Here is a 56125-nt window from a genome sequence, read left to right on the forward strand (position 1 = left end):
CAGGACCGTCGGCACCCTCTGGGATACCATCGGCAGTCTCCTCGACCGCTTCAGTCCGAGCGAGTGCGCCGCCTACTTCCAACACTGCGGCTATGCACAGTCAGGGCAATAAAGGTCTAGAGCAGATCGCGGAGGGGCGTGAACGCCCCGCAGCGTGAATCTGCTCTACGGGCAATGGCCTGCAGCGGATTGGCGTTCAGTTTTGAACGCAATCCGCTGTAGCCCCAGATCCTCCGGAGCAGTTCCCCGCATGGCATCACCCCACCCCAGCCGGGATCGTCGGCGTAACTTCCATCGACAATCGCCTGATCGGCGGCTCGGCATCCGTCTGGCCCGGCACGGACGGCATCCTGCGCACGACCCTCGGTCGTCGATCTCGTGCAGCCGGTCTCGTCCTCCGGCATCGGGTCAGGGAAACGGTCAGCCTCTCCGGATGGATGTTGGCGGAGTTGTCCCAGGACGGCCGCCGGCGGGTCGACCGGGCCCCGACAGCCTGGGTGTTATGGGCGGAGCCGTGGATTGCCGAAGCGGCGGCGGAAAAGGAATCGAGGAGCGGCGCGCGCTGCCGGCAAATGAGTTGAATCACCGCGTGAAGAACACACTCGTGGTGGTGCAGTCTCTCACGCGCCGATGACACGCCTGATGCCCTCATGAAGGTTCGTTGATCATGGTCGGATGGCTGACGGCGAGGGTTGGCCCACACCGGTCGGGCGTGCCGGGACGGATGCTCGGGGCCATGATGGGGCGATGTGCCCCGCCGGGCTCGGCTCACCGGTTCATACCAACCCGCATAAAGGCTGACGCCTTTATGCGGCCTCGGTCGCCGGTGCCGCTCTGCGGCTTGGCTGCGCGCCACCTGGCGCGGCACTCCCGGTGCCCATGGAAGACGCCTCCGGCGTCCTCCACGGGGGCCCGGCCGTTCGGGCGCCCAGCCGCCTGCGGCGGCTGCAGGTCAGGATCTATGCGGGCGAGTATCAGTCCATGTTTCTGATCGTCTCGCCGCCCTTCACCTCATGGCGGCGCCCGAACTGGGTCCGGAGGAGCCGAGCGAGCTTGCCAGCCGCGCCGCGCACCGCGTCCTCGACGGTCGCGGCAGAGTGGTCGGCGCTCACGGGCTTCGCGTCACTCGGCCGGGCTTCCAGGGCGCAGCGAAGGTCGGACGAGCCCTCTCCACCCCGGTTCGCATCCGTGAGATAGGCTTCCACACGGGTGAGGTGCGGCGCGAGGTGCCGCAGGCGCGCACGGACGATCTGCTCGACGCGCGCGCCGAGCCGCTCGGTGCCCTGGACGGAGGAGTCGGTATTGAGGAGGACCGGGAGGCTCACCCCCTCGGCCGAGTCGTCTCCGGATTCCGCGGCCTCGTTGTCCTGTTCGCCATCGTCGTTCTCGCTCCCGTCATCATCGTCCGCGCGGGCGTCGGCGGCCCGATCACGGCGGGAGCGGTTCTCACGGAAGGCACGATCGGTTTCGGTGGGGCTTGCACCGTCCGTGGCGTGCGACTTCGACGAGCGCATGGGGTCCACATGGCTGTGCTTCTCGTCACGCTCTCCGCCACCACCCGACCTCATGCTCACGCGCGGGTTGGTGCTCACTGCATCCTCGGGGTGAGCCGGGTCCGGTTCGGGAACGGGCTTGGTCGCGTCCTCGTGGCTCGCGCCCGGGCCGCCCCAACGGACCGTGTTCGGATGCTTCTTCGGCATGCGTCGCTCCTTCCAGTGCAAAGAGCCAACGAGCGCATGCATGCAGGGTTGCGGAGTGTACGACGACGGCAGGAAGGTTCCTTCGCCGGACGAAGACGACGATGCTGATAGGCATTGCCCGGCCAGTCATGCTGACGTCGCCCGCTGCTGCCTGACCGGATCGGCCACCGTGGTCGTGGGGCGTGGAGCTCCCTTATTCAGTCCGCTGAACTGCGGTATGGAGCGAGCAATGGAGGCACACATCCAGGCACAAAGTCGGCGGAATCCAGCCTGTCCCCCTCCGACGACACCAGTGAGCCCCTGAACGACGGAGAGAATCGGACGACACGTTCTGTTCGCCAATCCTTCGGCCAAGCTTTGCGTTGCCAATCGTCCTGACAGCCGTGCCCTGGCGGAGGCGGATGGGAATCGAACCCACCACCCGGGGTGAGCGGGTCGCCGGTTTTGAAGACCGCGGGGGCCACCAGGCCGCCTGTCGCCTCCGCCCGCATCAACCCCGCAACGGTACCGCGGTTCCCGGGGGCTGCGGCGCACGCCCGCCGCGGACGGGACCGCCCACCTTCGGCTGATCCGCCGGGGCGGGTGAGGGCGGTCCGGCCTGGGGCTCCGCCCCCGATCCGCCGCCGGCGATGCGGCGGCGGTCGCCGTCTCGCCGGGTGAAGCCTTCGGCATCCAGCCGCTCCAGCAGCGGCACGCCGTGCCGGCGGGTGATGCCCAGCAGCCGGGCGCACTCGCCCACCAGGAAGCCTTCCCGGCAGCCGCCCCAGCGGGCGCCGAGCGCGGCGCGGGCGGCGGCCAGCGCCTCCCGGTGGAAGAGGTATTCCCGCTTCTGCACCGCATCCGGCGCCCGCACCAGCGTGCCGCGTCGCAGCAGCAGGGCCAGCGCCTGCGCCCGCCGCCGGTCGCCGCCGGCCACCGCGGCCGTCTCGGGCGGGGCCAGGCCGCCGCGGCGGAATTCCGCCTCCACCGCGGCGAGCACCGCTCGCGCCTCGGGCGGCAGCAGAGCCAAGGGGTCGAGCCCGCGCCGCGTGAGCCGCCCGCCCGCCAGTTCCAGCGCGCCCGCCGCCACCAGCCGCGCCGCGATGCCCGGCAGCGGCGCCCCCTCCGGCAAGCCTGGGCGCAACTCGGCCAGGGTCGCGCCGGGCGCCGCGGGATCGCGCCGCTGCGCCGCCTCCACCGCGGCGAGCAGCGCCGCCTCCAGTGCCGTACCGGCCGCCTCGTCCAGCAGGCGGCCGTCGCCGAGCCGCACCGCGCCGGGCAGGCGCGCGGCGATGGTGCCGGGCAGCAGGCCCGCGATACGCGCCAGATCCGCGGCCGCGACGCCGCGCGGCCCCGCCTCGCGCAGGCGGAGCGCGGCCGCCTCCAGCGGCGGCACCTGCGCCATCGCCGCCAGCAGCGGGGCGTCGCGCGGCGGCCGGCGCGGCGGCGCCGGGTCCAGCACCACCCCGCCGCCCAGGGTGAGGCAGGGGGAAGCGAGGCGCAGCACGACGGGCTCCCGCGCCGGCAACGCCATTGGCGCATCGAGGCGAAGCTGCGCCACCGCACCCTCTCCGGGCGCGATCGCCTCGCGGTCCAGCAGGTGCAGCCGGGCACCCGCCTCCGCCGTGCCGCAGAGCAGCCGCAGCGCCTCCCCGCGCGCGAGCGGGCGCGGCGCCGAGGCGAGCAGCACCACCCGCGCATCCAGCCGAAGGGAGGGCGCGAGCAGCCCGGGCGTCGCCAGGACGCTGCCCGGCGGCACCTCGGCCGGTGTCACGCCGCGCAGCGCGACGGCGGTGCGGCGGCCGGGCGGGGCACGGTCCAGTGCAACGCCATGCCGCTGCAGCCCGCGCACCCGGGCGCGCAGCCCGGTGGGCAGAATCTCCACCTCCTCCCCCACCGCCAGCGGCGCGCGCCGCAGCGCACCGGTCACCACCGTGCCGGCACCGGCGACGGAAAAGGCCCGGTCCACCGGCAACCAGGCGCCCTCGGATCCGGCCTCCTCCGCCCGCGCCAGCGCATCGAGGTGCACGGCCAGCGCCGCCATCCCTTCGCCCGTCACGGCCGAGGTGGCGACCACCGGCCAGTCGCCGAGGCCGAGCCGCGCCAGCAGCGCCCGCGCTGCCGCCGCGGCGCGCGCCGCCTCGCCCGGCCCCGCGCGATCGCAGCGCGTCACCGCCACGACGCCGCGGCGGATGCCGAGCAGCGCGGCGATTGCGGCATGCTCCGTGGTCTGCGGCCGCACGCCCTCCTGCGCATCGACGCAGAGCAGTGCCGCCTGCATCGCCGTCGCGCCGGCGACCATGGTGCGGATGAAGCGCTCATGGCCAGGCACGTCCACCAGGTCGATCTCGGCATCCCCGTGCCGCAGCCGGGCGAAGCCGAGGGCGATGGAGATGCCGCGCGCCTTCTCCTCCGGCAGACGGTCCGTCTCGGTGCCCGTTAGGGCGCGGACCAGCGCCGTCTTGCCGTGGTCCACATGGCCGAGCACGCCGATGAGCGCCGTCCTCATTGTGGATACTCCGCCCGCCGCGCGGCCGCGTCGCCGTCCCGGAACGCAGTGGCGCCGATCCCTGCGCCCCGGCCAGCCGGCGGAGGCGATGCGACCGCACGGCGCCCCGGCAGGGCGCTGCCGCCGCGTGGGCCGTGCCGGGACGCGCTGGGGATGCACCGGTCTGGCGCGCGGCCGGTCATGCTTCCGTCAGCGCCGCGCGCAGCGCCGCCGCCAGATCCTCGATCTCCGCCTCTGCCACGGTGTGGAGGTCGAGCAGCACCCGCCCGCCGCCGATCCGCGCCACCACCGCCGGCCGGCCGGCGCGCAGCCGCCGCGCCAGCGCCTCGGCCGGGCCATGCAGCGCCAGCAGGCAGGTCGGCAGCGCCACGCCTGGCAGCGAGCCGCCGCCGACCAGGGACTCGCCCTCCAGGCTGTCCGCCGCGCCGGCCGGCAGCAGCGCGGCGAGCCGCGCCGCCCGCGCCGCCACCGCCTCGCGCGGCGCGGCCAGCATGGCCAGCACCGGCACCGTCTCCACCACCCGCTCCGGGTCGCGGTAGAGGCGCAGCACCGCCTCCAGCGCCGCCAGCGTCAGCTTGTCCGGCCGGAGCGCCCGCATCAGCGGGTGCCGCGCCAGCCGCTCCACCACCGCCTGGCGTCCTGCCACCAGCCCCGCCTGCGGCCCGCCCAGCAGCTTGTCGCCGCTGGCCACCACCAGGTCGAAGCCGGCGGCGATCCCTTCCGCAAGGGTCGGCTCATGCGGCAGGCCGAGGCGGGCGAGATCCACCAGCGCGCCGCTGCCGAGATCCTCGATGGCCAGCAGCCCGCGCGCCTGCGCCAGCGCCGCCAGCGCCGAGGGCTCCGGCGCGGCGGTGAAGCCGGTGATGCGGTAATTGCTCTGGTGCACGCGCAGCAGCAGCCGCGTCTCCGGCCCGATCGCCGCCTCGTAGTCGGCAAGCCGCGTGCGGTTGGTGGTGCCGACCTCGACCAGCCGCGCGCCGCCCTGCCGGATGACGTCAGGGATGCGGAAGCCGCCGCCGATCTCGACCAGCTCCCCGCGCGAGACCACCGCCTCGCCGCCCGCGGCCAGGGCCGACAGCGCGAGCAGCATGGCGGCCGCGCCGTTGTTGACGACCAGCGCCGCCTCCGCCCCGGTCAGTTCCGCGAGCAGGGCCGAGCAGGCGGCGTGGCGGTCGCCGCGCGCCCCCTCCGCCAGGTCCAACTCCAGGTTGCAATAGCCGCCGGCCTCCTCCGCGATGGCGTCGAGAGCCGCCGCGGGCAGGGGCGCGCGGCCGAGATTGGTGTGCAGCACCACGCCGGTCGCGTTGATGACGCGGCGCAGCCCCGGGCGCGCCGCCGCCTCGAGCGTCGCCCCGACGGCCATGAAGAAGGGCATGGCGGCGAAAGGTCGGCCGGTCCGGCGCAGCGCATCGAGTTCCGCCCGCAGCGCCGCGGCCAGGGCCGGCCGCGGATGGCGCGCGGCCAGCAGCATCGCCTCCGGCGCCGCGAGCAGCCGGTGCATGGCGGGCAGGGCGCGGGGGTTGGCGGCATCCATGCAGGGCTAGACGGGCCGGTGCCGGTTCGGTTCCCGCAACCGGCACGACCGCGCGGTGTTCCCGGAACGGACAACTGCCGGAGGCCGCCTATGCCCCTGCGACCCGTGCCGTCGAGGCGGTTCCCTGCATGACCCGGGAGGCCGGTCCGGGGCATGCCCTGGAAGCGGCGGCGGCCTGGATCGCCGCCGGGCTGGAAGCGGCGGGCATCGCCGTGGTGCTGATCGGCGCCCTCATCACCAGCCTCACCTTCCTGCGCCGCGGGTTCGGCGGCGGGGAATGGCGGGGAGCCTATGGCCATTACCGCTCCGATCTTGGGCGGGCGATCCTGCTCGGCCTCGAATTGCTGGTGGCGGCGGATATCGTCGCCACCGTCACCGCGCCGCTCACCCTGGAGAGCCTGGCGGCGCTCGGCCTAGTGGTGCTGATCCGCACCTTCCTCAGCCTCTCGCTGGAGGTCGAGATCCATGGCCGCTGGCCCTGGCAGCGGGCGCGGCGACGCGACCAGGGCCCGGCATGACCCGCCGTTCCCGATTCCAGCCCAGGTTGCGAAACCGTCCCGGTCGGCCCGCGTCTTGCCCCGACCACTCACGGGAGAGGCAAGGCATGGCCATCGGACGGCGCGAGGAAGCGCGATTGCTGTCGCAGGCGGAGCGGGAGGCGGTGGAGCCCACCCATTACCCCGCGATCAGCGACCTGCCGGAGGAGGCGCTGCGCGACGCGATCCGACGTTTGCGGGAACTGCGGAACCGCGCCGGCGACATCGCCCGGCAGCAGCGCCGCGAGATGCGCCGCAAGGCGGAGCCGCGCGGCGCCGCGCCGGCCTCCGATAATGCCGGCACGCAGCGCAAGCAGCAGGTGCTGGCGGCGGCGCTGAAGCGGGTGAACCGGGAGATCGCCCGGCGGGAGGATCTGACACAGGGCGACAGCGCCCTGGTCGAGAGCGCGCGCCGGGCGCTGGCGATGAAGCGCGCGGCGCGGCACCGCCATCATCCCGGCCCTGGCCGGACCGCGGGCGAGGGCATGCGCGCCACTCCGAGCGGGCGGCCGAGCGTCTCGCCCGATCCGCGGGAGATCGGCCGCGTCTCGCAATTCGTGCGCAACGCGCAGGTGCGGCGGGACTTCGCCTGAGGCCCTCGGCCCGGCTGCGGGGCCGCATCCGGGCAGGGGCACCACGCCGGCGGCGGGCCGTGGCAGCGGGGCCAGCGGGCCGTGCGGGTGCCGGCCGATCCGATCGGCCAGCACCCGGATGGGCAGGGCGGCCTCGCCGCAGCGGGACGACAGGACGGCTCAGGCCGCCGCCGGCCGCCTTCTGTGTTCGGCATCCCACCAGACCACCCAGGCGAAGCCGAGGCCGCCCGCCACCAGCAGGTCCAGCCAGGGCGGCGGCGCGGCCGAGGGTGCGTCCGGCCGCACCACCCACCAGAGATGCGCGACATGCTGCGCGAGCAGCAGCAGGCAGACCGCCGACATGCGCCAGCGCCCATGGTCCGGCGGCGCCGCCAGGGCGATGGCCAGCAGCAGCGCCGGCAGCGCCACGCCCAGCTGCACCCAGCCCCAGTCGCCGAGACGGCGGAGATACCAGTCGGCCTCCTCCGGCCGGTCGGCCATCCAGACCACGATGAACTGGGTGAACCACAGCCAGAGCACGGTGAGGGCGAGGGTCAGCAGCGCCCGTTCCAGCCCCGGCAGGCCCTCCGCCCGTGGCGGCGCCTGCTGCGCCGCGAGGATGGCCAGCGCCAGCGCGCCGGCCAGCCCCTCAACCCAGATGGCGAAGCCCTGCAGGCTGGCGAACCAGGCAGGGTCGCGCGACAGCACCCAGTCATGCGCCGCGAGCACCGCGCTCGGGATCAGCAGCGTCAGGGTCAGGGCCGAGAGGCGCTGGTGCCGCCCCGGCCGCGCCAGCGCCCGGCCCAGCACCGCCCAGAGCAGCAGATAGCCGATGGCCCGCAGGCGGAAGGCGAGGGGTTCCAGCAGCAGGGTGCGCGGGCCCTGCTGCGGCCCGGCCTCCGGCGCCGCCCAGGGGTAGAGGGTCTCGACGGCCAGCAGCACGGGGATTGCCATCAGCGCCAGGACGGGCAGGCTGTGCGCGGCGGCCTCCAGCGGGGGACGGATCGGCGCCAGCCAGTCCTCCCGCAGCAGGTGGCCGATGGCGAGCACGCCGAGCGAGCCGACCGCGAGCTGCGTCCAGAGCAGGAAAGCCGGCAGCCAGGCCTCCAGCAGCGTCGGGCCGCCGAAGACGGTGGTCAGGCCGGCGGCGAGGGCGAGGGCAAGGCCGGCGATCGCCTTCATCGCGGCAGCCGCTCAACGAAGCGGGCGATCGCCCAGCGATCCACCGGCGGCAGGCGATCGTCGAAGGGATGCGCGCCGCCCTGGTTGGCCGCGATCGCCGCGATGCTGCGCTCGGCCGGGGCGGGCAGGGGTGGCGGGCGGGGGAAGCCGCGGGCCACTGCCGGGCCGTCGCCGGCGCCGCGCGGACCGTGGCAGGGGGTGCAGTAGATGCCATAGCGCTCCGCCCCGCGGGCGAGCAGCGCTTCCGTCACCGGCGGGCCGGGTGGCGCGAAGGCGGCGCGGCGCGCGCCCTCGCCCTGCGCCACCGCGCCCGGCGGCGGCGGGGCAGGCGGGGCGGGTGGCGTGCTCTCCGGCCAGCCATCGCAGGCCGCGAGAGAGAGCAGCAGCGGGAGGAGACGCCTCACCCCGGCACCTCCGTGACATGCCGCGGCTTCAGGCCCTGCAGGAAGCGGGTGGCTTCCGCGGCCTCGAAGCGCGGGTCGGCGGCGAAGAGGCAGAGGAAGAAGCGGTCCTCGCTCGCCCGGCCGAAACCCGGGACGGCGAAGACCGGATGGTTGAGCCGCGGCAGGCGGTTCATGACCAGCAGCGCGAGCAGCGTGCCCGCCGAGGCCCAGAGGATTGCGACGATGGTGGTGGCCGGCAGGAAGGCCGGCAGCGCATGCAGCGGCCGGCCGCCGACATTGATCGGGTAGTCGTGCACGCTGAGCCACCACTGCGTGGCATAGGCAAGGACGGCGCCGACCAGCCCCATGCCGATGGCGATCCACCCCACCGGAGCGCCATGCGCACCGAGCAATTCGGCCGCCTCCGGCACCGGGTAGGGGGCATAGGCGTCCATTTCCCGCCAGCCGGCCGCCTTCGCCGCGCGCAGCGCCGCCACCATCGCCTCCGCGCTTTCGAATTCGGCGATCACGCCGGCGGGGGGCAGGTCGCTCATGGCACCTCCGCCTCGCTCTCCTCGTGCCGCGTCTCGAACATGGAGACGACGGGGATGAGGCGGGCGAAGAGCAGCATCAGCAGGGCGAAGAGCCCGACCGTGCCGAGCAGCAGGGTCCATTCCGGAATGCTGGGCGCGTAGAGCGGGCCGATGCGCGGCAGGTGGTCGCGCAGCAGCCCACCGGCGACAAGGGCGAAACGGTCCAGCCAGACGCCGGCCGCGGCGCCGAGGCCGATCGCGACGGCGGCCGGGGCGCTGTGCCGCAGCACCGGCAGCCAGAGGAGCTGCGGCAGCAGCACGATCAGCGCCGCCCCGCCCCAGTGCAGCAGGCCATAGGGACCGAAGAGCCGGGCGAGGGTCGCATCGCGCGTCGCCGGATCCTCCAGCGTCGCGGTCAGCAACTCCTCCGCATAGAGATAGCCGCAGCCGAGCGAGGCGGCGGCCATCAGCTTGGCCAGCAGGTCCATATCGGCCTCGTCGATCCAGCGCGAGAGGCCGAGCCCGCTGCGCAGCAGCGCCGCAAGGGCGAGGACGACGCCGAGGCCGGAGGGGATGCCGGTGATGACGACATGCAGCGGCAGCCGCGCCTGGTGCCAGTCCGGCACCAGGGTGGTGGCGAATTCCAGCGCCACGATGGTCTGGGCCGAGACCAGCATGGGCAGCACCAGCGCCGCGACCAGCCGGTAGGCCGCCTGGTGCCGCGCCCAGTGCTGCACCGAGCCGCGCCAGCCGAGCGCGAAGACGCCGTAGAACCGCGCCACCAGGCCCTTCCCGCGTGCCGCCGCGCGGTCGCGCATGGTGGCGAGGTCGGGGATCAGCCCGGTGTACCAGAACAGGCTGGTGACGACGACATGGGACATGATGCCCCAGAAGTCCCAGACCAGCGTGCTGCGGAATTGCGGCCAGACCTGGTAGGTCGCGGGATAGGGCAGCACCCAGTAGAACAGCCAGGGCCGCCCGAGATGCAGGATGGGATAGAGCGCCGCGGCGGCGACGGCGGCCAGCGCCGCGGCCTCGGCGAAGCGGTTCACCGCCGTGCGCAGCCCGTGCCGGCGCAGCACCAGGATGACGGCGAAGAGGCTTGCCGCATTGGCGATGCCGATCCACCAGACATAGTTGATGAGGTCGAAGCCCCAGACGAAGGGGATGTTGGTGCCCCACAGATAGGTACCGCGGATCAGCAGCGCCGCGACGGCATAGGCCAGCAGCAGCACGCCCGCCGCAGCTGCGCCGAGCGAGAGGGCGAAGCGCCAGCCGAACTGCCCCTTCAGCGGGACATCGGCGACGGGGCGGGTGTCGGAGACGTCGGCCGCGGCGCTCATGCCGGTTCCTCCGGCGCGCCTGACTCCGCCTGCGTGCTTGCCGGCACGCCATCTGCCCGCGTGCCTGCCGGCATGGCATCTGCCCGCGTGCCTGCCGGCATGGCGTCTGCCCGCGTGCCTGCCGGCACGACGCGCGCGAGATACGTAGTGCGCGGCCGCGTATCGAGATGCCCGAGCAGCGCATAGTGCCGCCCCTCCCGCCGCGCGCGGGAGACGGTGCTCGCCGGGTCGTTCACGTCGCCGAAGCTGATCGCGCGCGTCGGGCAGGCGCGCTGGCAGGCGGTTTCCACCTCGCCCTCCCGGATCGGCCGCCCCTCCAGCCCCGCTGCCGTGCGGGCCGCGACGATGCGGTGCTGGCAATAGGTGCATTTCTCGATCACGCCGCGCGCGCGTAGCGGCACCTCCGGATTGCGGACCGGCACGGCGCCGGTCGCGCGCGCATAATCCGCCCAGTTGAAGCGGCGCACCTTGTAGGGACAGTTGTTGGAACAGGTGCGGGTGCCGATGCAGCGCGGATAGACCATGAGGTTCAGCCCCTCATGGTCATGCACGGTGGCGTTCACCGGGCAGACCACCTCGCAGGGTGCCTTCTCGCAATGCATGCAGGGGACGGGCTGGAAATCGGTCTCCGGCGCCTCGGGCGGGCCGCGGTGGTAGCGGTCCACGCGCAGCCAGTGCATGGCGCGGCCGCGCGCCGTCTCCTCCGGCCCGACCACCGGCGTGTTGTTCTCCGCCTGGCAGGCGAGGGAGCAGGCATTGCAGCCGATGCAGGCGTCGAGGTCGATCGCCATGCCCCAGGCATGGCCGGGATAGGACCAGTCGGGATAGAGCGAGCGCGGCGGCGGCAGGGGCGGGATGACCTCGCCCTGCGCGACGCGCCGGGCAGGCGGCGGGTCGGACTCCACCGGATGATGCCAGGCGGTCGAGACCAGCGGTCGCACCCGGCCCGTCGGGCGGAGCGCGAGGCCCGGCGCGGCCCAGGGGGCCGCGGCCGGGCGCAGGCGATAGGCGTCGAAGCCGAGCCCGGGCTCGACCCCGCCCGCGGCGCGCCGCCCGCCGCCGAGCGGCAGCGCCACCACGCCCGGCGCCTGGCCGGGCGCGATCACCACCGGCACGGTGAGGCTCCGGCCGTGCAGCGTGATCTCGGCCTCCGCCCCGTCACCGACCAGCAGGGCCATGGCGTCCTGCGGCGCGATCAGCGCGGCATTGCCCCAGGCGAGCTTCTCCAGCGGCCGCGGCAGTTCCTGCAGCCAGGCATTCGGCGCGAAGCGCCCGTCCCAGAGATGCGGGTCGGGCAGGAAGAGGGCGGTGAAGCCTGCGGTCTCCGGCGCGGCGGGGCCGGGATCGAAATCCGGACGCAGCCGCAGCTCGCGCGCGGGCGCGGCGCTGTCCGGCACGACGCCCCCCTCCAGTGCCGCCAGCCAGCGTTCCTCGAAGCCCTCCTCGCCCCAGGCTTCGCGCCAGGTCTCGCGCACCAGCGCCTCGGCCGGCGCCGGCCGGCCGGCGAGATGCGCCAGGATCTCCTCGGCCGGGAGCGCCGTCTCCACCAGCGGGACGGTCGCGGGCTGGCGCAGGGCGGCGGTGCCCTCGAAGGCCAGGCTGTCGCCCCAGCACTCCAGCGGATGGCGCAGCGGCAGGTGCCAGGCGCAGGCGAGCGCCGTCTCGTCCGGGTAGAGGCCCGCATGCAGCGTATGCGGCACCCGCGCCAGCAGCGCCGGCATGTCGAGCCCGGCGGGCGCGTCCAGCACCGGGTTGGCGTCCAGCACCAGCAGGTCGGTGACCGCGCCCTGCGCCATCTCGCCGGCCAGCGCGGCGAGATCGCCGGCCTCCGCCGCTCCGGCCGGATCGTCGATCAGGCGGACCGTGGTGCCCATGGCGCCGAGCGTCGCGTTCATCGCCTGCGCCAGCGCATGGACCGAGGCCGGCTGGCCGCGCCCGGCGGCGACCAGCCCGGAGGGGCCGGCGGCGCGGAGCGCGGCGGCGATGCCGGGCGCCTCCGGATGCGGTGCCCCGCCGGCGGCGGCGATGCCGAGTTCCGCCGCGACCGCGCGGGCCAGCGCCTCGATGCCCGCCGGTGGCAGGGCGAGGCGCTGGTCGGCCTTGGCGCCGGTCAGGCTCGGCACGGATTCCGCGACGATCAGCCTGGGCAGCGGCGCCTGCCCCGCCCGCCCCGGCGCGCGGGCCGCGGACCAGTCCCGCGCCTGGCGCAGCTGCGCCGGCCCCGGCCCCAGCAGGTCGGCGCCGAGCGAGAGGGTGCAGGCGGCGCGCGAGAGGTCGTGGACCGGCACCACCGCCTCGCCGAATGCGCGCCGCGCGCCCTCCGCGGCGCCGGCATCGGCCAGCGGCGCATGGACATGCCAGCGCGCCTCGGGGAAGGCCGCCAGCACCGCGCCGATCAGCCGCCGCTGGGTCGGGGAGGAGACGGGGCCGGTCAGCAGCCGCAGCCCCGCCCCGCCCGCCGCCGCCAGCGCGGCGCGGCGCTCCTCGAGGAAGGCCGGCAGGCCGGCCGTCTCGCGCAGCGCCCGCCCGGCGCGGCGGCTGCGGCGGGAACGCGCGGGGTCGTGGAGCGAGAGCACGGCGGCTTCCAGGAACACGTCCGTCGCGCCGAGGCTCGCGGGATGCGCCGGGTTGCCCTCGATCTTGATCGCGTGCCCGGCACGGGTGCGCACCAGCACGCCGCGGCCGAGGCCGTCGAGATCCAGCACCGTCGCGTAGGTCAGCGCCTCCTCCGTCACGCCGCGCGCGCGGGCATGCAGCGGATGGCCGAATTCCGCCGGCCCGACATCGCAGCCGGCCGCGGCGGCAAGGGCGAGGGAGGCGCCGGCGGCGCGCAGCACGGTGCGGCGCTCGGGCAGGGGGGGGCTGTGCTCGTCTGTCATGGAATGCTGCACGCCGCCTCCGCGGGCGCCGGCCGCGCCCCGCTGCCGCTACGCGCCCGGCACCACTCCGGTTCCCGCGGAACGCAACCGGCAGCGGTCGCACCACGTTGCCCCGGAAGCCGTCCCTGGAGGCCGCCATTCGCCCGATCTTGGGCCCAGCCCTGCTCGCGCTCGCCGCGCTGCTCGCCGGCTGCGGCGAGGAGGAGCCGCCGCCGCATCTGCGCATCGCCGATGCCGACCCGGCGCGCGGCCGCGCCGTGATCCTGGAGCGCGGCTGCGGCGCCTGCCACGTGATCCCCGGCATCCGCGGCGCGGTCGCCTGGGTGGGGCCGCCGCTGGTCGAGTGGTCCCGCCGCTCCTATGTCGGCGGCCGCCTGCCGAACGCGCCGGAGAACCTGATTGCCTGGCTGCGCGACCCGCAGGCCATCTCGCCGGGCTCCGCCATGCCCTCGCTCGGCCTGACGGAGCGGGAGGCGCGCGACGCGGCGGCCTATCTCTACACCATCGGCACGGCGCAGCCGGTGCCGGCCGGCATGGTGCTCGGCCCGCGGGAGGGCGGGCCGCGCCCCGAGGCGCGGCTCCGGCCGCGCGGCGATCAGTGACCCGGACCGCATGGCGGCACGAGCAGGGCGGGCGCCGCCTGGAACAGCACGGCGAGGATGGCATAGCCGGTGGTCGCGGCAGCGAACCAGCGGGTGAAGCGTGGCTCCGCCTCGCCGCCCTCGGTCAGGGGATGGCCGAGCCGCGACACCGCCGACCATAACAGCAGGCCGAGCGGCAGCAGCGCGGCGAGGGTGGCAAGGCCTATCAGCGCCGGCGCCCAGGGCAGTCCGAGCAGCCGCGTGCCCGCCAGGCCGCGCTCGCAGGCGAGGCTGTTGATGGCGTAGATCACGCCGAAATGCGCCGCCCAGAGCGCGAGGCCGGCGGCGTTGCGCAGCACCTCGAAGGCCGGGCGGGTCTCGGCGGCGCCGCTCATGCCAGCACCCGCGGGAAGGCGTGCAGCAGGGCGAGGCCGATGGCGCCCTGGCCGGCGGTATAGGTCCAGAACAGCCGGGTGACGTCCATCGCCTGCCGCCGCCCCGCATCCAGCTTCCCGGCGAAGGACCGCGCCAGGGTGTAGCCCGCCATCAGCAGGGCGATCGCCACATGCACGCCCTGCCAGGCGAAAAGCGCCCAGGAGGAAGCGCCGTAGCTGTGCAGGGTGGGGCGCACGCCACCCTGCCACAGCGCCCAGCCATCGGCCGCCGCGCCGGCGAGGAAGAGCAGCGCAGCGAGGGCGAGGGCGATGCGGTGCAGCCAGGGCGAGCGGGCGGAGAGCAGCCAGGCGGCCGCCCAGAGCGAGGCCGCGCCGGCGGCATAGAGGCCGAGGGCGGCAAGGCCGAAGCCGGCAACCGGCAGCCCCTGGCCGGGCGGCGGCCACATGGTATTGCCCCCTTGGGCGTCGCCATTGACCAGCCAGAGGAAGAGATAGCTGCCCAGCAGGCAGGCGAAGGCGGTGCCCTGCACCAGCATCAGGCAGACCATGGCCCAGGCGCCGGTGGAGACCGCGCCTGTCGCATGCGTCGGCACCACGATGCCGTCGCCGATATCCACCTCCCGCGGCGAAAGCGGCCCGGGATCGCTGCCGCCCCAGTGCCAGGCGATGAAGCCGCTGAGCGCGAGGGCGAAGGCGAAGGCCGCCTCGACCAGGAGTTCGCCGGCGAGGCAGAGGAAGAAGGCGGCGGTGCCGGCCGCGGCGACGACATGCCCCCAGCCGGGGCCGGGCAGCACCGCGACATATTGCGGGATGGCCTCGGCCGGGCTGGTGATCAGCGCCTCCCGCCGCCCGGTCGCGGTGAAGGGCAGGTAGTGCCCGCCCGCCTCCACCTCCTTCGCCAGGCCGGGCTCCGTCCAGAGCGGGTAGCGGTCGCGCACGCGCGGGATGCTGCGCGGGCCGTAATTCCCGGTGGCCACCCATTCCAGCGTGCCGGAGTTCCAGGGGCTGGACTGGCCGGGGCCGAGGCGGAAATTCTTCACCACATCCAGCAGCACCACTGCCGCACCGGCCGCCGCAATGGCCGCGCCGGCCGAGGAAAGGGCGTTCCAGATCTCCAGCCCGAAACCCGCGGGATAGGTGTAGATGCGCCGCGGCATGCCGGCGAAGCCGCTCATATGCATCGGGAAGAAGGTGAGGTTCGTCCCGAGGAAGAGCAGCCAGAAGCCCCACTTGCCGAGGCGTTCCGAGAGCGGCCGGCCGATCGAGGGCGCCCAGTAGTAGAGCGCGCCGAGCAGCGGGAAGACCATGCCGCCGATGAGCACGTAATGCAGGTGCGCGACGATGAAGTAGGTGTCGTGCGCCTGCCAGTCGAAGGGGGTGACCGAGACCATGACGCCGGTCAGCCCGCCGAGCACGAAGATGAAGAGGAAGCCGAGGACGAAGAGCGTCGGCGTGTCGAACCGGATGCGCCGGGGCGCCGCGGCGAAGGTGGCGATCCAGGCGAAGACCTGCAGGCCCGATGGGATGGAGACGGCGAAGCCCGCGGCGGCGAAGAAGGCGAGGGAGAGGGCCGGGATCCCCGTGGTGTACATGTGGTGCACCCAGAGCCCGAAGCTGAGGAAGGCGGTGCCGACCAGCGCCATGACCACCAGCGAATGCGCGACCAGCGGCGTGCGCGCCATGGCCGGCACCATCATCGAGACCATGCCGGCGGCCGGCAGGAAGATGACATAGACCTCGGGGTGGCCGAAGAACCAGAAGAGGTGCTGCCAGAGCAGCGGATCGCCGCCCCGCTCGGGCAGGAAGAAGGGCCAGTTGAAGGCGCGCTCGAGCTCGAGCAGCGTGCTCGCCACCACCACCGCCGGGAAGGCGAAGAGCACCATGGCGGCGAAGACCAGCATGCCCCAGGCGAAGATGGGCATCCGCCCCAGCGTCATGCCCGGTGCGCGGCAACGCAGGATGCCGACGGTCAGCTCGATGGCGCCGGCAATCGCCGAGATCTCGATGAAGCCGATGCCGAGCAGGTACATGTCGGTGTTGATGCCCGGCGAATTCTCCTTGCTGGTCAGCGGCGGGTACATGAACCAGCCGCCGTCCGGCGCCGCGCCGAAGAACAGGCTGGAATAGAAGGCGGTGCCGCCGAACAGGTAGATCAGGTAGGCATAGGCGCCGAGCCGCGGGAAGGGCAGTTCCCGCGCCCCCAGCATGGAGGGCAGCAGGGTGATGGCGACCGCCTCCACCGCCGGCACGGCGAAGAGGAACATCATCACCGTGCCATGCATGGTGAAGACCTGGTTGTAGGTCGCGGGGTCCACGAGCTGCAGGCCCGGCCAGGCGAGCTGGGCGCGGATGATCAGCCCGAGCACGCCAGCCGCCAGGAAGAAGAGCAGCGCCGTGCCGACGAAGAGCGGGCCGATCTGGTTGTTGTTGATCTCCGTGATCCAGGCGATGCCGCGCGGCTTGCGCCAGACCGCGGCGAGGCGCGCCTCCTCCCCCTCCGGCCGCGGCAGGGGGCTGGGCAGGTCGGCGGCAACGCGCGGCGGGTGGGTGTCCATCAGCGCAGCGACTCCAGCCAGGCGGCCAGCGCCAGCAGGTCCTCGCCCGCCAGGGCGCGGCCGAAGGCGGGCATGGAATTGCCCGGCTTGAGGTCCTGCGTGCCGGCGATCCAGCCGGCCAGCGTGGCGCGGTGCACCTCATGCAGCCCGGCGCCGAGCGAGAGACGCGAGCCGATGCGGGAGAGGTCGGGGCCGAGCCGCCCCTGCCATTCGGTGCCGCGCACCGCATGGCAGGCGCCGCAGCCAGCCTCCCCGTAGACGCGCATGCCGCGTGCCTGCTCCTCCGTCGCGGGGGCGGGGACCGGCGCCTGCTGGCGGGCGAGCCAGGCCTCGAACTCGGCCGGCTCCTGCACCACCGCCCAGAACGCCATCAGCGCGTGCTGCAGCCCGCAGAATTCCGTGCACTGGCCGCGCATGGTGCCGGTCCGCTCGGCGCGCAGGCGCATCCGGTTCACCCGGCCCGGGATCATGTCCATCTTGCCGTGCAGGTTGGGCAGCCAGAGCGAGTGGATGACATCGCCGGAGGAGAGCAGCAGCTCCACCTCCCGCCCCACCGGCAGGTGGATCTCGTTCGCCGTCACCGCGCCATCCCCGGCATCGGGGTAGCGCACCTCCCACCAGTATTGCCGGCCGATCACCTCGATGCGCAGCGGCGCTTCCTCTTCCGGCAGCACCAGGGCGCGGGAGATGCCCATGCTGTGCGCGAGCAGGGCGGCGAGGGTGACGGCGGGGAAGACGACGCCGCCCAGCAGGACGAAGCGGCGCGAGCCCATGACGCGGCGCAGCCGCGCCGGTGCCAGCAGCGCGAAGGCGAGCAAGCCGAGGACGAGGGCGAAGATCGCTGCCCCACCGCCGAAGAGCAGCCAGGTCAGGCCGGCGATCAGCCCCGCCTGCACGCCCCAGGGCTCGAGCGGGGTCTGCACGCCGCTGCACCCCGCCAGCAGGACGGCCGGCAGCGCCCAGGCCAGCCGGATCACGGGCGGCCGGCCCGCGGGGCGAGGGCCGGCCCGAGCGCCAGCAGGGCGACGGCGGCGAAGGCGATGCCGCCCGGCACCCACATCAGCAGCCCGCCGAGCTGCTGGTCCTCCAGTGGCAGGAAGCCCCAGGCGAGGGTCGTCGCCGCGTGCTCGGCAAAGAGCGGCCGGGGGGCGAAGGTCAGCACGGCGCCGAGCGCGCCGCTCTGCGCCGCGGTCGCCAGCCCGGCGAGCAGCGCCGCCTCCGGCCGCGCGGCGGCGCCGATCAGCAGCCCGTGCCAGAGCCAGGTGGCGCTGCCGAGCAGCGAGAGCTGCATCAACCAGTAGACGGCGTCGGAGCGGAAGGTGGCGCCGTAGGGGCCGGGCAGGTGCCAGGCCCAGAGGGCAAGGGCGAAGCCGCCCGCGGCAAGGGCGAGGCTGCCGGGCGATGCGGCCCGTCGCGGCAGGCGGAGGCCGAGGGCGAGCAGCGGCGCCGCCACCACCAACAGCACCAGGTGCTGCGCCACGCGGGCCGAGAAGAGCGCGACCGAGAGGTTGCAGAGCGGCGAGAGCAGCGCCGCCGCGAGCGCCGCCCAGCCTGCCAGGAGCCAGCGCCGGTCGCCGCCCCGTCCCGCCGGACCCCAGGCGACGAGCAAGGCCACCGCCAGGGCGGCCATCAGCCAGGGATCGAGATTCCAGGCCGCGCCGCCCGGGAGGGGTGGCGCGCCACAATAGGGTGTGTCGGGCACCAACTCCCGCATCCGTTGCTCTCCCGGCCAGGCAGCGGCGCCGGTGCAACGCGAGCGGCACCAAAAGGTGCCCTGGGCCGACAGGATTATCTCAGCGGTGGCAGGTGGAGCAGCGGGTGAGGGGCGACACCTCCACGCCGTAATGCTCATGGCGGGCCGCGGTTGGTGAGGCTGGCAGGGCGATGCCGGCGGCCTCCGGGGCCCGGTGGCAGTCGAGGCACCAGCCCATCGAGAGGGTTTCCGCTTTCACCGTGCGCGGCATGGCCTCAACCGGGCCATGGCAGGTGCTGCATTGCACCCCGGCCGCGACATGTGCGCCGTGGTGGAAGCGCACATGCTCCGGCAGCCGGTGCACGGAGGACCAGGGGACGGCGCTGCCGAGGGCCAGCGCGCTCTCCAGCGGCGCGAATTGGGCCGAGACGCTCCAGACCTGGCGATGGCAGCCGAGGCAGGTCTCGGCGGTCGGCATGCCGGCGGAGGCCGCGCGCTCGACCGTCGCATGGCAGTAGCGGCAATCGAGGCCGAGGCTGCCGGCATGGATCGCGTGGCTGAACGGGATGGGCTGCGGGGCGGCGACCCCGACGCCCCAGGCCCGGTCCGAGCGGGCGAGGGCCCAGGCGGCCAGCGCAAGCACCACCAGCGCGGCGGCGCCAAGGCCCATGGCAAGGCGCAGCCGGCGGTCGGCGCGCGGGGAGAAGAGTTGCGGCATGCCCTCGGTGTCGCCCGTTCCCGCTGCGAACGCGCGCCGGCCTCCGGGGTTGGCGAGCGGCGCGGGGTCGCTGGCCGGCAGATCGCGGGCGCCGGCAATGGTGACGGCGACGTGATCAAGGCGGGCCGGCGCTGCTCCCGGATTCCGCGGTTCACAGGAAGCGGCACTATGGGCCATGGCGCGGGGCGGTGCCTCCGCCATGGTGGTGCCAACTTGCGGCTGCGGGCGCTGGGTGCCGGCGGCGCATCGCACGCGGATCGGGAGGTTCGGGGGGAAGGATGACCGAGTCAGCACAGGGCGGCGCGGCGGGGCCGCGAAAGGACGCGCACTCGCCCCTGGGGCTGCTGCTCGGCCTGGGGCTCTTCGCGGCCATGCTCCTCCTTCCGCCGCCCGAGGGGATGTCGCCGGTCGCCTGGCGCGTCGCCGCCGTGGCGGTCCTGATGGCGAGCTGGTGGGTGACGGAGGCGATCCCGATCCCGGCGACCGGATTGCTGCCCCTCATCCTCTTTCCGCTGCTCGGCATCGCCAATATCGGCCAAGCCTCCGCGCCCTATGCCGATCCGCTGATCTTCCTCTTCCTCGGGGGCTTCCTGGTGGCCCTGGCGCTGGAGCGCTGGAACCTGCACCGGCGCATCGCGCTGCGGACCGTCGCGCTGGTCGGCACCCGCCCGCCCGCGCTGGTCGGCGGCTTCATGCTGGCCACGGCCTTCCTCAGCATGTGGGTCAGCAACACCGCGACGGCGGTGATGATGCTGCCGATCGGCCTCTCCGTCATCGCGCTGCTGGAGGACGGCGCCAGGCAGGATGGCGATGGGCAGGATGGCCAGGCGAAGGCCGGCGGCTTCGCCACCGCCCTGCTGCTCGGCATCGCCTATGCCGCGAGCATCGGCGGGCTCGGCACGCTGATCGGCACGCCGCCGAACGCCCTCCTTGCCGGCTTCATGTCGCGCACCTATGGCGTCGAGATCGGCTTCGCCCAGTGGATGGTCATCGGGGTGCCGCTGGTCGTCCTGCTGCTGTCCTGCACCTGGCTGCTGCTGACGCGCCTGGTCTTCGCCCTGCCGCGCGGGGATCTCGGCGGCGCCTCGGCGCTGCTGCACGCCGAGCTCGGCCGCCTCGGGCCGATGAGCGGCCCCGAGAAGCGGGTGGCGGTGGTCTTCGCGGCCATGGCAGCGCTCTGGGTGGTGCGGCCGCTGCTGGGCGACCTCGTCCCGGGCATCAACGATACGGGCATCGCCATCGCCGCGGCGCTCGCGCTCTTCATCCTGCCGGCCGGCCGCGGCCAGGGCGGGGCGGCGCTGCTCGGCTGGGATGCGGCGCGGCGGCTGCCCTGGGGCGTGCTGCTGCTGTTCGGCGGCGGCCTCTCCCTTGCCGCCGCGATCACGCGCAGCGGGCTGGCGGAGTGGATCGGCGCCGCGCTCGGCGGGTTCGGCGTGCTGCCGGTGCTGATCGTCGTCCTGGTCGTGACGGCCGCGATCGTCTTCCTGACCGAGCTGACGAGCAACACCGCCACCGCGGCGGCCTTCCTGCCCCTCGTCGCCTCCCTCGCGCCGGCGCTCGGCGCCGATCCCTTCCTGCTGACCATCCCGACCGCGCTCGCCGCCTCCTGCGCCTTCATGATGCCGGTGGCGACGCCGCCCAATGCCATCGTCTATGGCAGCGGCCACCTCACCATCGCCCAGATGGCCAGGGCCGGGTTCTGGTTGAACCTGCTCAGCATCGCGGTGATCGTCGGGCTCGCCTGGCTCGCCGTCGGCCGCCTCTTCGCGGTTCCCGGCTGAGGCGCGGGAGATCGGCAGCGATGCGGAGCGCGCCGGTGGCGCGGTGCCTGGACTTCCGGAACTGTCGTCCGGCACCGCGCCCGCGGGCGGGCCGGAAATCCCCGGTCGGCGGCAGCGCCACCAGGGGAAAGCAGGTAGACTGCGGCGAAGCGAGACCGATCCGGTCCGGCCCTTGCGGTGGCAGGGCCGGCATCCCGGCCCACGCATCGCATCATCGCTGATTGGGAGCCCTGCCAGAATGTCCGAGGCGCATCCGCAACCCGCACCGCGCAGCACCGCGCCGCAGCGGATCCTGCTCGCCACCGATCTCAGCTGCCGCTGCGACCGTGCGCAGGACCGCGCGGTGCAGCTTGCGGAGCGCTGGAATGCAAGCCTGCACGTGCTGCATGTGCTCGAAGGGGACGAATCGGCCGATGCCCTGCCGGTGGCGGGCGGGCGCTCCGCGGCCGGGATCGCCAGGGACCGGGTCGAGGCGGACATGCAGGGCCGGTCGGTCCGCTGGGAGCTGCTGCTGGCGCATGGCGATCCGGTCGAGACCATCCTGCGCAAGGCCGGCGAGCTTGGCTGCGACCTGGTGGTGACCGGGATCGCGCGCGAGCCGACGCTGGGCCGGGCGATCCTGGGACGGACGGTGGACTACCTGGTCCGCCGTGCGCCGATGCCGGTTCTGGTCGTGCGCGGCCGGCCGCAGCGGCCCTATGGCGCCATCCTGGTGGCGACGGATTTCTCGGAGCCGTCGCGCCACGCCCTGGAAACCGCCCTGCGGCTCTTCCCGGATGGCCGCATCACCCTGTTCCATGCCTACCGGGTCCCTTTCGAGGGTCTCATTGACCGGGAGGCGAATGAGGCGGAGATCCGGGCGACGGCGGAGGCGGAGCATGCAACCTTCATGGCGAAGGTCGCGGCCTCCCCGGAGGCCCTCGGTCGGATCTCGACCGTGATGGCCTATGGCATGGCGCCGGACATGGTCTGCGCCCATCTGCGGGACCATCCGGTGGACCTCGTCGTGCTCGGCACCCAGGGGCGCACCGGTCTGGCCGGTTTCCTGGTTGGCAGCACGGCCGAGCGGCTGCTCTCGCTCCTGCCATGCGATGTCATGATGGTGCGCGGACCGGCGGCATCGCCTGGGGCATGAGCGTCCTGCGCCGGCGGGGAAAGCGCGCCGGCACGGCGCCTGGCATGTCTTGCGCGGGCGGTCGAATGACCTAGGATCGCCGGCACGAGACCGATGCCGGGGGAGGGGCCCATCTGGCGGCGGGATGGCGCGGCGATCCATGGCTTGGCCGCTCGCCCGGGCTGTCCTGCGCCACCTGGCCCGCCGACCATCCTCTCCCGCGCCCATCCCGGCGCCGCGTGGCGGACCGGCACGAGACAAGGCAGGAGAGGAACGACCATGGCAGCCCCACCCTCGGCCCGGCGCGACCGGCTGAAGCCGCATTTCCCCAAGCTCGTCGAGATGACGAACGACTATGTCTATGCCGATGTCTGGGAGCGGCCGCAGCTCTCGAAGCGCGACCGCAGCCTGGTGACCATCGCGGCGCTCGCCGCGCTCGGCTGGCAGGAGCAGCTGAACACGCATATCGCCCGCGGGCTCGGGAACGGCCTGACGCGGGAGGAGGTGACGGAGGCGATCACCCATCTGGCCATGTATGCCGGCTGGCCGGCGGCGATGACCGCCTCCCACATCGCGATCGACGTCTTCGAAGAGCAGGACAAGGCGAAGGGCTGAGGCCATGAAGATCGGGTTCATCGGCCTCGGCACCATGGGCGCCTTCATGGCGGCCAACCTGCAGAAGTCGCAATACCGGCTGGTCGTCACCGATGTGCGGCGGGAGGCCGCGGCGCGGCACCTCGAGAACGGCGCCGAATGGGCCGCGACGCCGCGCGAGATCGCCGCGCAGTGCGAGGTGGTCTTCACCAGCCTGCCGGGGCCGAAGGAGGTGGAGGCGGTGGTCTTCGGCCCGGATGGGCTGCTGGCGGGCGCGCATCCCGGCATGGCCCTCTTCGACCTCTCGACCAACAGCCAGGCGCTGATGCGCCGCGTGCATGACGCGATGGCGGAGAAGGGCGCGCATGCCTTCGACGCGCCGGTCTCCGGCGGGCCGAAGGGGGCGGAAACCGGCAAGCTCGCGATCTGGGTGGGCGGCGACCGGGCCGTCTATGAGCAGCACAGGAAGGTGCTGGACGCGATCGGCGACCAGGCGGCCTATGTCGGCCCGATCGGCACCGCGACCGTCGCCAAGCTGGTGCACAACATGGCCGGCTACGCCATCCAGACCGCGCTTGCCGAGGTCTTTTCCATGGGCGTGAAGGCGGGACTCGACCCGCTGGAGCTCTGGACGGTGGTGCGGCAGGGCGCGCTCGGCCGGCGGCGGACCTTTGACCGGCTGGCGGACCAGTTCCTGACCGGCCGCTACGACCCGCCGGCCTTCGCGCTGAAGCTGGCGCACAAGGATGTCACCCTGGCCACCAGCCTGGGCCGGGAGCTGGGCGTGCCGATGCGCTTCTGCCAGTTGACGCTGGAGGAGATGAACGAGGCGCTGGCGCGCGGCTGGGGCGCGCTCGATTCCCGCATCCCGATGAAGATGCAGCTGGAGCGGGCCGGCGTCAGCATCGCCTGCGACCCGGCCGCGGTGCAGGCGGTGCTCGATGCGGACAAGGGCTGAGCCGGTGCCCGGCACCTGGGAGGTCTATGCGCTGCGCTACGCCACGCGGGCGGCGCGGCGGGCCGAGCATTTCATCGGCGGCGATCCGCATGACGCGCCGATGCCGATGGATTACTTTGTCTGGGCCGCGGTCCGGGAGGGCCGCGCCTGGATCCTCGATACCGGCTTCACCGCCGAGGTCGCGGCCCGCCGCAAGCGGGAGTATCTCCGCTGCCCGGTCGAGGGCTTGCGCCTGCTGGGCATCGAGCCCGACGCGGTCGAGGATGTGGTGATCAGCCACCTGCACTACGACCATGTCGGCAGCTTCCATAAATTCGCCCGCGCCCGCTTCCACCTGCAGGAGGCGGAGATGCGCTACGCGACGGGGCGCTACATGTGCCACCACCGCCTGCGCCACTCCTTCGAGCTGGAGGATGTCGCCGGCATCGTCCGCATGAACTTTGCCGAGCGGGTGGTGTGGCATGACGGCGATGCCGAGCTGGCGCCGGGCCTCAGGCTCCATGCCTGCGGCGGGCATTCCATGGGGCTGCAATGCATGACGGTGGAGACGGCGCGCGGGAGGCTCGTGCTGGCCTCCGACGTCGCGCATTTCTACGAGAACCTGGAGAGCCGGCGGCCCTTCACCACCGCCTTCCATGTCGGCGACATGCTGGAGGGGTTCGACCGGCTGCGCGCACTGGCGCCCGGCCCGCGGCACATCATCCCGGGCCATGATCCCCTGGTGATGCAGCGCTACCCGGCGGTGCCGGGGCTGGAGGGGATCGCGGTGCGGCTGGACCTGGAGCCGAAGGCATAGCGGGGCGGCCGTACCGGCAGGGCGGGGGAGGGCTCGCGGAAGCGTCACTGGCTGATGCGGGCTGCTGGTCGCGCCGCCCTCGGCCCCCTGGCATGGCCTGGTCGGCTGGCAGCATGCGCCGGCCGGAGCGGGACCCGCACGCCATCCGCGAGCAGGTGTTCCGCGCGGCCGGAGTCACGCGGGGGTGAGGGGAAGCGGAACTCCGATCCCTCAGCCGCCTTGGCTTCGCTACCGCCCTGCCGCTAGAAGGGCGCCCAAACCCCCCGCCCGACAGGTCATTGCCGATGCCCGCCTATCAGTACGTCTATGTCATGAAGGATCTCACCAAGTCCTATCCGGGCGGGCGTGAGGTCTTCAAAGGGATCACCCTCTCCTTCCTGCCCGATGCCAAGATCGGCGTGCTCGGCCCGAACGGCGCCGGCAAGTCGACGCTCATGCGCATCATGGCGGGGCAGGACAAGGAGTTCGGCGGCGAGGCCTGGGCGGCCGAAGGCGCCAAGGTCGGCTATCTCTCGCAGGAGCCGCATCTCGACCCCGACCTGACGGTTGGCGAGAACATCATGCTGGCCTTCAAGGACCTGAAGGCAGACCTCGACCGTTTCAACGAGATCTCCCACAAATTCGCCGAGGAGATGTCGGACGACGAGATGAACGCCCTGCTGGCCGAACAGGGCGAACTGCAGGAGCGGATCGACGCCGCCAACGGGTGGGAGCTGGATCGCACCATCGACATCGCCCTCGACGCGCTGCGCTGCCCGCCGGCGGAACTCCCGGTGACCAACCTCTCGGGCGGCGAGCGGCGCCGCGTCGCGCTCTGCAAGCTGCTGCTCGAGAAGCCCGACCTGCTGCTGCTGGACGAGCCGACCAACCACCTGGATGCCGAGAGCGTCTCCTGGCTGGAGAAGACGCTGCGCGACTACCAGGGCGCGGTGCTGGTCGTAACCCACGACCGCTACTTCCTGGACAACGTGACCAACTGGATCCTCGAGGTCGATCGCGGCCGGGGCATCCCCTACCAGGGCAACTACTCCGCCTATCTCGAGCAGAAGCGCAAGCGCCTGGCGCAGGAGGAGCGCGAGGAGAGCGCGCGCCAGCGGCAGCTGGCCGAGGAGCAGGAGTGGATCGGCCGCAGCCCCTCCGCCCGCCAGGCCAAGAGCAAGGCGCGCATCTCCGCCTATGAGGACCTGCTGGCCAAGAGCCAGGAGAAGGCGCCCGACCCGACCGAGATCCAGATCCCGCCCGCGCCAAGGCTCGGCAACACCGTCATCGTCGCGGACAACATCCGCAAGGGCTACGGCAACCGCCTGCTGATCGAGGATCTCTCCTTCAAGCTGCCCCCGGGCGGCATTGTCGGCGTCATCGGGCCGAACGGCGCCGGCAAGACCACGCTCTTCAAGATGATCACGGGCCGGGAGACGCCGGATTCCGGCACCCTCGTGGTCGGCGACAGCGTCGAGCTCGGCTATGTCGACCAGAGCCGCGACAGCCTGGATGACAAGAAGACCGTCTGGCAGGAAATCTCGGACGGCATGGACATGATCACCATGGGCAAGCGGCAGGTGCCGAGCCGCGCCTATTGCGCCGCCTTCAACTTCAAGGGCGGCGACCAGCAGAAGCCGGTCGGCGTGCTCTCGGGCGGCGAGCGCAACCGGGTGCATCTGGCGAAGATGCTGAAGCGGCCGCACAACGTGCTGCTGCTCGACGAGCCGACCAACGACCTCGATGTGGACACCCTCCGCGCGCTGGAGGAGGCGCTGCAGGACTTCGCGGGCTGCGCGGTGATCATCTCGCACGACCGCTGGTTCCTGGACCGCCTGGCAACCCATATCCTGGCCTTCGAGGGCGACAGCCATGTCGAGTGGTTCGAGGGCAACTTCCAGGCCTATGAGGCCGACAAGCGCCGCCGCCTCGGCGCCGCGGCCGACCAGCCGCATCGCATCAAGTACCGGCCGCTGACCCGCTAGGGCCGCGGCAGATGGACGGCACCGCTCCGGCCATGCGGCTCGCGCCGCCGGTCCCCCTGCCGGGGCGGCTCGTCCGCACGGAGCGCCTGACGCTGGTGCCGCCGGGGAAGGAGAACCTCCCCGATCTGGTCCGGCTGAAGGGCGACCCGCGGGTCTTCGAACTGATGCTGCATGGCGTGCGCTCCCCCGAGCGCACCAAGGAGGAACTCGAGGACGACATCGACTTCTGGGAGGTACGTGGCTACGGCACCTGGTGCGTCTACCTCACCGGGACGGGCGAGTTCCTCGGCATCGCCGGGCTGATGGAGCGGCCGGATGGCCGCGGCGTCGCGCTGCGCTTCGCGCTCTGGCCGGAATGCCGCGGCAAGGGCTTTGCGCGGGAAGCGGCGAAGGCCGGCCTGGAATTCGGCCATCGCGCCGGGCTCCGGCGCATCATCGCCGTCGCCTGGGTGGAGAATCTTGCCTCCCGCTCCGTATTGCAGGACATCGGCCTGACGGAATGCGATTCCTTCCTGCACAAGGGGCGGCGCATGATCGTCTATGAAAGCATCCGCGACCGCTGAGCCGTGCGGTCCATCCTGCGTTTCCCCACCGCATGGCTGGGGGAGATCGGGACATGGCACGGAATGTCGCGGGCTGGCTGCTGGAGGAGGCGGATCGGGCGCGGCTGCTCGCGCTCTTCCCGCCCGCCTATGATCGGGTGATCGCGCATCACGTGACGCTGCGGGCGGGCGTGCCGCCCGATTTCCCGCTGCCGACGGCGGAGGAGGGTGCGGTGGTGGGCCTCGCCGATGACGGCGCCGGCGTGCAGGCGCTGGTGGTGGAGATCGACGGCACCACCCGCCGGCCGGACGGCTCGACCTGGCACATCACCTGGTCGCTCGCCGAAGGGCGGGCGCCGGTCGAGAGCAATGCCGTGCTTCGCGCTCGCGGCTGGACCGCGACGCCACGGCATCCGATCCGGCTGCGGCCGGCCGTCTTCCAATCCTGACCGGAGCGCGGACGGGGCCGGCGCCCCGCCTGCGTCTCGTACGTCAGGCCGGGCTGCCCTTGCCCTTCTCGGCCTTCTCCCGCTCCATCTGCTGGCGCTGCCGGTCGCTGTCCTGGTCGTGGCCGGGCGGCATGCCGCCCGCGCGGCCGCTCTCCTGCCGCCGGTCATCCTGCGACATCTGCCCGCGCTGCTGCTGGCCCTGTTGCTGACCACCCTTCTGCTGGTGGTGTCCGGATCCCTGCTTCTCGTTCATCGGCCTGCCTCCTCACCCGCCGATGGGCTGGCGGGCAGGGAACCAACGCCTGCAAGTGGCGGCGGGTGCCACCGCTCCCGCCTCAGGGCCGGAGCCGTACCCCGGTCCGCTCGGCTACAGCGGATTGCGTTCATATCTGAACGCCTATCCGCTGTAGCTCTTTTTTTTCGAGCAGATTCACGCCCTCCCGCGATCTGCTCTATCCGTTTGCGCCATCTCCACCTCGTGCAGCATCGGCGGTGCGCCACGGTCAGGCCATCCGGCGCCTCGGCGGTGCATGCCGGTGGGAAGAGTTGCCGCTTCCGCAGGCCGGCCGCGCCTGGCTTGCCGTCGGCACCCGGCTCCGCGACTCCGCCAGGAGCGGCGTCCCGGCCGGGCCGACCGGCAGGACGATGCCGCCATGGTTGAAGCCCGGCACGCCTGGGGAGGCCGAGTTCTCACGAAGGAACTGACCTGCCGGGCAGCAGGGCATCGGGCGCGGGCATGCAGGGCACGAAAGTTGTACGCTTTCTCGTGGGCTCCCTGCATGGTCAGGCAACTGCATGCCGGGCTGGTGCTTTGTCTCAGGTTCACCTCAGGGACATGATCATGCGGGTTGTCGTCACTCTCCGGCCGGATTGCGAATTCCTGGCGATGGCGCGGGCGAGGCGGCATGACCTGGCGTTGACCGACCACGGCCTCCTCCCCGCGGAACGGCGTCCCGGTGCGGTCCGTATCCCTGGCCTCCTCCCCCGGCCCAACCGGAACATGGGACGGAGGCGAGGAGGGGGAACCCCGCCGCGCAGCGCGGCCTGCCGGAGGCCGGCGTGAACGCCACCGCGAGGCGGGCGCGCCCTGCCGGCGACCTCGAAGGCGTCCTGATCACGGAAGAACTCGCCCGCCGCCCGGGCAGGCCACCCGACCATGCGGCGCAAAGCCAGGCCCTGGCCGCCCTGGCCCGGGAGATGGCGGACAGTCCGGGCACCGTGCTACAGCGGCTGGCTGATCTCGTCATCGAACTCGGCCTCGCCCAATCGGCCGGAATCAGCATCCTGCGCGGGGACGACCCGGCGCCGGGCCGCCATTGGGACGCGGTCGCGGGGCTCTGGGCCGGGCAGATCGACAGGATCAGGCCATCCGACGCCGGCCCCTGCGGCGCGAAGCTGCCGCGGGATGCCGTGCTGCTCCTCGCCCGCCCGCCCGCAGGCGTCCCGGCGGCGGACATCGTCCCGCGCATCCAGGAGATCCTGCTGCTGCCCTTCCTTGTCCGCGGCGAGCGGGTGGGCACCCTCTGGGTGGTCGCCCACGATCCCGCGCGGGCCTTCGACGCCGAGGATGTCCGGCTGCTCAGCAGCTTCGCCGATTTCGCCGCCGCCGCCTGCCGGGTGCAGGCGGCGCTGGCCGAGACCAAGCACGGCTATGCGGAGCTGGAGCGGCGGGTAGAGGCGCGCACGCGGGATCTCCTCCGGGCGAATGAGCGCCTCGGCGCGAGCGAGGAGCGCTTCCGTCGTGCCATGAGCATCGGGACGGTCGGGGTGCTCTTCTTCCGCCTTGATGGGCGCATCATCGATGCGAACGAGGCCTTCGCGCGCATGAGCGGCTACAGCCGCGATGAACTCGCCGGCTCCGCCCGGTCGGACGCGCTGACCCCGCCGGAGTGTCTGGGCGTGGCGGCACGCGCCAGGGCTGACCTCGCCCTGCGGGGCGAAACCGCGCCCTATGAGAAGGAACTCATCCGCAAGGACGGCTCGCGCTGGTGGGGCCTCTTCGCGCCCATGCGGCTGACCGGCGCCGGGGAGGGGGCGGAATGCGTCGAGGTCATCATCGACATCACCGCCTGGAAGCGCACCGAGGCGGCGCTGCGCGAGAGCGAGGCGCGGTTCCGCCACATGGCCGACAGCGCCCCGGCGCTGATCTGGATGACCGATGCCGAGGGCCAGGTGGTCTTCGCCAACATGCATTACGACCACATGTTCGGCCGCCCGGCAGCTGAGATGCTGGGGGATGGGTGGTCGAGCGTGGTGCTGGCGGAGGATCTCGGCTCCTTCAACGCGGCCTTCCAGGATGCCTTCCGGGCCCGGCGCGCTTTCCGGGCCGAGACGCGGGTGCGCGACCGGGCCGGCCAGCTGCGCTGGCTGCGCTGCGAGGGTGTCCCGCGCCTCGACGATGCGGGGCGGTTCCTCGGCTATACCGGCTGCAATGTGGACATCACCGAGGCCCGGCTGGCGGCGGAGGAGCTGGAGCGCCGCGTCGCCACGCGCACTGCCGAGCTGATGGCCGCCGAGGAGACGCTCCGCCAGGCGCAGAAGATGGAGGCGGTGGGGCAGCTCACCGGCGGAATCGCGCATGACTTCAACAACATGCTGCAGGGCGTCACGGGCGGCCTCGACATGGCGCGGCGGCGCGTCGCCGAGGGGCGCGGCGAGGACGCCCTGCGCTACCTCGAGACCGCGCGGGAGGCCGCGACCCGGGCCGCGGGGCTGACACGGCGACTGCTGGCCTTCGCGCGGCGGCAGCGGCTGGATCCGAAGCCGATCGAGGCCGACGGCCTGGTCACGGGCATGGCCGATCTCATCCGCCGCACCATGGGCCCCGGGATCGTCGTGGAACTGCAGCTGTCCGGTGGGATCGGGCGCGTGCTCTGCGATGCGAACGAGCTGGAGAGCGCGCTGCTGAACCTCTGCATCAATGCGCGCGACGCGATGCCCGAGGGCGGAAGGCTGATGATCGGCACGGCGGATGTGCAGCTCTCCGCGGCGGAGGCCGCGGGGCAGGAGGGCGTCGCCCCCGGTGCCTATGCGATGATCTCGGTCATGGATACCGGCGAGGGCATGCCGCCGGAGGTGCTGGAGCGGGTCTTCGAGCCCTTCTTCACCACCAAGCCGCTGGGGCAGGGCACCGGGCTGGGGCTGAGCCAGGTCTATGGCTTCGTCCGGCAGTCGGGCGGCCTGGTCCGCCTGGAGAGCGCGCCCGGGCGCGGCACGACGGTGCGGATCTTCCTGCCGAAGCGCGACGCGGCGGAGGTGGAGCCGGACCGCATGCCACCCGAGCCGCCGGCGCCGGCCGGTGCCGCCGCAACGGTGCTGCTGGTGGATGACGAGGCGGCGGTGCGCGGGCCGGCCGCCGAGCGGCTGCGGGAACTGGGCTACCGGGTGCTGGAGGCGGCGGACGGGCCGGCGGCCCTGCGTCTTCTCTCCGGCGCCGCGAGGGTCGACCTGCTGATCACCGATGTCGGCCTGACCGGCGGGATGAATGGCCGCCAACTGGCCGAGGCGGCGCGGGAGCGCCTGCCGGGCCTGCCGGTGCTGTTCATCACGGGCTACGCAACCACCCGGTTGCCGGCCGGGATGGAGGTGATCGCCAAGCCATTCGCCCTCGACCTCCTGGCCTGCCGGGTCCAGTCGCTGCTCGCTGCGCGGCAGCCGGGCGCCGGTCCCGGGGCCGGGCCGGGCTGACGGCGCCTTCCTGCGGCCCAGGCCGCAGGAAGGCGGCCTATCTCGCCCCCTGCTCCCGCGCCGCGAGCTGCTGGATCTGCCGGCGCATGGCCGTCAGCAGCGCGCTCACCTGGCCGCCATTCTGCTGGATCACGGCGGAATACTCGCTGCGCTGCGTGAGCCGGAGGGAGGTGCCCTCCGCGATCACATCCACCACCTTGGGCTGGCCGCCGACATCGCCGACCCGCCAGTCGAGCGCGAAGGGCGCGCTGTTCGGCCGCTCGATGATGGTATTCACCAGGACGTCGTCCTCGGTCCGCTGCTGGCTGCGGCCGAGGGAGAACCGCACGCCCTGGTACTCCCCGAACCGCGCGGAGAGATTGCGGATCAGCGTCTCCTCGAACAGCTTCATATATTCCTGCTGTTCCTGCGGGCTCGCCTGGCGCCACCAGCGGCCGAGGATGAAGCGGCCGACACCCTCCACATCCACCGCCCGGCGCAGCACCGCGGCCACGCGCTGGCGGCGCGTCGCGAGATCGGCGCGCGTGTCGTTGATGGCGGCGACCAGTTCCTGGCCGGTGGCCTGGATGAAGCTGGCGGCCCGGTTGATATCCTGCTGTGCCCGTGCCGTGCCGGCGAATGGCAGGGCAAGGCCCGCCCCGAGCAGCAGGCGGCGATGGATCGTGGTCATGCTTCTCTCTCCCGGTCGGATTAGCGCGGCGGCGGCGCATCCATGCCGACGCCCACGCCGAAACCGGTCGGGCCGGCAGCGGGCGGCGCGTCCACGGCGTTGCGGATCTCGGCATTGCGGCGCTGGCGATAGGCGCTGCGCAGGGTTGCGTAGGAATCGAGCGACTCGCGCTCCACGGCATCCAGGGTGTCGATCAGGGATTCGCGGGTGTCCACCACCGTCACGCCGGTGCGGCTGTAGAGGAGGGCGTCCACCGCCGCGCCCTGGCCCACCCAGGTCAGCGGGTCCGCGGCGATGCCGAGGCCGAAGCCCGTCAGGTCCCGCGGATTGCTCGGGCCCAGAACGGGGATGAAGAGATAGGCCCCCTCGCCGACGCCCCAGACCGCGAGGGTCTGGCCGTAATCCTCGGCATGGCCGCGCACGCCGAACTGGTTGCCTGCGACATCGATGAGGCCGCCCAGCCCCAGGGTGGAGTTGATGAGGAAGCGGCCCAGCGTGTCGCCGGCGCGGCGGGGCTCGCCCTGGAGCATGTCGTTCGCCAGGATCACCGGCGTGCGGAGATTGCCCAGGAGGTTGCGGATGCCGGTGCGGACCGGCTGCGGCACGACTTCCCGGTACCCGACCGCGACGGGCCGCAGCACCGCCCGGTCGATTCCCCGGTGCACCGAATACATGGTCCGGTTGAAGGGCTCGATCGGGTCATTGTTGAATTTGAATTCCGCCACCGCATCCGGATCGGCCGGGTCGGGGCGTTCGGCGCAGCCCGCCAGCAGCGGGAGCGCGAGCAGCACGAGGGCCAGGGCGGTCCGGGCCAGGCCGGGCGAGGTCGGAATCGTGATGCGCATCGGCGGCGAGGCCCTCTTGCGTTTGCGTAACGCAACAATAGGTCACAGTGAACCGCACGGAACCCCCAAGGGGTCCCCTGCCATGCCCAGCGAAGGTGGTGGCCATTATGGCCACCGGGGTGGCGCTGCAACGCCACAAACTGTATCCGGTCGCCCGGCTTGCGAAGACTTTGAACCGTGCACAGGTGGATGATGGACCAGACGATGCCCGACGCAGCCCAGCATTCCCTGTCGGGCTCCGCCCCCGGCACCCTGCAGCGCTGGCTGACCGGGCCGCGTTTCGGCGGGCTGCCGCCGCTGGCCGAACTGCCGCCGCCGGCCCTGTCCTTCGAATTCTTCCCCCCCAAGACCGATGCGCTGGAAGCCCAGCTCTGGTCCTGCATCCGGCGGCTGGAGCCGCTGGCGCCCCGCTTCGTCTCGGTCACCTACGGCGCCGGCGGCTCCACCCAGGCGCGCACCCATGCGACCGTCGCCCGTCTGGTGAAGGAGACCTCGCTGACCCCGGCGGCGCATCTGACCTGCGTCGCCGCCTCCCGCCGGGAGGTGGACGACGTCGCCCGGGCCTATTGGGAGGCCGGGGTGCGGCACATCGTCGCCCTGCGCGGCGACCCGCCGGCGGGGGTCGAGCGCTATGAGCCGCATCCGGAAGGCTATGCCTATGCCGCCGACCTGGTGGAGGGGCTCTCGCGCATCGCCCCCTTCGAGATCAGCGTCGCCGCCTATCCCGAGACTCACCCCTCGGCGCTCTCGACCGATCACGATCTGGACAACCTGAAGCGCAAGATCGATGCGGGCGCGACCCGCGCCATCACCCAGTACTTCTTCGACACCGACATCTACCTGCGCTTCCTCGACCGCTGCCTCGCGGCCGGGATCACCGTGCCGATCGTGCCCGGCATCATGCCGGTTTCGAACTTCACGCAGATGAAGAAATTCTCCGCCATGTGCGGCGCCGGCGTGCCGGACTGGATGGGCCGGCTGTTCGAGGGGCTGGAGGATGATGCCGAGACGCGCCGGATGGTGGCGGCGGTGGTCGCGGCCGAGCAGGTGCGGCTGCTGCAGGCCAACGGGGTGGATGAGTTCCACTTCTACACCCTGAACCGCCCGGACCTGGTCTTTGCCATCGCGCATATCCTGGGCGCACGGCCGGCCGGGACCGCCGCGGCCTGAGCGCGGGCCGGCGACGGCGATCCGTGTCCGGGGCTGAAGGCCGGTCCGCTGCCGGGCCTCGGATTGGGGGGCGGAACCGGCCGGTCCGGCTGGTCGAGCCGCGGGTGAGGCGGGCAGTTCCTCGACCGGCCCGCGGAGCCGGTCGTCGGGGCGTCCCTGCGCTGACCGAAGGCGCCGGCGCGGGGCGGGCTACTCGACCCTGATCCCCTCCGCCTGGATGATCGCCCCCAGCCGGGCCCGCTGGTCATGCCAGAAGGCATGGAACTCGGCCGGGGAACTGCCGACCGGAATCATCCCGAGCTCGCCCAGGCGCTTCACCGCGTTGGGGTCCCGCATGCCGGCGTGGGCCGCCTCCGCCAGCCGGGCGATGACCGGCTCCGGCGTGCCGGTGGGGGTGTAGAAGCCCAGCCAGTCCGCGATGTCGAAATCCGGGAAGCCCTGCTCCTGCACCGTCGGGATGTCCGGCAGGTTGGGCAGGCGCTCGGCGATGCTGACCGCGAGGCCGCGCAGCCGCCCCTCCAGCACCAGCGGCGTCGCCGAGGGCAGGGTGGAGAAGACGAATTCCGCATCGCCCGCGAGGATGCCGGCGATGGAGGCGGCGCCGCCGCGATAGGAGACATGGTTGGCCGAGAGACGCGCGCGGCGCAGCAGCAGCGCCGGCGCCAGATGCGTCATGGTGCCGACGCCCGAGGAGGCGAAGGGGATCCGCCCCGGCGCCGCCTGCAGCCGCGCCAGCAGGCCCGCCAGGTCCTTCGCCGGATGGTCGGCGCGCACCACGCAGAGCAGGGGGGAGCGCACCATCTGGCTGACGGGGCTGAGCGCCCTGGCGAAATCATAGGGCAGGCCCGGGATCAGCAGATGGTTGACCGACCCGCCGGCGGTATCCGCCAGCGTGGTGTAGCCGTCCGGCGCCGCCTGGGCGACGACCCCGGCCCCGACCGAGCCGCTGGCGCCCGCCCGGTTCTCCAGGACCAGCGGCTGGCCGAGCACCTGCTGCATGGCCGGCGCGGCGAGCCGCATCGGGATATCGGCGCCACCACCGGGCGGCCAGGAGATGACGACCCGCACGGGTCGGTTGGGCCAGCTTCCCTGGGCATGCGCAACGGCCGGCAGCGCGAGCGCGCCGCCGAGGAGCGGGCGGCGGCCGATCCGCAGGGTCATGAGGGCCTCCCATTGGTCTTGCCGCCATCCTGCCCTGTCGCCTGGCGCGCGGGAAAGCTTTGGCTTCGCCACCTGCGCCGGCCTAGGATGCCGGCAACGTCCAAAGGGAGAACGACCATGCGGCTGTCCGAGGAGCAGATCCGCCACTTCCATGACGAAGGCTGGCTCTTCCTGCCCGAGACCTTCACGCCGGAGGAGGTCGCTGTCCTGCGGGACGAGGCGGAGGCGATCTACCGCGACAACCGCCCCGAGATCTGGCGCGAGAAATCCGGCGCGCCGCGCACCGCCTTCGCCGCGCATACCTACAACGAGGCCTTCCGCCTGCTGGGCGCGCATCCTCGCCTGATCGAGCCGATCGAGCAGATCTTCGGCGAGAAGCTCTACATGCATCAGTTCAAGATCAACGCGAAGGCGGCCTTCACCGGCGATGTCTGGCAATGGCACCAGGATTACGGCACTTGGCTGCGCGATGACGGCATGCCGGAGCCGCGCGCCATGAACATCGCGGTCTTCCTCGACGAGGTGATGCCGATCAACGGCCCGCTCATGCTCATCCCGCGCAGCCAGGCGCATGGCAACCTGGAGGCGGGGCATGATGTCAGCACCACCTCCTACCCGCTTTGGACGCTGGACGAGGCGGTGGTGACGAAGCTGGTGGAGGAGGGCGGGATCGTCGCCCCCACCGGAAAGCCGGGCGGCGTGCTGATGTTCCACGGCAATCTGGTGCATGGCTCGGCGCCGAATATCACGCCCTTTCCTCGCAAGATCGTGTACCTGACGCTCAACGCCGTTTCGAACCACATCCGCAAGCCGACCCGGCCGGAATGGATCGCGCATACCGATTTCACTCCGATCCAGCCGGTGCCGGATGACGCGCTGACGCACTATGCGCGGCGCTACCGGCAGGCGGCGGAGTAGGGCCAAGCCGGCAGGGGCGGCGCGATGGCCGGACCCGATCCGGCCATCCTGCCGCGCATCGCCACCGGCGAGACGCCCCGCCCGGGCCGGGCGTGATGCGGAGCGGCCAAGAGACTCGCCCTTCGTCACCCGCCGGACCACATCGCGGGCAGGAGGATGCGCGCCGTGCGGTCCGGCCTGTCGTCTGGATGATTCCGGGACGGCGCCTGAGTGGGTCCACTCAGCCCCGCTGGTGCTCCTTGGTTTTCGCGCAGCGTCTCGCTCCCGGGCGTTCACGCCCGTCCGCGGTCTGCTCTACCGCCGGCGCTCGACCCCGATGGGCAGGGTGGCGAGCCGTGCCATCTCCCCGCCGCTGAAGAGCGTGGGGTCCGCCAGATAGGCCTCCGCCATCGGCAGCGCATCCACGCCCCAGAACAGCTCCGCCCCGATCCGCAGGGTCGGCACGCCAAAGACACCCGCGGCGACGGCCGCCTCGGTCGCCGCGCGCAGCCCTTCCCGGGCATTGCGCGCGGCGACCACCGCCTCGTAATCCGCCACGCCGAGCCGGCCGCAGAGCGCGGCGAATTCCTGCGGGTCGCTGGCGTCGCGCCCGTCCCGCCAGATGAACTCGAAGGCCGAGCGCACCGTCGCCGGCGTAGCGCCGAGCGCGGTCAGCAGCCGCTGCACCTCCAGCGACCGGAAGGGGTGGCGCGGCGGGAAGCGCATCGGCACCCCGGCGCGCCCGGCCAGGAACTGGCTCAGCCGGTAGGTGTGCAGCCGCTTCGGCGGCAGCTCCGCCGGCCCGACCGTGCCCCAATGTGCCAGCACCGCGCCGAGCACGACGGGGCACAGCGTGACCGGATGCCGCGCCGCCAGCGCCTCCACCGCCGGCAGGGCGATCCAGGAGAAGGGCGACACGGTGTCGAAATACCAGGTGATCGCCGGCCTGTCGCTCATGGCGCCTGTCTCCCCCTCCCGCGGGCCGATCCGGGCCGCCTTGCCCGAGGCGCCTTGGTCATGGCTCGCTCAGCCCCGCCACAGCCTTGCGTAGATCGGCCGCAGCAGGAAGGGCGAGATGAACATCGGCACCTGGCTCAGCGCGAAGAAGAGCAGCACGCCGGGGTCGGTTGCCGCCGGCAGCACCGCCAGGAAGATCGCCTGGTTGCGGGTTCCCGCCAGCATCCCGGCCGCGAGTGCAATGCGCCGCCCAAGTGGCAGCAACGCCAGAGCCGTCATGGCATTGAGGCCGAGATTCCCCGCCAGGGCCAGCCCGATGCCCCCCAGCACCCAGAGCGGATCGGCCAGCAGCCGCGCCTGCACGCCATCCATGACGCCGAAGGCGAAGACCACCAGGACCAGCACCACCAGGCCATCCAGGGCCGTGCCCGCCCGCGTCATCCGCGCCGGGCCCGCCACCTGGCGAATCAGCGCCGCCAGCAGCGCCGGCAGCCCGACGATCAGTAGCAGCCGCAGCATCAGCCCGGGGATGGAGATGGCAAGGTCGAGGCCAAGCAGCCCAAGGGCGAGCGGCGGGGCGGTGAAGGGCAGCAGCGCGGTGGTCGCGACCGAGACCACGAGGCTGATCTCCGCATCGAGCGCGAGCATCCGCGCGAGGGCCGGGGCGGAGACCGCGGCGCAGGCGGAGGCGCCGAGCACCAGCCCGGCGCCGAGCGGCCCGTCCAGCCCCACCGCCTGCATCACCGCGAAGGCCATCAGCGGACAGGCCAGCAGCACCCAGGCCGAAAGGCCGAGCACCAGCAGCGGCCGCCGCAGCCAGGCCACCACCTGCGCGGGCTCGATCCGGAGCAGCACCAGCGTCATCAGCAAGGCGACGGCCGGCGTCACGACCGGCCGCAGGGCCTCGGCCAGCGGCGCGATGGCGATGCCGAGGAATATGCTGGTGGCCAGCAGGACGGTGCCGTGCCGGGCTGACCAGGCGAGGACGCGGGGGATGCGGGACAGGGGGCAGCCGAAGCGGTTGGAGGAGTTCGCTTCCCGTTCTATATCGACTGCCGTGCGCACACCATTCCTCTCCCTCGCCCTGCTCCTCCTCGCCGGCGCCCCCGCCATGGCCAGCCAGTGTTCCCTGCCGCCACGGCCCGGGATCGACTGGCGGCGCTGCCTGCTGGAGTCGCGCGACTTCAGCGGCGCCGACCTGACGGGCGCGGTGCTGCGCGATGCCTCGCTCACCCGCAGCACCCTCTCGGAGGCGCAGTTGCAGGGCGTGGATGGGCGCAGTGCCCGCTTCGTCGCCGCCGACCTGCGCGGCGCGGATCTGTCGAAGGCGGTGCTGCTTTCCGCCGACCTGACCCGCGCCAACCTGGCCGGTGCCAAGCTGGCCGGTGCCGACCTGCGGCGGGCGCGCTTCTTCAGCGCCGATCTGCGCGGCGCCGACCTGACCGAGGCGCAACTGGACGGCGCGGATTTCCTCTACGCCACGCTGGAGGGGGCACGCTGGACCGACGGGACCCGCATCTGCGGGCCGGGCTCGATCGGCTCCTGCCAATGAGCGTCGCCGCCCCCCAGCCCGACTACATCACCCGGCTGAATGCCGAGCAGCGGGAGGCGGTCGAGACCCTGGACGGCCCGCTGCTGGTGCTGGCCGGCGCCGGCACCGGCAAGACGCGGGTGCTGACCACCCGCTTCGCGCATCTGCTGATGACGCAGCGCGCCTTCCCGGGACAGGTCCTGGCCGTGACCTTCACCAACAAGGCCGCGCGGGAGATGCGGGAGAGGGTCTCCGCCATCATCCAGCGCCCGGTGGAGGGGCTCTGGCTCGGCACCTTCCATGCCCTATGCGCGCGCATGCTGCGGCGGCATGCGGAGCTGGTCGGGCTGACCAGTGCCTTCACCATCCTCGACACCGACGACCAGATGCGCCTGCTGAAGCAGGTGATGGATGCGGCGGGGATCGACGCCAAGCGCTGGCCGGCGCAGGGGCTGATGGCGGCGATCCAGCGCTGGAAGGATCGCGGCCTGGTGCCGGACCGGGTGACGCCGGCGGAGGACACGGACTATGCCGGCGGGCGGGCGCGCGCGCTCTATGCCGCCTACCAGGACCGGCTGAAGGACCTCAACTGCGCCGATTTCGGCGACCTGATGCTGCACATGGTGGAGATCCTGCGCAGCCATCCGGAGGTGCTGGCCGACTGGCATCGGCGCTTCCGCTACATCCTGGTGGACGAGTACCAGGACACCAACCTGGTGCAGTATCTCTGGCTGCGGCTGCTGGCGCAGGGCCACCGGAACATCTGCTGCGTCGGCGACGACGACCAGTCGATCTATTCCTGGCGCGGCGCCGAGATCGAGAACATCCTCCGCTTCGAGAAGGACTTCCCGAACGCCAAGGTCGTGCGGCTGGAGAGCAACTACCGCTCCACCCGCCCGATCCTCGCCGCCGCCAGCGGCCTGATCGCGCACAACACCGGCCGTCTCGGCAAGACGCTGCGGGCCGGGCGCAACGACGCCGAGGGGGAGAAGGTGCGCGTCGTCTCGCTCTGGGACAGCGAGGAAGAGGCGCGTATGGTGGGCGAACGGATCGAGGCGGCGCAGCGCAGCGGCCATCCGCTGGCGGAGATCGCCATCCTGGTCCGCGCCGGCTTCCAGACCCGCGCCTTCGAGGAGCGGCTGATCACCCTCGGCGTGCCCTATCGCGTGGTCGGCGGGCTGAAATTCTACGAGCGCGCTGAGATCCGCGACGCCATGGCCTATCTGCGCGTGCTCGCGCAGCCCTCGGACGACCTGGCCTTCGAGCGCATCGTGAATGTCCCGAAGCGGGGCCTCGGCGACACCGCGCTGCGCAAGATGCATGAGATCGCCCGGGCCGAGCGCATCCCGCTGAGCATCGCCGCGGGCAAGCTGGTCCAGTCCGGCGGCCTCGCGGGTAAGGCGCGCGCCGCGCTGTCCGAACTGCTGCACGGCTTCGCCCGCTGGCGGGAGGGGCTGCAGCGCGAGGGTCATGTCGTCACCGCCGCGACCCTGCTGGACGAGACCGGCTACACGGAGATGTGGAAGCAGGACAAGTCGCCCGAGGCGCCGGGGCGGCTCGAGAACCTGAAGGAGTTCATCCGCGCCCTGGGCGAGTTCGAGAACCTCAACGGCTTCCTCGAGCATGTCGCGCTGGTCATGGAGAATGACGAGAACGCGCAGGGCGACCGGCTCTCGCTGATGACGCTGCACGCGGCGAAGGGGCTGGAATTCGACATGGTCTTCCTGCCGGGCTGGGAGGAAGGGCTGTTCCCCCACAGCCGCGCGATGGAGGAGGGCGGCGAGCGCGGCCTGGAGGAGGAGCGGCGCCTCGCCTATGTCGGCCTCACCCGCGCGCGCAAGCTGGCGATCGTCTCCTGCGCCGCCAATCGCCGCGTCTATGGCAACTGGTCCAGCTCCATCCCGTCGCGCTTCCTGGACGAGCTGCCCGTCGAGCACATCCAGCGCGAGGGCAGCGCCGGCATGGCGCGCAACCGCGTGGTGGACATGCCGAGCGTCTTCACCGGCACCGGCGGGCTGATGGCCCGCAAGCCCCGCACCATCGAGGCCGGAGCCTGGGAGGTGCAGGCCAGGCCCGCGCATGCCCAGCCGCTCCGCATTGGGGAGCGGGTGTTCCACAAGAAATTCGGCTATGGCCGCGTCACCGCGGTCGAGGACAACAGGGTGGACGTGGACTTCGAGAAATCCGATCCCAAGCGCGTGCTGGACAGCTTCCTGGAGCGCGTGTCGTGAGCGGGGAACCGTCCGCTGGCCGCGAAGGCCTGAATCGGCCGGCCGCCGCACAGGACTGGCCGACCCCGCTCTCGCGCCGCCGGGTGGAGCCGCTGGAACTGCTGGCGATCGAGCATCTGCCGGAGGAGGCGGTGCCCGCCTTCGAGGCGGCGCTGCAGACCGTCTGCGTCACCGTCGCCTATTTCCGCGACGAGCCCACGGATACCTGGCGGGTGGAGGGCGTGCGCGAGGCCGGCTGGGGCGAGGATGAGCTGACCGGCGCGCTCGCGCTGGCCGCCGCCGTCTCGGGCATCGAGCCGCCGGCCCTGCAGGTCGGGCCGATCGAGGCCGAGGGCTGGCTGGCCCGCACCGTCGAGAGCTTCCCCGAGGCGCCGATCGGCCGCCGCTTCCTCGTGCGGCCGACCCATGTGCCGAACCCGGTCACCCATGGCCGGATCGTGCTGCGGCTGGATGCCGGCCTGGCCTTCGGCAGCGGCGAGCATGCCTCGACGCAAGGCTGCCTGCGCGCCTTCGAGGCGATAGCGCACCGCAAGCCGCGGCGCGTGCTGGATCTCGGCACCGGCTCGGCCATCCTGGCGATCGCTGCCGCCAAGGCGCTGCGCCGCCCGGTGCTGGCGACCGATATCGAGCCCTGGTCGGTCCGCGTCGCCGCCGACAATGCGGTGCTGAACGGCGTGCAGCGCCTGGTCGCGGCGCGGCTGGCGGATGGCTGGCGGCATCGGGTGGTGCGCTCGCGCCGCTTCGACCTGATCTTCGCCAATATCCTGGCCCGCCCGCTCTGCGCCATGGCGCGCGACCTGGCGGATCATCTGGAGCGGGGTGGCACCGCGATCCTGGCCGGGCTTCTCGGCACCCAGGCGCGCATGGTGCTGGCGGCGCATCGCCGGCAGGGGCTGCGGCTGGAACGGCGGATCGATGTCGGGCCCTGGACGACGCTGGTGCTACGGCAGGGCGGCGGATAGAGCGGATCGCGGAGGGGCGTGAACGCTCCGCAGCGTGAATCCGCTCTACAAACAGCGGTCTACAGCGGATCACGGGGGGGCGTGACCCCCCCGCAGCGTGAATCTGCTCTACAAATAGCGCCCTACGCCATCGCCACCCGCGGCGGCCGCGCCATCCAGTTCATCGCGCTCGCCGCGATCCCCACCCCGATCATCACTGGCCAGAAGGCCTGGTAGCTCCCGGCCGTCTCCAGCAGCACCGCGCCCGCGGCGGCGCCGAGGAAGCCGCCGAGCTGGTGGCTCAGGAAGCACACGCCATAGAGCGCGCCGAGATCCACCACGCCGAAGCGGCGGGCGATGGCGGCGCTGGTCAGCGGGATGGTGCCCAGCCAGACGAAGCCCATCACCGCGGCGAAGACCAGCGTCCCCGCATAGCTCGGCGTGGTGAAGGCGAAGCAGGCGATCGCCACCGTCCGCAGCGCGTAGATCCAGCCCAGCGCCAGTTCCGGCCGCATGGTGTTGCTGACGCGCCCGCACAGCCAGCTGCCGGGGATGTTGAACAGCCCCACCGTCATCAGCGCCATGGCGCCGAGCTCCGCCGGCATGCCGCAGAGGCTCAGATGGCTCGGCAGGTGCATGGTGAGGAAGGCGAGCTGGAAGCCGCAGGCGAAGAAGCCCCCGGTCAGCAGCGCATAGTCCCGGTCCGCCAGCGCCCGCCGCGCCAGGGCCGGCAGGCCGGCAAGGCCGGTCGCCTTCTGGCCCGGCCCCTGCTGCGGCGCCCGCCACTCGATCCCCCGCGCGATCGGCACGATCACCAGCAGGCTCAGGCCCAGGATGCCGAGCGTCGCGACGGCGCCGACATTGCCGATCAGGCTCTGGGCCAGCGGCACCATCGCCGCCTGGCCGAGCGAGCCGCCGGCCGAGGCGAGGCCGATCATCTCCCCGCGCTTCTCCGGCGGCACCGCGCGGCCGACCGCCGCCAGCGCCGCGCCGGTGCCGCAGCAGGACACGCCGATGCCGGTCAGGAGGCCGATGCCGAGCAGGATGGCCGGCGCCGCGGTCCAGAGCGCCGGCAGCCCGACGCCGGCCGCCAGCAGCAGCGCGCCCGTGGCCATGACCCGGCCGGCGCCATAGCGGTCCGCGAGCGCGCCGGTGACGGGCTGGGAGACGCCCCAGACCAGGTTGTGGATGGCGACCGCGGAGCCGAGCACAGCGGGCGAGATGCCGGCCTCCGCCGAAAGCGGCAGGAGGAAGAGGCCGAAGGTCTGCCGCATGCCCAGCGCAAGGCTGATCGAGGCGGCGGCGGCGGCGACGATGGTCCAGACGGCGGGGCGCATGCGCCGATGAGACGGGAGCGCCCCGCCCGCAACAAGCGCGCGGCACGCCGACCCTGCCATGCTTGGCGGGGATATCTGCCGCCGTCCCGTGCCAGGCCGGCAGGGCGCCGGGGGGAGGCCAGCGATGGCCAGCCTGCCGCCCACGGTGGGCCGGGTCGCGCCGCCGCCCCGCCCCTGCTGGTTCAGGCCGGGCGCGGCACCGCGATGCCGGCCGGGCGCTGCGCCGGGCGCGGTTCGGGCTCGGGAGTCGGCTCGACCTGGTCGGTCATGCGGTCGATCTCGCCGCGCGTCAGGCCGATATCCGCCAACTCGCGGTCGCTCAGGGAGGCCAGCTCCGCCCGGATGCGGGCGCGGCGAACCCAGCCGAACAGAGCGTCACCGAGGCGGGCGAGGGCGCGTTCGGCCGCCCGGGTCAGTGCCGCCTGGCGGGCCTCGGCGGCCTCGAGGCGCAGGGCGCGCGCGCGCTCCAGCTCCGGGGTGGTCGGAAGGGGCAGGAGGTAGGCGGCTTCCGCGCGGGTGAGACGGGCATCCATGGTTCGTTGTTCCAGACAGGCTCTGCCGGGGTGGCCCGGCACCGTGGGCGGCCGATCGCCGCCTTCGCAGGTGCAACATAGGTAGGCGGCCGCAGCGGCGGGCGCGCTCAGCCGGCAGCCGAGCCATGCATGAAGAACATGATATTCCGTGGGTGCGTGCGTTCCTGGTTAAGCTCTGCCGCCCTTCCGCCATGGGCCGAATCCGGCGAGACTCCGCCCTCTCACCCGCCCTGCCGCTTTCCAGCACAAGGAATTCTCGATGACGCCTGCCGAACGCCTCGCCGCGCTGCGCGCCGCCCTTGCGACGGCCGGGGTCCAGGGCTTCCTGGTCCCGCGCGCCGATGAGCATCTCGGCGAATACGTCCCGCCCTCTGGCGAGCGGCTGGCCTGGCTGACCGGCTTCACCGGCAGCGCGGGCATGGCCGTCGTGCTGCCGGACCGCGCCGCGCTCTTCACCGATGGCCGCTACACCACCCAGGCGCAGCAGCAGCTCGACCCCACGCTGTGGGAGTTGCGGCACATCGTGGAGCAGCCCGCGGCGGACTGGCTGAAGCAGCACGCCGCGGGGCAGCGCATCGGCTACGACCCCTGGCTGCATCCGGAGGCGGCGCTGAAGCGGCTGGAGCCATCGGGCGTCACCCTGGTTCCCCTGCCCAGCAACCCGCTGGACGCCCTCTGGGCCGACCGCCCGGCCGCGCCTGCCGCGCCCGCCATACCGCACCCGCTGCAGTATGCGGGCCTGTCGGCGGAGGAAAAGCGCGGCGCGGCGGCGACGCTGCTGCAGGAAGCCGGGGAGGATGCGGCGGTGCTGGCGGATAGCCATTCCCTGGCCTGGCTGTTCAACATCCGGGGCGGCGACCTGGCGCATACCCCGCTCGCCCTCGGCTTCGGCCTGCTGCGCGCCGATGGTTCGGCCGAGCTCTTCATGGAGCCGGGCAAGGTGCCGCCCGGGACGCGGACGCATCTCGGCAATGCGGTGACCGTCCGCCCCCGCGCCGAACTGGCTGCGGCGCTGGAGGCGCTGAAGGGCCGCAGGGTGCGCGTCGATCCGGAGGCGACGCCCGCCTGGTTCGCCGAGCGGCTGCGCGCGGCCGGCGCGGCCGTGACTGCCGGCGAGGATCCGGTGCGGCTGCCGCGCGCCTGCAAGAACCCGGTGGAGCAGGAGGGGGCGCGCGCCGCGCACCGCCGGGATGCGGTGGCGATGGCCCGCTTCCTCGCCTGGTTCGCCACCGCGGCACCCGCGGGCCGCGAGACCGAGCGCAGCGCCGCCGAGCGGCTGCTGGCCTTCCGGCGGGAAGTGCCGCTGTTCCGTGCCGAGAGCTTCCCGGCCATCAGCGGCGCCGGGGAGCATGGCGCCGTCATCCACTACCGCGCGACGGAGGCGAGCGACCGGCCGATCCGCCCGGAGGAGTGCTACCTGATCGACAGCGGCGGGCAGTATCTGAACGGCACCACGGATATCACCCGCACCCTCTGGACCGGGCCTGGCCCCGCCCCGGCGGCGCTGCGGGAGCGCTATACCCGCGTGTTGCAGGGTCATATCGCGCTGGCGACGCTGCGCTTCCCGAAGGGCGTCGCCGGGCCGCATATCGATGCTTTCGCGCGGCGCGCTTTGTGGGAGGTCGGGCTCGACTACGACCATGGCACGGGCCATGGCGTCGGCAGCTTCCTCTCGGTGCATGAGGGACCCGCTGCCTTCAGCCGGGCGGCCAAGCCGGTGCCGCTGGCTCCGGGCATGATCCTTTCGGACGAACCGGGCTACTACCTGCCGGGGCAGTACGGCATCCGGATCGAGAACCTGCTGCTGGTGCGGGAGGCCGAGCAGCGGCCGGACCAGGTGAAGCCTTTCCTGGAATTCGAGACGCTGACCCTCGCGCCCTATGACCGCAACCTGATCAAGGTGGCGGTGCTCTCCCCGGCCGAGCGGGCATGGGTGGATGCTTACCAGGCGCGTGTACTGGCGGAGGTTGGGCCGGCCTGCGATTCGGCAACGGCGGCTTGGCTGCGCGGGGCCTGCGCGCCGCTCGGCTGAGGCGGCTCGGCGCGCCCCGAGCAGCAGGAAGTTCAGGCCGGCGCCGCCGTCGCGCCAGCGCTTTGCCACCGGCAGGACCGACCCGCCGGGAATGAAAACCAGGCGGGACCTTCAACCCGGCGCCGCTTTCTGTTCAGATCGTCCCTGCCGCCGCGCCCTCTGCGAAGCCGCGCAGATGCGCGGCGATCACCTCGCCCACCGCATCCACCGCCGCGCGCTGCGGGAAGCGCGTGCGCCAGGCGATGCGCACCGTCCGCCCCGTCCGCGCCGCCAGCGGCCGCAGCACGATTCCCGAATCCTGCGCAGCGCCGGCTGCGAGCCCCGGAATCAAGGTCGTCCCGTAGCCGGCAGCGACCATGTTGAGCAGCGTCGAGAGGCTCGCCGCGCGCAGCGTGCCGCCCAGCGCCCCACTTCGCCCACAGGCCGCCAATGCCTGGTCCCGCAGGCAATGCCCGTCCGCCAGCACCAGGATGTCCTCCGCGAGATCCTCTTCCGCCACCACCTCGCGGGCGACGAGCGGATGCTCGGGCGGTAGCGCGGCCAGGAAGGGCTCGGCGAACAGAGGCCGGCTGGTGAGATCAGGCCCATCCACCTCGGTTGCCAGCAGGGCGGCATCCAGCTCATGCGCGCGCAGCCGTTCGAGCAGCGCCGCGGTCTGGTCCTCCCACGGCTCCACCTCGAGCGTGGGCAGTGCCTCGCGCAACGGTGCGAAGACCAGCGGCAGCAGGTAGGGCGCCAGCGTCGGGATGATGCCGAGCCGGAAGCGCCCCGAGAGCGGGTCGCGCAGATTGCGCGCCACGGCGAGGATCGCATCCGCCTCGGCTACCGCGGCGCGGACATGGCCGATCAGACGCTCGCAGGCAGCGGTTGGCGCAACCGCCTTGCTGGTCCGCTCGAAGAGCGCAACGCCGAGCAGTTCCTCGAGCTTGCGGACCTGCACCGAGAGTGTCGGCTGGCTGATGCCGCAGGCCTCGGCGGCACGGCCGAAATGCCCGTGCTCGGCGACCGCCAGCAGGTAGCGTAGGTCCCGGAGATTCATCGGGTCAGCGCGCCTGTCCTTATAGCCAAGGTCTATCACCGGGATCGACAGCAGGGGCTTCCTTCTATCTTCCCGAGCCTGCTAGCCTTGCGCAAGACCACCCGCCAGAGGGGGCAAAGGCAGGACCCGGCGTCTGACCACATGCGCCGGCATGCCGCCGCCAGGGGCCGAACAGCCTCGGCGCCGGCCGGATCGATCACCGCAGCCTAGAGGGGAGGGAAAGATGGACACGAATACGGCCACGAGCGTTGGCAAGTGCCCGGTGGCGCACGCGGCCCCCAGGCAGAGGAGGTCGAATCGGGACTGGTGGCCGAACGCGCTGAACCTCGGGATCCTCCATCAGCGCTCCGAGCTGTCGAACCCGATGCCGAAGGGGTTCAACTACGCCGAGGAGTTCAAGAAGCTCGATCTCGATGCCCTGCGGAAGGACGTCTTCGCGCTGATGAAGACCTCGCAGGACTGGTGGCCGGCGGATTACGGCCATTACGGCCCGCTCTTCATCCGCATGGCCTGGCACAGCGCCGGCACCTACCGCACCGGTGACGGCCGCGGCGGCGCGGGCGCCGGCACCCTCCGCTTCGCGCCACTGAACAGCTGGCCCGACAACGGGAACCTCGACAAGGCGGTGCGGCTGCTCTGGCCGGTCAAGAAGAAGTACGGGAACAGGATCTCCTGGGCCGACCTCATCATCTTCGCGGGCAATTGCGCGATCGAGTCGATGGGGCTCAAGCCCTTCGGCTTCGCGGGCGGCCGTGTGGATGTCTGGGAGCCGGGCGAGGACATCTACTGGGGTTCCGAGGACACCTGGCTCGGCGACAAGCGCTACACGGGCGAGCGCGATCTCGAGGCGCCGCTTGCCGCGGTCCAGATGGGCCTCATTTACGTGAACCCGGAAGGGCCGAACGGCAAGCCGGACCCGCTCGCCTCGGCGAAGGACATCCGCGAGACCTTCGCGCGCATGGCCATGAACGACGAGGAGACCGTCGCGCTGATCGCCGGCGGGCACACCTTCGGCAAGTGCCATGGCGCCGGCGAAGCGAAGCATGTCGGCCGCGAGCCGGAGGGTGCCGAGATCGAGGAGATGGGCCTTGGCTGGAAGTGCAGCTTCGGCAACGGCCACGGCATCCACACGATCACCAGCGGCCTCGAGGGCGCCTGGACCAACAATCCGACCAAATGGGACAACGGCTACTTCGACAACCTGTTCAAGTACGACTGGAAACTGACGAAGAGCCCGGCCGGCGCCTGGCAGTGGACGCCGACCGATCCCGCCGCAAAGGACGACGTGCCGGACGCGCATGACCCCGCGAAGCGGCATGCGCCGATGATGACGACGGCCGACATGGCGCTGAAGGTGGACCCCATCTACGCGCCGATCTCGAAGCGCTTCCACGAGAACCCGGACCAGCTCGCGGAGGCCTTTGCGCGGGCTTGGTTCAAGCTGACGCATCGCGACATGGGGCCGAAGGCCCGCTATCTCGGCCCCGAGGTCCCGGCGGAGGATCTGCTGTGGCAGGACCCGATCCCGCCGGTCACCCATGAGCTGATCGACGCGGAGGACATCCGCGCGCTCAAGGCCCGGATCCTCGCCTCGGGGCTGCCCGTGTCGCAGCTCGTCGCCACCGCCTGGGCTGCGGCCTCGAGCTTCCGCGGCTCCGACAAGCGCGGCGGGGCGAATGGCGCGCGCATCCGCCTCGCCCCGCAGAAGGATTGGGAGGTGAACCAGCCGGCGCAGCTGGCCAAAGTGCTGGCGACGCTCGAAGGCATCCAGAAGGAGTTCGATGCCGCGCAATCCGGCGGGAAGCGGGTCTCGCTCGCCGATCTGATCGTTCTCGCCGGTTGCGCCGGGGTGGAGCAGGCGGCGCGGAAGGCCGGCATCGAGGTGGAGGTTCCCTTCACCCCGGGCCGGACCGACGCCTCGGCGGAGCAGACCGACGCCGAGTCCTTCGAGGTGCTCGAGCCGATCGCGGACGGCTTCCGCAACTACCTGAAGTCCAACTACAGCAGCCCGCCCGAGGAGCTGCTGGTGGACCGGGCGCAGCAGCTGATGCTGACCGCGCCGGAGATGACGGTACTGATCGGCGGCCTGCGCGTGCTGGACGTCAATGTCGGGGGCGCGCAGCACGGCGTCTTCACGAAGCGGCCCGGGGCGCTCACCAACGACTTCTTCGTCAACCTTCTCGACATGGGCACGGTCTGGAAGAAGGCGGAGAACGCGGAGGGCGTCTATGAGGGCCGCGACCGCGCGACGGGCGCACCGAGGTGGACCGGTACGCGCGTGGACCTGGTCTTCGGTTCGAACACCCTGCTCCGGGCCCTTTCGGAGCTCTATGGCAGCGACGACTCGCAGGAGAAGTTCGTGCGTGACTTCGTGGCGGCCTGGAACAAGGTGATGAACCTGGATCGCTTCGACCTCGCCAGGGGCTGATACGGGAGCGTCAGGACGCAGCTGAAGCCCGGCTGTGTCCTGACGGCCGCTCCGGGCCGGACCGCAGCGGGGCATGCCGGCAGTGGCCCGGAATGCCGGGCGGGACTGGCGGGACCCGAAGGTGCCCTCGGTCCCGCTGCCGATGGCGCTGGGTATGCGCCGCAACGGTCAGAAGGTGCTGCCGGCAAGGGAGAGCAGCAGGTCGGGTCCGGGAAAATGCGGATGGAATGCCATACCGGCCCGCATCAACCTGGACTGCATCGACCCTGGGCGCCTCAGGCCGCAGACATGCGCCGGCATGTCTGCGGGGCCGTATCAGACGTGCTGCCCGCCATTCACGTGGATCTCGGCGCCGTTCACATAGGACGACGCATCCGTGCACAGGAAGTAGATCGCCTTCGCCACCTCGGCCGGCTTGCCGAGGCGCCGCATCGGGATCTGCTCCTCGACGATCTTCTCCGTTCCCGGCGAGAGGATGGAGGTGTCGATCTCCCCCGGGCTCAGCGCATTCACCCGGATGCCGAGCGGCCCGAAATCATGCGCCATCTCCCGCGTCAGCGCCATCAGTGCCGCCTTGGAGGTGGCATAGGCCGCGCCGGCGAAGGGGTGCACCCGGCTGCCGGCGATGCTGGTCACGTTCACCACCGCGCCCTGGGTCCGCTGCAACTCCTCGATCAGCCCGCGCGCCAGCATGATCGAGGAGAAGAAATTCACCTGGAACACCCATTTCCAGTCCTCCAGCGCCGTCTGGATGGTGCCCATGCGGCTGCCGCCCGGACCTTTCGGCGAAATGCCGGCATTGTTCACCAGCGCATCCAGCCGCCCGCCCTCCGGCTCCAGCCTCTGGCGGATCTCCCCGATCGCCCGCAGCGTGTCCTCGGCGCTGGAGAGGTCGGCCTGGATATGGTCTTCTGGCCCCATGGCCCAGGGGCATTCCTCCGGGAAGGGATGGCGTGAGACGGTGATGACGCGCCAGCCGGCGGCCGAGAACACCTTCACGGTGGCATGGCCGATGCCGCGCGAGGCGCCGGTCAGCAGCAGCACCCGGCGCGCCTGGTTGGACAGGCGGCGGTCCGCGGCGGGGGGCATCGGCATGGTGGTCTCCTGGATCCGGCCGGGCTGGGCGGCCGGCGCAGGCTAGCCCCGGACGGCCTCCCCCGCCAGCAGGGGCCGGCGGGCGGCGATGAACTCCTCCACCGCGGCGAGGTAGCGGGTGCAATCCGCCTCGGCTACGGGGAGGGAGAGGGCGGCCATGCCCCGCCGGGCGAGATAGATGCCGGTGGCCAGCATGTCGAAGAAGAAGAGCTCCCGCAGCTTGTCCTCCGCCGGGCTCGCCTTGTAGGGCGCGGTCACGGGCCCTTCGCGGAAATGCACGTTCAGCATGGAGCCGCGGCCGGTGAAATGCATGGGGACGCCGGCGCGGGCGCAGGCGGCGTTCAGCCCCTCCCGCAGCCTCTCGCCGCGCGCATAGAGCGCCTCGGCCGCGGCGGTGTCGAAGATCTCGCCCATGGCGACGCAGCCGGCGGCCATGGACCAGACATTGTTGTTGAAGGTGCCGGCATGCGGCAGCGCCCCCGGCCGGTGACCGTCGAAGACCGCCATGATGTCGGCGCGCCCGCCGAAGGCGCCGAAGCTCATCCCGCCCGCCATGTATTTGCCGAGGGTGGTCAGGTCCGGCGTCACGCCCGTCATCTGCTGCAGCCCGCCCGGGCCGTGGCGGCTGGTCATCACCTCGTCGAAGATTAGCACCGCGCCGGTCCGCCGCGTGGCCTCGCGCAGCGCCTGCAGGAACTCGACGCTTCCCGGGATGCAGCCGCCCGAGCCCAGCATCGGCTCGACCAGCACCGCCGCAAGCTGCTCGCCCTCGGCCAGGATGTCGCGCGTCGCGGCCGCCGGGTCGTTGTAGTCGGTGAAGGCGATCGGGATGGGGACGTTCACCGCGCTCTTCTCGGTGGCGAAGGTCAGCACGCCGCCGTGATAGCCGCCGCGCATGACCAGCGTCTTCACCCTGCCCGTGAAGCCGCGCGCCGCGGCCAGCGCCATCAGGTTGGCCTCGGTGCCGCTGTTGGTGAAGCGGACCATCTCGATCGAGGGAAACCGCCCGACGATCAGCCGCGCGAGCTGGCTCTCCTTCTCCCCCACCGCGGCCAGGTTGATACCGGCATCCAGCGCCGCCTTGACCGCATCCAGGATGCGCGTCTCGGAGTGGCCGAAGAGGCCGGCGGAATACTCGCCCAGCAGGTCCAGGTACTCGTTGCCATCGGCATCCCAGAGCCGGCAGCCCTCGCCCCGCACCATGGCGGTGGGGAAGGGGGTGTAGAAGAGCACCGTGCGGGTATTGCCGCCCGGCATCACCTCCCGTGCCCTGGCATGGATCGCGGCGCTCCGCGGGCGCTTCGCGGCATAGGCCTCGTGCGCCTCGGCCAGGGCGGTGTCGAGGTCGCTGTTGCGACGCAGGGCAGGCTCGTCGAGCGGGCTCATGGCGCGGTCTCCCGGAAGCAGGCGAAGGCTCGCGCGGCCCGCGGCAGGTCGTCAACGGTTGACGGGCCGGGCCGGCCGGCTTCCCCTCTTCCCCATGCGGGACGACTCCTTCGACGCGATCGTGGTGGGCGGGGGCCTGGTCGGGGCCGCCATCGCCTGGGGGCTGCAGCGCCAGGGGCTTGCCACTGCCCTGCTGGATGAGGGCGATGTCGCCTACCGGGCCAGCCGCGGCAATTTCGGCCTGGTCTGGGTGCAGTCCAAAGGCCTCGGCGCGCCCTGGTACCAGCGCTGGACCCGCGCCTCGGCCGGGGAATGGCCGGCGCTGGCCGAGGAGCTGGGCGCCCGCAGCGGGGAGGATCTCGGCCTGCGGCAGCCGGGCGGGGTGCATCTCTGCCTGTCCGAGGCGGAATTCGCCGACCGCGCGGCGCGCATGGAGCGGATGCAGCGCGAGGCCGGCAACTACCCCTACGCATACCGGATGATCGAGGCGCCGGAGCTGCGGGAGATGCTGCCCGGCCTCGGCCCGCGCGTCGTCGGCGCCTCCTGGACGCCCTATGACGGCCATGCCAACCCGTTGCGCCTGCTGCACGCGCTGCACCGCGCCTTCGTGGCGGCGGGCGGCGCCTATGTGCCAAATGCGAAGGTGGAGGAGGGGCATGCCGCCCCGCGCGACTTCGCCGTCACCGCCGGCGGCCGGCGCTTCGCGGCGCCACGCATCGTGCTGGCGGCGGGCCTCGGCAATGCCGAGCTCGCGCCGCGCTTCGGCCTTGCGGCCCCGGTCCGGCCGCAGCGCGGCCAGGTGCTGGTGACGGAGCGCGCGGCGGAACTGCTGCCGATGCCGACCACCACCATCCGCCAGACCCAGGAAGGCAGCCTGATGATGGGCGACAGCATGGAGGAGGTGGGCTTCGATCTCCGCCAGACGCCCGAGGTCATGCGCCAGATCGCCGAGCGCGCCGTGCTCTCCTTCCCCTGGATCGGCCAGCTGAACATCGTCCGCGCCTGGTCGGCGCTGCGCGTCATGGCCCCCGACGGCCTGCCAATCTACGACCAGTCCGCCCGCTTCCCGGGCGCCTTCACCGCCAATTGCCATTCCGGCGTGACGCTGGCCGGCGCGCATGCCCGGCTGCTGGCGCCGATGATCGCCGAGGGGGCGCTTGATCCCATGCTCGATCCCTTCACCGCGGGGCGCTTCGATGTTCGCGCTGCGTCCTGACCGGTTCCGGCCGGCATCCGCCGCCGGCGGGGCCGGGCAGCGCAGGGGCACGCCCGATGCGCGCACCGGGCCCACCGCGACCGTCGAGGTCTTCGTGGACGGCATCCCGGTCCGCGTGCCGGAAGGCGCTTCGGCCGCCGCCGCGGTGCTGCTGGCCGGCAGCCCGCTGATCCGGGAGACGCCGGTCACCGGCGCGCCGCGCCTGCCCTATTGCCTGATGGGGGTCTGCTTCGACTGCCTGGCCGAGATCGACGGCATCGCCAATCGGCAGGCCTGCATGGTGCCGGCCGTGCCCGGCATGCGCATCGCGCCGCAGCGCGGCGCGCGGGTGGCCTTCCGGTCATGAGCTGCGACCTCGCCATCATCGGCGCCGGCCCGGCCGGCATGGCGGCGGCGGTGGAGGCCGTGGATCTCGGCCTCTCGGTCGCCGTCATCGACGAGAATCCCGCCCCGGGCGGCCAGATCTTCCGCGGGCTGGAGGGAGCCGCGGGCGATGCGGCGCTCGGCGCCGATTACGCCGCCGGCCTGCCGCTGCTCCGCGCCTTCCGCGCGCTCCGCATCGGCTACCGCCCGGCCACCACGCTCTGGCATCTCGAGCCGGAGGAGGGCGTGCTCTCCCTGCTCGCGGCCGGCACCACCTCGGAACTCACGGCCGGCCGCGTGCTGCTGGCGACCGGCGCGCAGGAGCGCCCGGTGCCGATCCCCGGCTGGACCCTGCCCGGCGTCATGACCGCGGGCGCGGCGCAGATCCTGCTGAAGACTGCGGGGGCGGTCCCGAAGGGCCGGACGGTGCTGGCGGGGCAGGGACCATTGCTCTGGCTGCTCGCCGCGCAGCTCGCCCGCGCCGGCGCGCCGCCCGCGCTGATCCTCGAGACCAGGCCGAAGGGCCGGCTGGCCGAGGCGCTCAGGGCGGGCGGGCTGCTGGCCGGGGCGCCGCTGCTGGCCAAGGGCCTGGCCCTGCTGGCGAAGACGCGGCGGATTCCGCGCCTGCGCGCCGTCACCGGCCTGCACGCCGAGGGCACCGGCCACGTCCGGCGCGTGCTCTGGGATGGCGGCGCCACCGAATGCGACACGCTGCTGCTGCATGAGGGCGTGGTGCCCGCCACCCATATCCCGCTCGCCCTCGGCCTGGAGCATGACTGGGACGAGGCCCAGCGCTGCTGGCGGCCGCGGGTCGATGCGTATGGCGCCTCCTCCCACCCGCGCGTCGCGGTGGCGGGGGATGGGGCCGGCATCGGTGGCTGGCAGGCGGCGGTCGCGGCCGGGCGGCTCGCGGCACTCGATGCCGCGCGGCGGGTCGGCCGGCTGACCGAGGCGGGCTTCGCCCGCCGCGCCGGACCCCTGCTCGCCACCCGGCGCGCCGCCCTGGCGCTGCGGCCCTTCCTCGATGCGCTCTATGCCCCGCCGGGCTGGGTGCTGGCCCCGCCGGAGGACGCGACGCTGGTCTGCCGCTGCGAGGAGGTGACGGCCGGCCAGGTGCGCGCCGCCGCGCGCCTCGGCGCCACCGGGCCGAACCAGCTCAAGGCCTATTGCCGCGCCGGGATGGGGCCCTGTCAGGGGCGGATGTGCGGCGCGACGGTCGCGGCGCTGATCGCGGAGGCACGCGGCACCACGCCCGAGGCGGTCGGCACCCTGCGGCCGCGCGCGCCCTACAAGCCCCTGACCGTCGCGGAACTCGCCCGGACGGGGTGATGCTGTCCCGCAGACCTGGGGATGCAAGGCTGCAGGCGCCGGCCCGGCACCGCCCGGCGCGGGCCGCATGCGCGGCCTCGGCCGCCGATGGCGACTGCCGGCCTCGCCCGCATGCGGGCTGGTATGCAGGCCCGGGGCAAGGCCGGGCTTGGCGCGCTGCCCCCCGGCCCTGTATCACTCTATCGTGCGAATCATCCTGGCCGTGACCCTGATCGGCGCCGCCGCCCTGGCCGCGCCCCCCGCCTGTGCCGCCCCGCCGGCTGCGCCCGCCGCCGCGCAGGCCCAGCAGGGGACCGAGGCCTTGCTGCGCCTGGCCGACCGCCTGCGCCGCCTGGCCGAGGACGGGCTGGAACCGCGCGACTACGCCATTCCCGAGGATGCCCTGGCCGAGGCCGATCCCGCCGCCTGGCGCGCCGCCCTGAAGCAGGCCGCTGCCACCGTGCTTTCCGACCTGCTGCACGGCAAGGTCCGCGAGCTGCCGGGCCGGGTGGATATCCGCCGCGACACCGCGGCCCTGCCGCTGAACCCCTGGATGGCGCAACTGGCGGCCTCCCCGGAACCGGCCGCGGTGATCGACCGTGCCGCCCTGCTGCCGCCCGAGGCCGCCGCCCTCAGGCGCGCCCTGGCCGCCGCCCGGGCCTGGGCCGCCGCCGGCGGCTACCCCGCCGTCCCGCCGATGCCGGGGACCGAGGCGCTGGAGCCCGGCGCCGTCGATCCGGTGCGGGTGCCTGCCCTGCGCGCTCGGCTGGCCGCGACCGACCGCGCCGCGGCCACCCTGCGCCCGGACGACCCGACGATCTATGATGAGGCGCTGGTCGCCGCCGTCCGCCGCTTCCAGGCCGCCGAGGCGCTGGAGCCCGATGGCCGCATCGGCCGGCTGACCTTCGCGGCGCTGAACCGCCCGCCCGAGCAGGCGGTGCGCCAGCTCCGGGTCGCCCTCGACATGCGCCGGGCGGCCGCGGCGCCGGGGCCCGAGCGGCGGATCGAGGTGAACATCCCGCACCAGCGCCTGCAGGTGATCGAGGCAGGTCGCGTCACCCTCGACATGAACGTCATCGTCGGCAAGCCGGCGCGCGCCACGCCCGTCCTGCGCACCCGGCTGGCGGCCGTGCAGTTCAACCCGCCCTGGGGCGTGCCGGAGCGGAATGCGCGGGAGGACCTGCTGCCGCGCTTCCGCGCGAATCCCCGGGCGATGATGGAGAAGGGCTTCCGCGTCTTCACCTTCGTCGAGGGCCAGCGGGTCGAGATCGACCCCACCACCATCGATTGGCGTTCGGTGAATCCGGCGCGCTTCCCCTACCTCATCCGTCAGGATGCGGGCGACGCCAATGCCCTCGGCCGGATCAAATTCGTCATTCCGAATTCCGAGGACATCTTCATGCACGATACGCCGGACCGGCATCTCTTCCGCCGCGCCGACCGCGCCTTCTCCTCCGGCTGCATCCGGCTGGAGAAGCCGATGGAACTGCTGGACATCGCCCTGCAGGGGGTGGCGGGCTGGGACCGGGCGCGGGTCGACGGCGTGCTGGAGAGCCGGCAGACCACGGCCATGACGGTCGCGCGGCCGATCCCCGTGCGGCTGCACTACACAACCGTCACCGTGGAGGGGGCGGAGGTTCGCATCCGCCAGGACCTCTACGGGCTGGACGAGGCCTATGCCCGCGCGCTCGATGCGCCGCGCCTGCCGCGTCTGGCCGAGCTGAGGGCGCGCTAGATGCGCGCCCGGCTGCCGCCCTGCCCCTGCTGCGCCGGGCCGGATCCCGGACGGCGCGCGCTGCTGCGGGGCGCGCTCGGCCTCGGCACCGGCCTTGCCTGTGCCGCCGCCGGTGGCGGGGCGGCGCTGGCCCAGGCAACCGCCGGCGCGGCCCGGCGCCTGCTGATCCACCGCATGCAGACCGGCGAGACCTTCGATGACATCTATTGGCGGGACGGGCGCTACGACCGCGAGGCGCTGACGCGGCTCGACTGGTTGTTCCGCGACCCGGCG

The 56125-nt window shown here is 72.7% G+C and carries 49 protein-coding genes and 1 tRNA gene (1 of these 50 cut by a window edge); 25 read left to right on the forward strand and 25 right to left on the reverse strand.

Annotation, left to right across the window (positions count from 1 at the left end; genetic code table 11):
• Positions 1-502 precede the first annotated feature (502 nt).
• Positions 503-634, forward strand: a complete 132-nt coding sequence (locus LHA35_RS29065) for an HWE histidine kinase domain-containing protein (protein WP_226610237.1) — start codon at positions 503-505, stop codon at positions 632-634.
• A gap of 340 nt (positions 635-974) precedes the next feature.
• Here the strand turns inward: LHA35_RS29065 and LHA35_RS17200 are convergent, their stop codons facing one another.
• The 4 genes from LHA35_RS17200 to selA form a co-directional block, all read right to left on the reverse strand.
• Positions 975-1700, reverse strand: coding sequence for a hypothetical protein (locus LHA35_RS17200; RefSeq protein ID WP_226610239.1), 726 nt, complete (start codon positions 1698-1700; stop codon positions 975-977).
• A gap of 389 nt (positions 1701-2089) precedes the next feature.
• Positions 2090-2183: transfer RNA gene (locus tag LHA35_RS17205), tRNA-Sec, on the reverse strand.
• Positions 2184-2190: 7 nt separating this feature from the next.
• Complete coding sequence (gene selB / locus LHA35_RS17210; protein WP_226610241.1) at positions 2191-4188, reverse strand: selenocysteine-specific translation elongation factor; 1998 nt, start codon at positions 4186-4188, stop codon at positions 2191-2193.
• Positions 4189-4366: 178 nt separating this feature from the next.
• Entirely contained in the window at positions 4367-5722 is a 1356-nt protein-coding gene (gene selA / locus LHA35_RS17215; RefSeq protein ID WP_226610243.1) for an L-seryl-tRNA(Sec) selenium transferase, read from the reverse strand.
• A gap of 128 nt (positions 5723-5850) precedes the next feature.
• On the opposite strand from selA, the gene LHA35_RS17220 reads away from it, so the two are divergent.
• On the forward strand, positions 5851-6240 hold the full coding sequence (locus tag LHA35_RS17220) for a DUF1622 domain-containing protein (protein WP_226610245.1): 390 nt from the start codon (positions 5851-5853) through the stop codon (positions 6238-6240).
• Between the two features lie 86 nt (positions 6241-6326).
• A complete protein-coding gene (locus LHA35_RS17225) occupies positions 6327-6851 on the forward strand; it encodes a hypothetical protein (RefSeq protein WP_226610247.1) in 525 nt (174 codons plus the stop codon).
• A 159-nt stretch (positions 6852-7010) separates the two neighbouring features.
• Here LHA35_RS17225 and LHA35_RS17230 read toward each other — a convergent pair whose 3' ends face one another.
• The 5 genes from LHA35_RS17230 to LHA35_RS17250 are packed head-to-tail and all read right to left on the reverse strand — an operon-like array spanning position 7011 to position 13150.
• A complete protein-coding gene (locus LHA35_RS17230) occupies positions 7011-8012 on the reverse strand; it encodes a hypothetical protein (RefSeq protein ID WP_226610250.1) in 1002 nt (333 codons plus the stop codon).
• Positions 8009-8416, reverse strand: a complete 408-nt coding sequence (locus LHA35_RS28980; RefSeq protein ID WP_226610252.1) for a c-type cytochrome — start codon at positions 8414-8416, stop codon at positions 8009-8011. Before LHA35_RS28980 ends, LHA35_RS17230 begins: the two co-directional genes overlap by 4 nt.
• Positions 8413-8949, reverse strand: a complete 537-nt coding sequence (locus LHA35_RS17240; protein WP_226610254.1) for a DUF3341 domain-containing protein — start codon at positions 8947-8949, stop codon at positions 8413-8415. Before LHA35_RS17240 ends, LHA35_RS28980 begins: the two co-directional genes overlap by 4 nt.
• Positions 8946-10271: an NrfD/PsrC family molybdoenzyme membrane anchor subunit gene (nrfD, locus tag LHA35_RS17245; protein WP_226610257.1), complete on the reverse strand. Its 1326-nt coding sequence runs from the start codon at positions 10269-10271 to the stop codon at positions 8946-8948. The genes LHA35_RS17240 and nrfD overlap by 4 nt, the downstream gene beginning before the upstream one ends.
• The gene (locus LHA35_RS17250) at positions 10268-13150 is read right to left on the reverse strand and encodes a 4Fe-4S dicluster domain-containing protein (protein WP_226610260.1); all 2883 of its coding nucleotides are present in this window, start codon (positions 13148-13150) and stop codon (positions 10268-10270) included. The genes nrfD and LHA35_RS17250 overlap by 4 nt, the downstream gene beginning before the upstream one ends.
• A gap of 149 nt (positions 13151-13299) precedes the next feature.
• Here LHA35_RS17250 and LHA35_RS17255 point away from each other — a divergent pair, with 149 nt between their 5' ends.
• Positions 13300-13752: a c-type cytochrome gene (locus LHA35_RS17255; protein ID WP_226610262.1), complete on the forward strand. Its 453-nt coding sequence runs from the start codon at positions 13300-13302 to the stop codon at positions 13750-13752.
• Here LHA35_RS17255 and LHA35_RS17260 read toward each other — a convergent pair.
• The 5 genes from LHA35_RS17260 to LHA35_RS17280 form a co-directional block, all read right to left on the reverse strand.
• Positions 13746-14126 carry a hypothetical protein gene (locus LHA35_RS17260; RefSeq protein WP_226610264.1) on the reverse strand — a complete coding sequence of 127 codons (381 nt, stop codon included), beginning with the start codon at positions 14124-14126 and terminating at the stop codon, positions 13746-13748. The genes LHA35_RS17255 and LHA35_RS17260 overlap by 7 nt on opposite strands.
• Positions 14123-16681 (reverse strand): cbb3-type cytochrome c oxidase subunit I, encoded by a 2559-nt coding sequence (locus LHA35_RS17265; RefSeq protein WP_226610267.1) that lies wholly within the window; start codon positions 16679-16681, stop codon positions 14123-14125. Before LHA35_RS17265 ends, LHA35_RS17260 begins: the two co-directional genes overlap by 4 nt.
• Positions 16681-17658, reverse strand: a complete 978-nt coding sequence (locus LHA35_RS17270; protein WP_226610269.1) for a cytochrome c oxidase subunit II — start codon at positions 17656-17658, stop codon at positions 16681-16683. The genes LHA35_RS17265 and LHA35_RS17270 overlap by 1 nt, the downstream gene beginning before the upstream one ends.
• Complete coding sequence (locus LHA35_RS17275; protein ID WP_226610271.1) at positions 17655-18395, reverse strand: cytochrome c oxidase assembly protein; 741 nt, start codon at positions 18393-18395, stop codon at positions 17655-17657. The genes LHA35_RS17270 and LHA35_RS17275 overlap by 4 nt, the downstream gene beginning before the upstream one ends.
• 79 nt (positions 18396-18474) lie before the next feature.
• Entirely contained in the window at positions 18475-19092 is a 618-nt protein-coding gene (locus LHA35_RS17280; RefSeq protein WP_226610273.1) for a cytochrome c3 family protein, read from the reverse strand.
• Positions 19093-19370: 278 nt separating this feature from the next.
• Between LHA35_RS17280 and LHA35_RS17285 the strand changes: the two genes are divergently transcribed.
• The 8 genes from LHA35_RS17285 to LHA35_RS17320 all read left to right on the forward strand — a co-directional run bounded on the left by LHA35_RS17285 (position 19371) and on the right by LHA35_RS17320 (position 27290).
• Positions 19371-20873 carry an SLC13 family permease gene (locus LHA35_RS17285; RefSeq protein WP_226610275.1) on the forward strand — a complete coding sequence of 501 codons (1503 nt, stop codon included), beginning with the start codon at positions 19371-19373 and terminating at the stop codon, positions 20871-20873.
• A gap of 238 nt (positions 20874-21111) precedes the next feature.
• Complete coding sequence (locus LHA35_RS17290) at positions 21112-22008, forward strand: universal stress protein (protein WP_226610277.1); 897 nt, start codon at positions 21112-21114, stop codon at positions 22006-22008.
• Positions 22009-22266: 258 nt separating this feature from the next.
• Positions 22267-22602 carry a carboxymuconolactone decarboxylase family protein gene (locus LHA35_RS17295; protein ID WP_226610278.1) on the forward strand — a complete coding sequence of 112 codons (336 nt, stop codon included), beginning with the start codon at positions 22267-22269 and terminating at the stop codon, positions 22600-22602.
• Positions 22603-22606: 4 nt separating this feature from the next.
• Positions 22607-23539 carry an NAD(P)-dependent oxidoreductase gene (locus tag LHA35_RS17300; protein WP_226610281.1) on the forward strand — a complete coding sequence of 311 codons (933 nt, stop codon included), beginning with the start codon at positions 22607-22609 and terminating at the stop codon, positions 23537-23539.
• Positions 23523-24335, forward strand: a complete 813-nt coding sequence (locus LHA35_RS17305) for an N-acyl homoserine lactonase family protein (RefSeq protein ID WP_226610283.1) — start codon at positions 23523-23525, stop codon at positions 24333-24335. The genes LHA35_RS17300 and LHA35_RS17305 overlap by 17 nt, the downstream gene beginning before the upstream one ends.
• A 284-nt stretch (positions 24336-24619) precedes the next feature.
• A complete protein-coding gene (gene ettA, locus LHA35_RS17310; protein ID WP_226610285.1) occupies positions 24620-26299 on the forward strand; it encodes an energy-dependent translational throttle protein EttA in 1680 nt (559 codons plus the stop codon).
• An 11-nt stretch (positions 26300-26310) separates the two neighbouring features.
• Positions 26311-26862, forward strand: coding sequence for a GNAT family N-acetyltransferase (locus tag LHA35_RS17315; protein WP_226610287.1), 552 nt, complete (start codon positions 26311-26313; stop codon positions 26860-26862).
• Positions 26863-26915: 53 nt separating this feature from the next.
• On the forward strand, positions 26916-27290 hold the full coding sequence (locus LHA35_RS17320) for a hypothetical protein (RefSeq protein ID WP_226610289.1): 375 nt from the start codon (positions 26916-26918) through the stop codon (positions 27288-27290).
• A gap of 43 nt (positions 27291-27333) precedes the next feature.
• Here LHA35_RS17320 and LHA35_RS17325 read toward each other — a convergent pair whose 3' ends face one another.
• On the reverse strand, positions 27334-27543 hold the full coding sequence (locus LHA35_RS17325) for a hypothetical protein (RefSeq protein ID WP_226610291.1): 210 nt from the start codon (positions 27541-27543) through the stop codon (positions 27334-27336).
• 806 nt (positions 27544-28349) lie between these two features.
• On the opposite strand from LHA35_RS17325, the gene LHA35_RS17330 reads away from it, so the two are divergent.
• On the forward strand, positions 28350-30977 hold the full coding sequence (locus tag LHA35_RS17330) for a PAS domain S-box protein (RefSeq protein ID WP_226610293.1): 2628 nt from the start codon (positions 28350-28352) through the stop codon (positions 30975-30977).
• Between the two features lie 37 nt (positions 30978-31014).
• Here LHA35_RS17330 and LHA35_RS17335 read toward each other — a convergent pair whose 3' ends face one another.
• Both LHA35_RS17335 and LHA35_RS17340 read right to left on the reverse strand, forming a co-directional pair.
• On the reverse strand, positions 31015-31647 hold the full coding sequence (locus LHA35_RS17335) for an MlaC/ttg2D family ABC transporter substrate-binding protein (protein WP_226610294.1): 633 nt from the start codon (positions 31645-31647) through the stop codon (positions 31015-31017).
• A gap of 20 nt (positions 31648-31667) precedes the next feature.
• Entirely contained in the window at positions 31668-32492 is an 825-nt protein-coding gene (locus tag LHA35_RS17340) for an MlaA family lipoprotein (RefSeq protein ID WP_226610295.1), read from the reverse strand.
• Between the two features lie 204 nt (positions 32493-32696).
• On the opposite strand from LHA35_RS17340, the gene metF reads away from it, so the two are divergent.
• On the forward strand, positions 32697-33662 hold the full coding sequence (metF, locus tag LHA35_RS17345; RefSeq protein WP_226610296.1) for a methylenetetrahydrofolate reductase [NAD(P)H]: 966 nt from the start codon (positions 32697-32699) through the stop codon (positions 33660-33662).
• A gap of 189 nt (positions 33663-33851) precedes the next feature.
• On the opposite strand, the gene LHA35_RS17350 is transcribed toward metF, so the two are convergent.
• Positions 33852-34823, reverse strand: coding sequence for a Bug family tripartite tricarboxylate transporter substrate binding protein (locus LHA35_RS17350; RefSeq protein WP_226610299.1), 972 nt, complete (start codon positions 34821-34823; stop codon positions 33852-33854).
• Between the two features lie 117 nt (positions 34824-34940).
• Between LHA35_RS17350 and LHA35_RS17355 the strand changes: the two genes are divergently transcribed.
• Positions 34941-35741: a phytanoyl-CoA dioxygenase family protein gene (locus LHA35_RS17355; RefSeq protein ID WP_226610301.1), complete on the forward strand. Its 801-nt coding sequence runs from the start codon at positions 34941-34943 to the stop codon at positions 35739-35741.
• A gap of 294 nt (positions 35742-36035) precedes the next feature.
• Here the strand turns inward: LHA35_RS17355 and LHA35_RS17360 are convergent, their stop codons facing one another.
• On the reverse strand, positions 36036-36677 hold the full coding sequence (locus LHA35_RS17360) for a 2-hydroxychromene-2-carboxylate isomerase (protein ID WP_226610303.1): 642 nt from the start codon (positions 36675-36677) through the stop codon (positions 36036-36038).
• Positions 36678-36746: 69 nt separating this feature from the next.
• Positions 36747-37742, reverse strand: coding sequence for a hypothetical protein (locus tag LHA35_RS17365; protein WP_226610307.1), 996 nt, complete (start codon positions 37740-37742; stop codon positions 36747-36749).
• Here LHA35_RS17365 and LHA35_RS17370 point away from each other — a divergent pair.
• Genes LHA35_RS17370 through LHA35_RS17380 form a run of 3 tightly spaced genes read left to right on the forward strand, consistent with a single transcriptional unit; the run spans position 37735 to position 41401 of the window.
• Positions 37735-38229 (forward strand): pentapeptide repeat-containing protein, encoded by a 495-nt coding sequence (locus LHA35_RS17370; protein WP_226610309.1) that lies wholly within the window; start codon positions 37735-37737, stop codon positions 38227-38229. The genes LHA35_RS17365 and LHA35_RS17370 overlap by 8 nt on opposite strands.
• Complete coding sequence (locus LHA35_RS17375; RefSeq protein ID WP_226610311.1) at positions 38226-40439, forward strand: ATP-dependent helicase; 2214 nt, start codon at positions 38226-38228, stop codon at positions 40437-40439. Before LHA35_RS17370 ends, LHA35_RS17375 begins: the two co-directional genes overlap by 4 nt.
• A 29-nt stretch (positions 40440-40468) precedes the next feature.
• On the forward strand, positions 40469-41401 hold the full coding sequence (locus tag LHA35_RS17380; protein ID WP_408902348.1) for a 50S ribosomal protein L11 methyltransferase: 933 nt from the start codon (positions 40469-40471) through the stop codon (positions 41399-41401).
• A gap of 122 nt (positions 41402-41523) precedes the next feature.
• Here LHA35_RS17380 and LHA35_RS17385 read toward each other — a convergent pair whose 3' ends face one another.
• Positions 41524-42717 carry an MFS transporter gene (locus LHA35_RS17385; protein ID WP_226610313.1) on the reverse strand — a complete coding sequence of 398 codons (1194 nt, stop codon included), beginning with the start codon at positions 42715-42717 and terminating at the stop codon, positions 41524-41526.
• Between the two features lie 182 nt (positions 42718-42899).
• Positions 42900-43250: a DUF1127 domain-containing protein gene (locus LHA35_RS17390; protein ID WP_226610315.1), complete on the reverse strand. Its 351-nt coding sequence runs from the start codon at positions 43248-43250 to the stop codon at positions 42900-42902.
• A gap of 259 nt (positions 43251-43509) precedes the next feature.
• Between LHA35_RS17390 and LHA35_RS17395 the strand changes: the two genes are divergently transcribed.
• A complete protein-coding gene (locus tag LHA35_RS17395; RefSeq protein ID WP_226610317.1) occupies positions 43510-45282 on the forward strand; it encodes an aminopeptidase P family protein in 1773 nt (590 codons plus the stop codon).
• A gap of 133 nt (positions 45283-45415) precedes the next feature.
• Here the strand turns inward: LHA35_RS17395 and LHA35_RS17400 are convergent, their stop codons facing one another.
• The gene (locus LHA35_RS17400) at positions 45416-46321 is read right to left on the reverse strand and encodes a LysR substrate-binding domain-containing protein (RefSeq protein ID WP_226610319.1); all 906 of its coding nucleotides are present in this window, start codon (positions 46319-46321) and stop codon (positions 45416-45418) included.
• A 223-nt stretch (positions 46322-46544) separates the two neighbouring features.
• On the opposite strand from LHA35_RS17400, the gene katG reads away from it, so the two are divergent.
• Complete coding sequence (katG, locus tag LHA35_RS17405; RefSeq protein WP_226610321.1) at positions 46545-48749, forward strand: catalase/peroxidase HPI; 2205 nt, start codon at positions 46545-46547, stop codon at positions 48747-48749.
• Positions 48750-49064: 315 nt separating this feature from the next.
• On the opposite strand, the gene LHA35_RS17410 is transcribed toward katG, so the two are convergent.
• Both LHA35_RS17410 and LHA35_RS17415 read right to left on the reverse strand, forming a co-directional pair.
• The gene (locus LHA35_RS17410; RefSeq protein WP_226610323.1) at positions 49065-49844 is read right to left on the reverse strand and encodes an SDR family NAD(P)-dependent oxidoreductase; all 780 of its coding nucleotides are present in this window, start codon (positions 49842-49844) and stop codon (positions 49065-49067) included.
• Positions 49845-49886: 42 nt separating this feature from the next.
• A complete protein-coding gene (locus tag LHA35_RS17415; protein ID WP_226610326.1) occupies positions 49887-51230 on the reverse strand; it encodes an aspartate aminotransferase family protein in 1344 nt (447 codons plus the stop codon).
• A gap of 94 nt (positions 51231-51324) precedes the next feature.
• On the opposite strand from LHA35_RS17415, the gene LHA35_RS17420 reads away from it, so the two are divergent.
• The 5 genes from LHA35_RS17420 to LHA35_RS17440 form a co-directional block, all read left to right on the forward strand.
• On the forward strand, positions 51325-52446 hold the full coding sequence (locus LHA35_RS17420) for an NAD(P)/FAD-dependent oxidoreductase (protein WP_226610327.1): 1122 nt from the start codon (positions 51325-51327) through the stop codon (positions 52444-52446).
• Positions 52427-52792 carry a (2Fe-2S)-binding protein gene (locus LHA35_RS17425; protein ID WP_226610329.1) on the forward strand — a complete coding sequence of 122 codons (366 nt, stop codon included), beginning with the start codon at positions 52427-52429 and terminating at the stop codon, positions 52790-52792. The genes LHA35_RS17420 and LHA35_RS17425 overlap by 20 nt, the downstream gene beginning before the upstream one ends.
• The gene (locus tag LHA35_RS17430; protein WP_226610331.1) at positions 52789-54138 is read left to right on the forward strand and encodes a (2Fe-2S)-binding protein; all 1350 of its coding nucleotides are present in this window, start codon (positions 52789-52791) and stop codon (positions 54136-54138) included. The genes LHA35_RS17425 and LHA35_RS17430 overlap by 4 nt, the downstream gene beginning before the upstream one ends.
• 184 nt (positions 54139-54322) lie before the next feature.
• The gene (locus LHA35_RS17435; RefSeq protein WP_226610334.1) at positions 54323-55852 is read left to right on the forward strand and encodes a L,D-transpeptidase family protein; all 1530 of its coding nucleotides are present in this window, start codon (positions 54323-54325) and stop codon (positions 55850-55852) included.
• A protein-coding gene (locus tag LHA35_RS17440; RefSeq protein ID WP_226610336.1) for a DUF882 domain-containing protein crosses the window boundary here: on the forward strand, positions 55853-56125 show its start. It continues 318 nt past the right edge of the window; the window shows 273 of its 591 coding nt (coding positions 1-273); the start codon lies at positions 55853-55855; its stop codon lies off the right edge, out of view.

The organism is Roseicella aerolata (genome assembly GCF_020523605.1).
Taxonomy (GTDB): domain Bacteria; phylum Pseudomonadota; class Alphaproteobacteria; order Acetobacterales; family Acetobacteraceae; genus Paracraurococcus; species Paracraurococcus aerolatus.

Bases quoted from the DNA above. Each gene is read 5' to 3' on its own strand.
- selA (WP_226610243.1), bottom strand. From the start codon at position 5,722: ATGGATGCCGCCAACCCCCGCGCCCTGCCCGCCATGCACCGGCTGCTC.
- LHA35_RS17265 (WP_226610267.1), bottom strand. From the start codon at position 16,681: ATGGACACCCACCCGCCGCGCGTTGCCGCCGACCTGCCCAGCCCCCTG.
- LHA35_RS17385 (WP_226610313.1), bottom strand. From the start codon at position 42,717: ATGCGCCCCGCCGTCTGGACCATCGTCGCCGCCGCCGCCGCCTCGATC.
- LHA35_RS17320 (WP_226610289.1), top strand. From the start codon at position 26,916: ATGGCACGGAATGTCGCGGGCTGGCTGCTGGAGGAGGCGGATCGGGCG.
- LHA35_RS29065 (WP_226610237.1), top strand. From the start codon at position 503: ATGGGCGGAGCCGTGGATTGCCGAAGCGGCGGCGGAAAAGGAATCGAG.
- LHA35_RS17325 (WP_226610291.1), bottom strand. From the start codon at position 27,543: ATGAACGAGAAGCAGGGATCCGGACACCACCAGCAGAAGGGTGGTCAG.
- LHA35_RS17305 (WP_226610283.1), top strand. From the start codon at position 23,523: ATGCGGACAAGGGCTGAGCCGGTGCCCGGCACCTGGGAGGTCTATGCG.
- LHA35_RS17425 (WP_226610329.1), top strand. From the start codon at position 52,427: ATGTTCGCGCTGCGTCCTGACCGGTTCCGGCCGGCATCCGCCGCCGGC.
- LHA35_RS17400 (WP_226610319.1), bottom strand. From the start codon at position 46,321: ATGAATCTCCGGGACCTACGCTACCTGCTGGCGGTCGCCGAGCACGGG.
- LHA35_RS17315 (WP_226610287.1), top strand. From the start codon at position 26,311: ATGGACGGCACCGCTCCGGCCATGCGGCTCGCGCCGCCGGTCCCCCTG.
- LHA35_RS17420 (WP_226610327.1), top strand. From the start codon at position 51,325: ATGCGGGACGACTCCTTCGACGCGATCGTGGTGGGCGGGGGCCTGGTC.
- ettA (WP_226610285.1), top strand. From the start codon at position 24,620: ATGCCCGCCTATCAGTACGTCTATGTCATGAAGGATCTCACCAAGTCC.
- LHA35_RS17220 (WP_226610245.1), top strand. From the start codon at position 5,851: ATGACCCGGGAGGCCGGTCCGGGGCATGCCCTGGAAGCGGCGGCGGCC.
- LHA35_RS17355 (WP_226610301.1), top strand. From the start codon at position 34,941: ATGCGGCTGTCCGAGGAGCAGATCCGCCACTTCCATGACGAAGGCTGG.
- LHA35_RS17260 (WP_226610264.1), bottom strand. From the start codon at position 14,126: ATGAGCGGCGCCGCCGAGACCCGCCCGGCCTTCGAGGTGCTGCGCAAC.
- LHA35_RS17430 (WP_226610331.1), top strand. From the start codon at position 52,789: ATGAGCTGCGACCTCGCCATCATCGGCGCCGGCCCGGCCGGCATGGCG.
- LHA35_RS17340 (WP_226610295.1), bottom strand. From the start codon at position 32,492: ATGCGCATCACGATTCCGACCTCGCCCGGCCTGGCCCGGACCGCCCTG.
- LHA35_RS17295 (WP_226610278.1), top strand. From the start codon at position 22,267: ATGGCAGCCCCACCCTCGGCCCGGCGCGACCGGCTGAAGCCGCATTTC.
- LHA35_RS17275 (WP_226610271.1), bottom strand. From the start codon at position 18,395: ATGCGGGAGTTGGTGCCCGACACACCCTATTGTGGCGCGCCACCCCTC.
- selB (WP_226610241.1), bottom strand. From the start codon at position 4,188: ATGAGGACGGCGCTCATCGGCGTGCTCGGCCATGTGGACCACGGCAAG.
- LHA35_RS17360 (WP_226610303.1), bottom strand. From the start codon at position 36,677: ATGAGCGACAGGCCGGCGATCACCTGGTATTTCGACACCGTGTCGCCC.
- LHA35_RS17350 (WP_226610299.1), bottom strand. From the start codon at position 34,823: ATGACCCTGCGGATCGGCCGCCGCCCGCTCCTCGGCGGCGCGCTCGCG.
- nrfD (WP_226610257.1), bottom strand. From the start codon at position 10,271: ATGAGCGCCGCGGCCGACGTCTCCGACACCCGCCCCGTCGCCGATGTC.
- LHA35_RS17225 (WP_226610247.1), top strand. From the start codon at position 6,327: ATGGCCATCGGACGGCGCGAGGAAGCGCGATTGCTGTCGCAGGCGGAG.
- LHA35_RS17230 (WP_226610250.1), bottom strand. From the start codon at position 8,012: ATGAAGGCGATCGCCGGCCTTGCCCTCGCCCTCGCCGCCGGCCTGACC.
- LHA35_RS17375 (WP_226610311.1), top strand. From the start codon at position 38,226: ATGAGCGTCGCCGCCCCCCAGCCCGACTACATCACCCGGCTGAATGCC.
- LHA35_RS17395 (WP_226610317.1), top strand. From the start codon at position 43,510: ATGACGCCTGCCGAACGCCTCGCCGCGCTGCGCGCCGCCCTTGCGACG.
- LHA35_RS17240 (WP_226610254.1), bottom strand. From the start codon at position 8,949: ATGAGCGACCTGCCCCCCGCCGGCGTGATCGCCGAATTCGAAAGCGCG.
- LHA35_RS17290 (WP_226610277.1), top strand. From the start codon at position 21,112: ATGTCCGAGGCGCATCCGCAACCCGCACCGCGCAGCACCGCGCCGCAG.
- LHA35_RS17415 (WP_226610326.1), bottom strand. From the start codon at position 51,230: ATGAGCCCGCTCGACGAGCCTGCCCTGCGTCGCAACAGCGACCTCGAC.
- LHA35_RS17390 (WP_226610315.1), bottom strand. From the start codon at position 43,250: ATGGATGCCCGTCTCACCCGCGCGGAAGCCGCCTACCTCCTGCCCCTT.
- LHA35_RS17200 (WP_226610239.1), bottom strand. From the start codon at position 1,700: ATGCCGAAGAAGCATCCGAACACGGTCCGTTGGGGCGGCCCGGGCGCG.
- LHA35_RS17250 (WP_226610260.1), bottom strand. From the start codon at position 13,150: ATGACAGACGAGCACAGCCCCCCCCTGCCCGAGCGCCGCACCGTGCTG.
- metF (WP_226610296.1), top strand. From the start codon at position 32,697: ATGCCCGACGCAGCCCAGCATTCCCTGTCGGGCTCCGCCCCCGGCACC.
- katG (WP_226610321.1), top strand. From the start codon at position 46,545: ATGGACACGAATACGGCCACGAGCGTTGGCAAGTGCCCGGTGGCGCAC.
- LHA35_RS17280 (WP_226610273.1), bottom strand. From the start codon at position 19,092: ATGCCGCAACTCTTCTCCCCGCGCGCCGACCGCCGGCTGCGCCTTGCC.
- LHA35_RS17335 (WP_226610294.1), bottom strand. From the start codon at position 31,647: ATGACCACGATCCATCGCCGCCTGCTGCTCGGGGCGGGCCTTGCCCTG.
- LHA35_RS17410 (WP_226610323.1), bottom strand. From the start codon at position 49,844: ATGCCGATGCCCCCCGCCGCGGACCGCCGCCTGTCCAACCAGGCGCGC.
- LHA35_RS17285 (WP_226610275.1), top strand. From the start codon at position 19,371: ATGACCGAGTCAGCACAGGGCGGCGCGGCGGGGCCGCGAAAGGACGCG.
- LHA35_RS17300 (WP_226610281.1), top strand. From the start codon at position 22,607: ATGAAGATCGGGTTCATCGGCCTCGGCACCATGGGCGCCTTCATGGCG.